Origin of the sequence: Microbulbifer thermotolerans (genome assembly GCF_001617625.1) — a bacterium.
GTDB lineage: Bacteria > Pseudomonadota > Gammaproteobacteria > Pseudomonadales > Cellvibrionaceae > Microbulbifer > Microbulbifer thermotolerans.
This window is the reverse complement of record NZ_CP014864.1, coordinates 790,344-847,525: the sequence shown is the minus strand read 5'-3', so window position 1 is coordinate 847,525 and position 57,182 is coordinate 790,344. Positions and strand designations below refer to the sequence as shown.

Below are 57,182 nucleotides of genomic sequence, written 5' to 3'. Positions count from 1 at the left end.
CCGTCCCGGACAAGGCCGCGGATTCTACCCCTGCCCGGCGCCTCCGGATAGATCGTCGAAAAGACATGAAACACAACGCCCCCACTTGCCACAATTCAAGCAGAGCCCATCCCCACCCTCCAGGACAATGCCACGGCCGCCGCTGAAAACGGACAATACGGGACCTGTACCGCCAGGCGGCAAAGAGGGTTAAAACAGGATACGCGATGCGGGAGGGAGAGAAGGCTTTGCGGCGATGTGGCCTTCCCCGAAAAACCGGGAAAGACCACAGGCGGACTATAGGGGATCAGAGTTTCATATCGCCGAAGAAGTTCTTCACGCCTTCAAACCAGCCAGTCTGACGCGGAGAGTTTTTCTTCTCGCTCAGGGTGTCGGCGAACTGCTGCAGCAGATCTTTCTGCTTCGAGGAAAGGTTCACCGGTGTTTCCACCACCACGCGACACAACAGATCGCCGGGCGCGCCGCCACGCACCGGGGTGACGCCCTTGCCGCGCAGTCGGAACAGCTTGCCGGTCTGACTTTCAGGGGGAATCTTCAATTTGACCTTGCCATCCAAAGTCGGCACTTCCAGCTCGCCGCCGAGCGCCGCGGTGACAAAACTGATCGGCACTTCGCAGTAGAGATTCTTGCCATCGCGCTGAAACAGTTCGTGCTCGCGCACCATCACCTGCACATAGAGATCGCCTGCGGGGCCGCCGTCGGGACCCGCCTCGCCCTCGCCGGACAGGCGGATACGGTCGCCGGTATCCACTCCCGGCGGCACCTTGACCGAGAGGGTTTTGGTCTGCTCTACACGGCCGCGACCGTGGCAGCTGGAGCAGGGGTCAGAGATGATGGTGCCGCGCCCGCGGCAGTTGGGGCAGGTCTGCTGCACGGAGAAGAAACCCTGCTGCATACGCACCTGGCCTGCGCCACCACAGGTGCCGCAGGTCTGCGGCGAGGAGCCCGGCCGGCTGCCGGAACCGTGACAGGTTTCGCAGGTAGTCAAAGTGGGCACACGGATCTTGACTGTGGTGCCGCGCACCGCGTCCTCCAGATCCAGTTCCAGGTCATAGCGCAGATCGGAACCCCGCGCCGGCCCGCTGCGGCGGGCGCCACCGCCAAAAATATCGCCGAATACGTCGCCAAAAATATCGGAGAAACCACCGAAGCCGCCGGCACCGCCGCCGCCCATTTGCCCCTCGACACCGGCGTGACCAAATTGATCGTAAGCCGCTTTTTTCTGCGGGTCGGACAAGACCTCGTAGGCCTCATTGGCCTCCTTGAATTTGTTCTCCGCCTCTTTGTCGCCCGGGTTGCGGTCGGGATGGTATTTCATCGCCACCCGACGGTAGGCTTTTTTCAGCTCTTTTTCCGAGGCGTTCCGGTCGACACCGAGGATCTCGTAGTAATCGCGCTTCGACATAAAAGGTGTTCTTTTTTAACTGCTGAAGGCGCGGTGGCCATTTCCGGGAAATCGCCGCCGCGCCTTTCTTTCCATTTCGCTGCAGAAGCGGCCCGTGGCCGCCCTGCACAGAGAAGACAGAGGGTAAGCTGGCGCCTACGTTACTTGCCTTCTTTTTTGTCGTCCTTTACTTCCTCAAACTCAGCGTCCACCGCCTCTTCACCGCCGGAGGACTGCTCGGAGGCTTGCTCGGCGCCACCTTGTTGTCCCTGGGCCGCCTGGGCCTGCTCGGCGTACATCTTCTGCGCCAGCGGGCCGGAGGCTTCGGTGAGCTTGTTGGTAGCAGCTTCCATCGCAGCCTTGTCGTTACCCTTGACCGCCTCCTCGGCTTCCTTGATGGCCGCTTCTATCGCGGATTTCTCTTCCGCGGTCGCCTTGTCGCCGGCTTCCTCCAAGGTCTTCTTGGTGGCGGAAATCAAACCGTCGAGCGTGTTGCGGGCCTGCACCAGCTCTTCGAACTGTTTGTCTTGCTCGGCGTGGGCCTCGGCGTCCTTGACCATTTTTTCAATTTCCTCCTCGCTCAGGCCGGAGGAAGCTTTGATAACAATGGATTGCTCTTTGCCGGTGGCCTTGTCTTTGGCGGACACGTGCAGGATACCATTGGCATCGATATCGAAGGTCACTTCGATCTGCGGCATGCCGCGCGGCGCCGGCGGAATATCGGTAAGGTCAAAGCGGCCCAGGGACTTGTTCTGAGCAGCCTGCTTGCGCTCGCCCTGCACCACGTGAATGGTCACCGCGGTCTGGTTGTCCTCGGCGGTAGAAAACACCTGGGATTTCTTGGTCGGAATCGTGGTGTTTTTGTCGATCAACGCGGTGGCCACGCCGCCCATGGTCTCGATGCCCAAGGTCAGCGGAGTCACGTCCAGCAGCAGTACGTCTTTCACGTCGCCGGCCAGTACCGCGCCCTGAATGGCCGCCCCCATGGCTACAGCTTCATCGGGGTTGACGTCTTTGCGCGGTTCCTTGCCGAAGAACTCGCTGACTTTCTTCTGCACCAGCGGCATACGGGTCTGACCGCCCACCAGAATCACTTCGTCGATACCGGAGACGGACAAATCGGCGTCCTTCAGCGCGGTCTTGACCGGCTCCAGAGAGCGATCTACCAGTTCTTCCACCAGGCTCTCAAGCTTGGCGCGGGTCAGCTTCACCACCAAGTGTTTCGGGCCGGTGGCATCGGCAGTGATGTAAGGCAGGTTCACTTCCGTCTGCTGACTGGAGGACAGCTCGATCTTGGCCTTTTCCGCCGCTTCTTTCAGGCGCTGCATAGCCAGCGGGTCTCCGGACAGATCGATACCCTGCTCTTTCTTGAACTCTTCCGCCAAGTAGTTGATCAGGCACAGGTCGAAATCCTCACCGCCGAGGAAAGTATCGCCGTTGGTGGACAGCACCTCGAACTGCTTCTCGCCGTCGACGTCGGCAATCTCGATAATAGAAATATCGAAGGTACCGCCACCCAGGTCGTATACCGCCACGGTGCGATCGCCGCCTTTCTTGTCCAGTCCGTAAGCCAGAGCCGCCGCGGTGGGCTCGTTGATAATGCGCTTAACCTCCAGACCCGCGATGCGGCCGGCATCCTTGGTGGCCTGGCGCTGGGAATCGTTGAAGTAGGCCGGCACGGTGATCACTGCGGCATCGACCTTCTCACCGAGGAAATCCTCAGCGGTTTTCTTCATTTTTTTCAGTACTTCCGCGGAAATTTGCGGCGGGGCCTTCTTATCGCCTTTCACTTCCACCCAGGCGTCCCCGTTCTCCGCCTCGACGATGCTATAAGGCACCATCTTGATATCTTTCTGCACCACGTCGTCTTTAAAGCGACGACCGATCAGGCGCTTGACCGCGAACAGTGTGTTTTTCGGGTTGGTCACTGCCTGGCGCTTGGCGGACTGGCCCACCAGAATTTCGTTGTCGTCAGTAAATGCGACGATGGAAGGCGTAGTGCGATCGCCCTCAGCGTTCTCGATTACCCGCGCGCTGTCGCCGTCGAGTACCGAAACACAGCTATTGGTGGTACCCAGGTCGATGCCGATAATTTTTCCCATTTGATAAATCCTCGTTTGCTGTTCGCGCCGGCTCTCGGCCGCGCCTTTTGTATTCTGTGATGCCAGCTATATTGGTGCCGGCGCCGAAATTTCAAGTGTTTCGCCAAATACCGGAAGCCAGGTAGCCCGACTAAGGCGCCTTGCTCACAACCACCATCGCCGGACGCACCAAACGGCCGTTCAAGCGGTAACCTTTCTGGAAGACCTCGAGTACGGTATTGGGCTCCACATCGCCGTTGGGCACTTGGGTCATGGCCTGGTGCAGCTCGGGATCGAAGGGTTCTCCAGCGGGATCCACCACTTCTACAGAGTGCTTGGCCAAGGTATCGACGAAAGACTTGTGAGTAAGCTCAATTCCTTCAACGATCGCCTTGTTGACCTCATCATCGGCATCGATGGAAGCCAGTGCCCGCTCCAGGTTGTCCACCACCGGCAACAGGTCCTGCAGCAGCCTTTCCACCGCATACTTGTGCGCCTTTTCCACATCCTGCTGAGCGCGGCGGCGGGTGTTTTGCGCTTCCGCCTGGGCGCGCAAAACCTGGTCTTTTTGCAGCGCCAGCTGCTCCTGCAACTTGACGATTTCCTCGCGCAGAACTTCGGGGCTCTCGGCTTCTGCGTGCAGGGACTCATCCGCCTGGTGCCGCGTCTCTTCGGTGGGGGTCTCAATTTCAACCTCTGCGGCGCCCCCGTCCGCTTGGGCCTCCCGTTCGCCGTCCCGTCCCTGTTGTGAGGGCTGCTCTCCTTGCGCTGAAAGCTCTTCACCTTGCGCTGAGGGCTCTACAATTTGGTCTTCTTCACTGCGCTGTTTCGCCACTGCTTTCTCCGTCGCGTCGACTGTCAGTTACCTAAAGGTTCCGCCCGCGATTCGGGCAATGCAGCCCTATATGGGGCCTTACCCACACACTTCAAGTGGAATTGCCGGTCTTGGGGAACTTCCGATTCATTCACACGGGTGTCGCAGTGGGCTTCGAGGCACTCAGCCAATGAGATGGGCTTCTCATTTAGCCCCAAAGCACCTGCACCATCACCAAACAGCTGAATCAGAGTGCCCTCAAGGAAGAGGTGACACTGGCCGTACAACTGTAGCTAAGCGGCAGCAATTACTGTATAAATAACCATGAGTTGGCACAGGGATGCCACTAAGGAACCTCTGATTAATTCGCGTGAACGCTTTGGTTAGTTCCGTGGCGCTCAGGCAATAGGATGGCCATTTCGAAAACGCACGAGTACTTCCCTGTAGCTCCGACGGATACATCCCTGTATCCGACGGTTTCGAAATGGCCATCCTATCACCTGAGCTTCTCATCTAGCTCCAAAGAATTTTTACCGTCAGGAAGCGAATTAATCAGAGGTTCCCTAATAAAAACAACGGCCAACCGCGGCCATTAAACATTGTGTAAGCAGGCCTCTGACTATGTTGCTGCACCTGTCTATCAGTCAATTCACCCTGGTGGACCAGCTGGAGCTGGAATTCGGCCCCGGCACCAGTGCACTGACCGGCGAAACCGGCGCCGGCAAATCCATTACCCTCGACGCCCTTGGCCTGGCCCTGGGGGACAGGGGCAGCGCTGAACTGGTGCGCACTGGCAGCCCCCGCGCCGACATCAGCGCCACCTTTGATATCAGCGATCACCCCTCCGCCGCTAGTTGGCTGGAAGGGCAGGAACTGGATGCGGGGCAAGAAGTGATACTGCGCCGCACCATCGGCGCCGACGGCCGCTCCCGCGCCTATATCAATGGCCAGCCGGTGACCCTGTTGCAGCTGCGCACTCTCGGCGAACAGCTGATCGATATCCACAGCCAGCACGAACACCAATCCCTGCTAAAAAAAGACACGCATCGCCGCCTGCTCGACGACTACGCCCGCGCCCAGGAGCTGGCCGCCGAAACCCGTATCCGCTTCAAAAGCTGGCAGGATCAATACCGCCGCTACCGCACTCTCGCCGACAGTGCCGAAGAAACCCAGGCCCGGCGCGAGTTGTTGAAATATCAACTACAGGAGCTGGAACAACTGGGGCTGCAGCCCGGCGAAATCGAAGAGCTGGAACGGGAGCAGCGGCAACTGGCCAACGCGGGTCAGATTTTAAACGGCAGCTACCAGCTGGCAGCGCTGCTTTCCGGTGGCGAGGGGGATATTGCCGAACAGTTGCACCGGGCACTGCAGCTGCTGTCTGCCATGCCAGAACAAAGCCCGGCCCTTACGGAAGTGGCGCAACTGCTCGACAGCGCCCGTATCCAGGTGGACGAGGCAGCCGGCACCCTGTCGCGCCATATCGACCGCTTCGAAATGGACCCGGAGCGCCTGTCGGAAGTGGAAGAGCGACTCAGCGCCATCTACCAAACCGCACGCAAACACCGTGTACAGCCGGATGAGCTGCCGGAACTTGAGCAGCAACTGCAGGCGGAACTGGAGGAGATAGGCACACCGGACGCCCTGGACAAGCTGGCCGCCGAGTGCGAACAGCTAGAGGCCGAATACCGCCGCACAGCGGAAAAACTGAGCAAGCTACGCCAGAGAGCCGCCGCCGACCTGGCCAATGAAGTCAACCGCCAACTGGCGGCTCTGGCCATGCCTCACGCGCGGGTGGAACTGACACTGCAACCACTGGAAAAAGCAGCTGCGAGCGGTCTGGAAGATGTGGAAATACTGATTGCCACCAACCCGGGCCAGCCGCCACGCCCACTCGGGAAAATTGCCTCCGGCGGTGAACTGTCGCGGGTCAGCCTGGCAATTCAAGTGGTCACCGCACAGACATCGCGCACGCCGACACTGGTGTTCGACGAAGTGGACGTAGGTATCGGCGGCGCCACTGGCGACGTGGTTGGCCGCCTTCTGCGGCAACTGGGGGAAACCAGGGACGGCCGCGCAGGTCAGGTGATCTGTGTCACCCACTTGGCCCAGGTGGCCGCTCGGGCGCACCGCCACTATCAAGTGGAAAAACACAGCGACGGACAAGCCGCTTTCGTCTCCCTACGCGAACTGAAGGGCGAAGAACGCCGCGAGGAGATAGCGCGCATGCTGGGCGGCGAAACCACGGCCCAGTCCTTGGCCCACGCGGAAGAAATGCTCTCCCGCAATTAAATCGCCGGACGCCGCACCGGACCACCAATCTTTTGCATGCTGTTCCGCCCCGAGGGCGGCGACCGACATCACATAGCCGACCTCCGGACCGGAAATCACCGAGACTCGCGCCAGGACTCACTCTATACTGCCGCGCCCCAATTGGCAGCAACTTCGACTCTTTCGATGCAAACAACCATTTTCAATACCCCCGTCATCACCCCTGTTCTACGCCTGATCGCCAGGCTGCTGCTGAAGCTGCACGGCTGGCGCGTGGTGTGCGATCGCCAGGCCCTCAAATTAAAAAAATACGTGCTAATCGGCGCGCCGCACACCAGCAACTGGGACGGCTACTACTTTATTCTCGCCGCCCTGAAACTGGGACTGACGCCACAGTGGATGGGTAAGGACAAACTGTTCAGGTTCCCCCTGGGTAGCACCATGCGCTGGTTCGGCGGCATCGCCGTGGATCGCAGCAAAGCCAACAATTTGGTACAGGCCACGGTAGACAAGTTCAATGAGTGCAGATCCCTGATCATCGCGGTTCCGCCGGAGGGCACCCGCGGGCGCGGGGAGCGCTGGAAGACAGGTTTTTATCACATTGCCCGCGGCGCGCGGCTGCCGGTGGTGTGCGGCTTTATCAATTTCCGCAAAAAAGAACTCGGCCTGGGGCCGGTGATGGGAATGGGGGAAAACCTGAAGATGGAACTGGCGCGCATCCGCGACTTTTACCGGGACAAGATCGGCAAGTATCCCGAACATTTTACGCCGCCCGCCTGAGGGCAGCGCACCTTCGCCCCGCCAAGCACCCGGAAGGCGCCAAGCCAGTTTCCGCAAGCGGCCCGCGGGCAAACCGGGCCGCAGCGGGGCAGAGTCAAGCGCCCTTCTTTTTCACGTAGAGCACCAAGCTGTGTCCGGTCAGCTCGTAGCCGTGTTCTTCGGCGATCTGCTTCTGCAGCCGCTCAATCTCTTCGTTGTGGAATTCAATGACCTTGCCGGTATCAGTGCATACCATGTGATCGTGGTGGTCGCCGCGGTCCAGCTCGAATACCGAGTGACCGCCATCAAAATTGTGGCGCATCACCAGACCGGCACTTTCGAACTGAGTCAACACCCGGTAGACGGTGGCCAGACCGACATCCTCGCCCGCATCCAGCAGCATCTTGTAGACATCTTCCGCACTCAGGTGCTGTTCGCTCGCGCTTTCCAGTAGCTGTAGAATCTTCACCCGCGGCAAGGTGACCTTGAGGCCGGCCTTGCGCAGTTCCTGATTTTCATTAGACATGCAGTAATTTTTCCCGGCAGGGTTTCTCGGTTCCTGAATACATCCGCTCACCCGCCGCCCAAATCGCGTCTGTCGGCGCGCGAACACTTCGGGTATTATCCACGCCCAGCGGGATCAGCGGAACCCCGGGGCCGGGCGCGCCGCACAGGCGGCGGGGCAGGCCACAAGTACCGGGGAACTTTCCGGGCTGCCGGGCGCCTATCTATATCACTGCTGATATTCGCAGCACAGCCCGCTCCGGGCAGTTGCTGACCGACAAGACATAATGGAGCAATGAATGCCGTCTAGCCTGAGAATCCTCGCCGTTGCCGGCCTTTGCGCCCTACTCGGCGCCTGCAGCCTATTCAAGTTTCCCGGTGTACACCGCATCGAGGTGCAGCAGGGCAACATCATCACCCAGGAGATGGTCGACCAGCTGAAACCGGGCATGACCCGGCGCCAGGTGCGCTTTGTACTGGGCACGCCTCTGCTGGAGGACACTTTCAACCCCAACCGCTGGGATTACATCAACCGCATGCGTAATCCCGATGGCGAGGAAACCCAGAAGCGCTTCACTGTCTATTTCAACGGCGACATCCTGATCGCCACCAGCGGCGACTGGCAGCCAGAGGGCTGGCCGCGCTAAATTCCGCCGCGGCGCAACCGCTCAGGTCCCGCCCGCGCGACGTTTGGCCTTCTCCGCGCGCTGCTTGCGCGCCTCCTTGGGATCGGCGATCAGCGGTCGGTATATCTCCACCCGGTCACCCGGCTGCAGCACGTACTGATCCGCCGGGGCCAACCCCTTGGTCCCCAGTGTCTGACCGAAGATACCCATCTTCGCCGTGGCCGGGTCCACTTCGGGGAACTCTTCCGGAATTCCCGAGCGCACCAGCGCATCCAACGCTGTAGTGCCCGGCGGCACCAGCAATCGGGTCAGCCGCTGCTCATGCGGCAGCGCGTAGACCACTTCCACCGCGATTGTCTTGATATCCGTCATAGCTGTTTTCCGTAAACCTGATCCGCGCGCGCGCACATAACACCCACCATCTGGTTGGCCAGATCGCTGAACAATTTACCCACAGCCGCTGCCACCAGGCGGTTCTTGAGGCTGAAAGACAGGCTAAAACTCACCTTGCAGGCGTCCTCCGCCAAGGGCGTGAAGCGCCACTCCCCGTTGAAAGCCTGAAAGGGGCCTTCCACCAGCGTCAGCGCCATGCGGTGCGGTCTCTCCAGCTGGTTGCGGGTTACGAAGCTCTGGCGAAGGCCGGCGCGCTGCAGATCCAGGCGCGCCTCCAGGGTTCGTTCACTGCTGAACAACACCTCCGCTCCGCGACAGCCGGGCAAAAACTGCGGGTAACTGGCCACATCGTTGACCAGATCAAACATCTTTTCGGCACTGTGCATCACCAGCGCGCTGCGCTCAATTTCAGTCATTCTTACCGCCGATTCCAGTTCTGAAGGGAAAATCGCCTACCCTCTACCATAAACCGGCAATTTTGCCAGCCAGCGCTACTCAAGCAAGCTAATTCCTGTAACAATCGCAGTTATAACCGGCCAGTCAAGGCCGCGCGAGAAAACAAAGCGAAGGGACCGCTGAAGAACTGCCGGACACACGACGGGCGCCGAAAACCAAAACGCTGGCGGCGTCTCGCACGGACTCGGCAAGCGCACCGCAAAGCGTTTTTCAGAGGCCCCAAGATCAGACAACAATAATATAGCGAGAATACTATGTCCGCAGTCAGAGAGCATTTTGGGTCGCGGCTTGGCTTTATCCTGGCCGCCGCGGGTTCCGCCGTGGGAATCGGCAATCTTGTGGCTTTTCCAGTAGCGGCTACCAAGAGCGGGGGCGGCGCCTTTTTGCTGGTATACGCACTCTTCGTTTTCTTTATCTGCTTGCCGGTAATGATGGCGGAGTTGGCACTGGGGCGCCGCGCCGACAAAGACCCGGTGGGCGCCTACCGGCAGCTCTCCGGCGGTTCCCGCCCCTGGACCATCCCCGGCTGGCTAGCCCTGTTCACTCCCTTTATGATCGCAGTCTTCTACTTGGTGGTAACCGTCTGGATACTGGGCTACCTTGTGGAAACCCTGCGCGGCAACCTGGACCAACTGGCCACAGAGACCCACTTCGGCCAGTTCATCAACTCCCCCGTCGTCTTCGTTTACCTGGTCGTTCTTATGCTGGGAATCAACGCTATTCTGGCCATGGGGGTCAAAGACGGCATTGAGCGGGCCTCCAAAACACTGATGCCGATGCTCTTCATTATGTTGCTGGGATTGGTGATTTTTGTGCTCACCCGCGAGAACGCGATGCTCGGCGTTAAGTATTATCTGATTCCGGACTTTGCCAAGATCGACAGTGCGGTTGTGAGTAAGGCTATGGCCCAGGCCTTTTTCTCTCTGTCTCTGGGCATGGGAATCATGATCACCTACGGCTCCTACATGAAGAGGGGAGACTCGATTCCCGGCTCCTCCCGCGCCGTCGCCATCACCGACACACTGGTAGCCTTCACCGCCGGCCTGCTGATACTGCCGAGCATTTTCCACTTTGATCCACAAATAGATCCAACCAAACTGAGCGACTCCTCCGCCGGCATGATCTTTCTGTTCCTGCCGAAAATCTTCTTCGCCCTGCAGGACAGTATCGGCTACTTCGGCGCCAGCGCCTTCGCCGCTGTCTTTTTCTTCCTGGTATTGGTAGCCGCAGTCACCTCTCTGATGTCAATCATCGAAGTCCCCATCGCCACCCTGTGCGATGAGCGCGGCATGGAGCGCAAGAAAGCCATCTACACCATCGCCGCAGTACAGGTTTTTCTCGCCGTCGGTTGTGCGGTATCCTTTGGCATGGTCAAATTCTTCACCCAGTTTGTGACCTTGGCCGGTGAAAGCAAGTCCTTCTTCGACCTGATTGAATTACTCTTTTACGACACCATACTGCCCCTCAACGGTCTGCTGGTATGCCTGTTCGTAATCTACAAATGGAAGAAAACCAACTTCGACAAGGAACTACAGGAAGGCGATAGCAGCTTCGCCGGCTCCATTTCACAGAAATACATCAACTTCTCCCTGGGCACCTTTATCCCCCTGATGCTGCTGTTGATCTTTATCAACACCGTGGCCCTGAAGTTTTTTGGACACAGTTTTATCTAGACACCTATGGCGAAAAAGAAAAAGGCCCAAACCTCCAGCACCATTGCACTGAACAAAAAAGCCCGGCACGACTACTTCATCGAAGAAAAGATTGAGGCCGGCCTGGAGCTACAGGGCTGGGAGGTAAAAAGCTGCCGCGAGGGCAAGGCCCAACTTACCGACAGCTACGTCATTTTTAAAAATGGCGAGGCCTGGCTGCTGGGCGCGCGCATACAGCCGCTGCCCAGTGCTTCCACCCATTACGTCACCGAACCGGATCGCACCCGGAGGCTGCTGCTCAACAAACGCGAACTGGCCAAGCTGATCGCCGCCACGGAACAAAAGGGCTACACCGTGGTGGCCACGGCCCTCTACTGGAAAAAGCATCTGATCAAATGCGAGATCGCTCTGGCCAAGGGCAAAGCCAAGCACGACAAGCGCGAAACAGAAAAGGCTCGCGACTGGAACCGGGAAAAACAACGCCTGATGCGCAGAGACAACCGCTGAGGTTGTCGAGCTTAACCCGTCAGGGACGGCGGAAATCCACAACGCACAGGGAGTACTTTTGGCGGCACATTGCCCTTAACCCCCTTTCCTCCGGGAGAAGGGAAAACATAGAAGAATAACGAAGAGAACAACCATGAGTGCACCGCGAGGACAATTCAGCTCCAACATCGGCTTCCTGATGGCCGCCGCGGGCTCCGCCGTGGGCCTGGGCAATATCTGGGGCTTCCCCACCAAGGCCGCCGGCAACGGCGGCGCCGCTTTTGTGATTGTCTACCTGCTGCTGGCGTTTATACTCGCCTACCCGGCCCTGATGGCCGAGCTGACCATCGGTCGCCACGCGCGCCGCAATATGGTCCAGGCCCTGCGAGGCATATCCACCGGCCCCATCAGCCGCATCTTTGCCAACCTCGCTGGTTTCGGTGGCATTGTTGTCGCCTCACTAATTCTGAGCTTCTATGCCATTGTCGCCGGCTGGATGGTCGCCTACCTGGCCGACCCCTTCGCCAACTTTTTCGGCATGAGTGGAGCCACAGACTGGCTCACTGGCAATAGCACTGGGCGCAACCTGACCTTCACCGCCATATTCAGCGGCATGACCATGCTGATCATCGCCGCTGGCGTGGAAAAAGGTATTGAGCGCTGGTCCACCCTGCTGATGCCCTCCCTGATCATCCTACTGTTGCTGCTGATCATCTACGTGCTCACCCAGCCCGGCGCCATGACCGGCCTGGAAGTTTATCTGATGCCCGACTTCAGCCACCTCTCCCCCAAACTGCTGATCGCCGCCATGGGGCAGGCTTTCTTCTCCCTCTCCCTCGGCGTGGGAACTATGCTAATTTACGGCTCCTACCTCAGCCAGCAGGAAAGCCTGCCGCGCCTGGGAGCCCTGGTGACTCTGATCGATGTGGGTATCGCCTTTACCGCCGGCCTATTGATACTGCCCGCCATGTACGTGGCCCAGGAAGCGGGCACCCAGATCTTCTCCGCCAGCGGCGAACTGATCGCCGGCCCCGACCTGATACTGCAGGTACTGCCGGCCCTGTTCGAAACCATGGGCACTGCGGGCCTGTTCGTGGCCATCGCCTTTTTCGCCCTGATGGTGATCGCCTCCCTCACCTCCTCCATCTCCATGCTGGAAGTCCCGGTGTCCTTCTCCATCGAAAACCTCGGCGTACGGCGCGAACTGGCAACCCCTCTGGTTGGGCTGGTCATATTCACCCTCAGCAGCCTGATCATCTTCAATTTCGACTCCCTGTTCGGACTCATCGTCAGCATCAGCACCGAGTACGGCCAACCGCTGCTGGGTGTGGCTCTGTGCGTCTTCGCCGGGTGGATCTGGCATCGCGACCAGCTGCTGGCGGAGCTCAAAAAAGGACACGAAAACATCGAGCACACCCTTTTCTGGAAAATCTGGCCCTGGTACGTACGCATCGTCTGCCCCCTGCTCATACTGGCGGCCTTCGTGCAATCGCTCTCCTAACTGCGGGAAAGGGGCGCCCCGACCACGAGTCCACAAACGCCCCCACCTGTCGCCCCGGAGCAAATTTTGATATACTCCGGCGACACAACTGTGTTTCCTATCGGGGATGACTTGGATTCGACGCCGGTAACGAAACCATGGGTGCATGCCGTGATGGCAGCCAATCACGTAAATCCAAAGCTGCAATTTAATAGTTGCCAACGACGACAACTACGCTCTGGCGGCTTAAGCCCGCCAGCAGTCTTCAGCAAGGTTCCAGTACCGCGCTGCTGACTGTCAGATAGAACTGGATCGCCGTGAAGTTTGTCTGGGATGGATCGGCTAAATCTTTACAGACTCGCTCATAACGTCCTGCCCGCCGGGCTGTTGTGAGTTAAATCAATAGACGGAACTAAGCATGTAGAGCCTCTGGCGGAGTGCTGACGGACGCGGGTTCGACTCCCGCCATCTCCACCAAAAACTTAAGCCCCAGCCGGTTTCGGTTGGGGTTTTTCATTTTTCGGGCGGCGTATATTTACAGGCTCGCACAGGATCTAGAGCGCTTTGCGACGAGCGTCTCTGACATTCTCTTTTCGGGAACTTGTCATACCCATCCCGCCCTAAAAGCTCCACACACGTAGCCCCGCCGCCTTAACCTCGCCAGATTACCCCCTATCGCCTCTTCGAGCGCTATTCATCACCGGACTATCTCTGACCTTTCCCCTGGCCAGCAAAACAGATCGTTTACAAACCGTTATGACCTTTTGCTTATTTTTCTGATACCTTCCTCTATCCGTCTTGCTTTTTGTTTTGTTTCGCTTTTATTGCGTTGCATACCCCGCTTCAGATCTGCTTTTTTACGTTTTTTCATTCATTTTTTGATTGCCTGCCTCTAACTCGGCCAAGATCATTTGGATTATTCAAATTAATTTACCCTTTATCGCCCCCTCCTCCAGCTACGGTATTTATACAAAAATACGGCCGATAAATACGAAGTGGAACATACCCATCACCAACAAAACCGATCTGCAATGGAACGAAACCCAGCGCGGCAACCGCTTCGCATGCCGGCGCAAAGCGTTGGGGCGGGCTGCCGGCGTGGTAGCCAGTCTCTACGCGGTGCCGTCCAGGAAAGTGGCATTTCCCATCCACGGGCACTTTATTTTCATCCTCGTGGGTAACGGCGACGCGGCGGCACAGCGCACTCTGGCACGCTATTTTCCGGAACCGACGGCGGTTGGCTACTGGACGGATGAGAAGGCGCCATAACAATTCCGGTTAATTGGCGCCGAGGTGAACAAGCAACGCGGGAAAAATTCCAAGGTAGCCGGAAGAAGGCGAGCAGTCACAATAGACACAAAATCTGAGCACGCGTTTTCAGATTTCTCCTCCACCTCCGCAACCGCCTGCTACTTTTAAGTGTTACTCAACACGCACCGAGTAACCGCACAGACACGGCGGTACGCTAACTAGTAAACGGATAATTTGCTGCCCAACACAAGGATTTTGGAGGGAGATGTTCATGAAGTGGTTTCGATTTCTGGCCGCTGCTGGCGTTTTTTTACCGTCGCTTGCTATCGCACAGCCCGACTGGCGGGAAATGGATTGGGGAGATTTTATCGTCCGTCTGGGCGGCAGTTATATCCACCCGGATGACGGCTCCACATCACTGAAGTTTCGGGTATTACAGCACTGGGATCTCTATAACACTACCTGGGAAATCGATTCTTCCAGAACTTGGCAGCTTTCCGCCGTTTGGCGGCCAATGCCTTATTGGGGAATCGAGTTGATGCATATCGGCGGCGCCGATTACGATGCGGACCTGGATTATTTCACCGGAATTCCGGGCCGCGAGGTAATCGCGCTGGGAGACTTCAAAGCGTCTTCCAGCCTCGCCTTCGTCAACTGGTATATTCTCGACGGCACCTGCCTGGGCCGCCCCTATATCGGGGTGGGCATCAATTACACGGATTTCCACGACGTGAGCCTCAGTGGCGCGTTTAATCAATTTCTGATCGATTCCGGACTGGCCACCGGCAGGGGAGATTTCAATCTCGGCCACTCCTGGGACTGGGCGGCGCAGGCGGGAGTGGATTTCAGTTTCGACTGGGGTTTCCCCCTACTCGTCAACGCATCGGTGCAGCATTTTCACTCGGATACGGATGCCAGAGTTACCTTCCCCACGGAACTGGGCTACGACCGCCTCTACGCCCGCTTCGACTATGATCCATGGGTCTTCAACCTGAGTGTCGGCTACCGATTCTGACTGGGTGCCAGTGACAGGCAGCCATGGAATCACCGAATAAATAATGGTCCCCCGCGCCGCTGCCGCCACGGGGATAATGCCACGGAAAGCGCAGGAATCATTGTGGGCGTAATTGTCAAAAGCCACAGTCTTGCAGGACGAGGGTTTTCCTGGGGCTGCTTTGTTATTGCCGCAGCTGTCATTTTTTCCGGACGGGTATGGGCAGACTGTACCCCTGGCAATACCGGTACTCCCGCCGCCGATCATATTCTCTGCGACAAGGACAACGATGCGGAAGGCGCCGATGTGGAATCTTATGGCGGCGATGACACACTGGACCTAAATGGCGGCACCATAGGCTGGGTACGTGCGGGAGACGGCGACGATGTCATTACCATCGGCGGCGATACGGGCCTCAGCACGTCACCAGATCCCGAGGCGCTCTCCGAATCCGATGACTTGGGCGATGAAGGCGAGTCGAATGTGGATCAGGGAGGCTTCGAATTCAATCAAGTCCTTATCGAAAAAGGCATCGATGGCGGCGCGGGCAATGACACCATTGTGATGAATAACCGCCATGCCGACGTGGGGAGTTTTCTCGACGGCGGCGGTATCAATGGCGGCAGCGGCGATGACACCATCGAGCTGCTGGATGGTTTGGCATTTTACGTCTGGGGCGGCGAAGGGGACGACCACATCATTCTCGACGGCGGCTTTGTTTTCCATTACATCGACGCTGGCGAGGGCGACGATTTTATTTACTGGGATGAAGGTCTCGCTAATGAAGTGCGCGGCGGTCCGGGTTCCGACCGCTTGGTGATCGATTCATTTGCCTATGAAAGCGGCCCGATCCTGGACGGTGGTGACGATGTTTACCCGGACGACGGCGATATCGATACCCTGACTTTTATTCTCGATTATGAGCAGGATGCCAGTCTTTTGCGCAATTGGGAGCGCATCGTTATCTGGGGCAGCTCCAAGATGAAGTTCAGCGGCAGTCTCAACGTGGGCGGCGGCAAAGATACCGAAGGCAATGACCTGGGGCTGGATATTTTGTTTGGCGGATTGGTGCAATTTATTCCTCAGCATTTTGTGGCCACCGGAAATATCGCTAACGCGGGGACCCTGGACTTGGCCTACAACAGTCGTTTCGACACCCTGACACTGGCCATGGATGCCGATGGCAACTACGGCGATTACATCGGCAAAGACGGACGCCTGTGGCTGGATGTGCGCCTCAATGGTGATGGTGCACCCGCCGACCTTTTAAAAATCGAGGGAGATACCTCCGGGCGGACCTTTATCCGCGTCACCAACCGCGACGGCACCGGCGCCGCCACAAGCGGCGACGGTATCCAGCTGGTGCAGGTGGACGGCACTTCCGCCGCCGACGCCTTTGTACTGGATGGCGACTTTGTTACCAGGGACGGACGACAAGCGGCCATAGGCGGTGCCTATGCGTACACACTGCATCACAATGGTGTAGAAAACCCGGAAGACGGCCACTGGTATCTGCGCTCAGTGCTGAATCAGAACGGAGGTACAACCCCCCGCTGGCAGCCGGGCGCAGTTATGTACGAAAGCTACCCTCAGATACTCCGCTCGCTGAACCGGCCCGATTCGCTACGCAGCCGTCTGGGCAACCGCTTTTGGGTGGGCAGCAGCTACAAGGACGTATATAGCTGTGACTACGCCACCTCGGTGGAAAGGGCCATCGATGGTGGCGGCCCCTGGATTCGCACCCTAGCCCGGCGCGGAAATTTCGATCCAATGAAATCCACCACCCAGGCCCACTGGGAGCAGGACTACGTTTATGTACAGCTGGGCGTGGATGTGCCGTTCGGTTTCACCGTAATGGGCACTCAGCCCATCGGCAGCGCAGCCCTGCACTACGGGGATGCGGAAAACGATATCAAATCCTTTTTCGGCGATGGTGAGATCGATGTTAAACACTACGGCGCCAGCGGTTTTCTGACCTGGTATGGTATCCAAGGCGCCTACCTGGATGCGCAACTACTACTGAACTGGTTTGATTCCGATATCACCGCCTTCGATCTGCGCAGCCTGCAAAGGGGGACGGAGGCATTCGGTTACGCGCTTTCCATCGAAGGCGGGCGCAGCTTCAAGCTGCGCGACCTCTACGCCCTTACCCCGCAGGTGCAATTGAGTTATGCCAAAGAGGAAGCGGATGACTTGAACGATACTTACGGCGTAGTGGTCACCGATATCAACAACAACGGCCTGCGCGCGCGTATCGGTGCCACCTTTGAAAAAAGAGTCAGCCGCCGCGTTTCCGGCCGCAATATGTACGGTGACCTACCGCTGGAACGCATCAGTATTCAGGTCACCCCCAGTGTTATCTACAATTTCGGCAAAAAAACGCATGTCACGGTTTCCCGCACACGCCTGGGCCAACAGGAGGATGACTGGCTGGGCAAATTGAGCATAGGCGCCACCTACGACGAATGCGGGGACGGCTGCTCCGTGTATGGGGAAATCAATTTCTTCACCAGCCTGGACAACTTCGGCGACAGCGACGGTGCGGAGATGATGTTCGGGTTTCGCTACAAGTGGTAGCAGTTCCCTAGCGATAGTACGCCAGCGTCTGTTCCGCGATTTTATCCCAGGAAAATTCGCGCCTCGCTCTGTCTAGGGCCGCCTGCCCCATGGTATGTACCACTTCTTGGTTATCACAGCAGTACCGCATGGCCTGTGCCAGAGCATCAGGCGATGCCGGTTCCACCAGTAAACCGGTTTTTTCATGGTGCAGAATCACGGGAATTCCGCCCACACGGGTGCCAATCAAGGGCAGGCCGCAGGCCATTGCCTCCAGGCCCGCGATACTGGTCGCCTCCATCAATGATGGCAGTACCGACACATTTCCGGCGGCAAACACTTCCGGCATTTTTTGATTGTCTACGCCCCCTAGCATATGCACGCGAGCACTGCAACCAGCATCCGCCACGATTTGCTCGAACTGTTCTCGATCTTCACCGTCTCCCGCCACTATCACGTGGAAATTGTCCCGCTGTACCCGACCAATCGCTTTAGCGAAATGCAAAACTCCATTTTTTTCCACTAGGCGCCGAGCAAGTACAAAAACCATCGCTGAGGTTGGAATACCCAGCGTTTTACGCAGTGCACTATCGGTCGGGTAAAAGCGCCCGGTATCCACGCCATTGGAGATAAATACTGTTTTCCCTCCATAACCGGTGGTACGTGTCGCTTCAACCAGCTCCTCACTCGGGGCCAACACGACTGATGCAAGCTCCAGTTCACGCCGCATCTTATCCAGGACTTTCTGCCCTTTCTTGACGCGCTTCAAGAAAGATGACGTATGGTTGGTAAAAACGACCGGTACGCCTGCCCGCGCGGCCGCTTTCAGTGGTCGCATGCCGTGCACATGGGCCACTTCAAAACCGTTTTCCCGCACTTGCTTTTTCAAAAACCGGGACAACTTCCAGTCGTACACCAGATGGCTGTTGGGCAGCTTGAGCCTGTGTACCTCTATTCCATCCATGATCTCAAATTTGCTCAAACTTTTTTCGGCACGACGTGCCACTACTGCCACCCGATGCCCGGCACGTACCAATGCCTTGGCAAGTTCATACACATGGGTTTGAACCCCGCCAATACTGGGGGGAAACTCATTGGAAAGCATCAGGATTTTCATAGAAGACATTTAGACTGGTCAGTAACGGCGGCGGATTGTAGCACACGCCTACAACAGGCCAGTGTCTCCGCCCATTGGCTACATTACCATGACACTGGAAGCCGGTCTCGCCCGGTCAACCTTAAAATGTCCTTTGCCGCCGCCCTCAAAGTGATTGATATCTATCCGCGCAACCGGATAATTCGCGGCTTCGATCATCAAGCGGTATCTGAGCACTCAACCAATCTGCCATCTAAAAAGACAGAGCTAAACGGATTATGAAGGTATTAACAGTATTCGGGACACGCCCGGAGGCTATAAAAATGGCACCCCTAGCACTAAAGCTGGGGCGTGATGAGCGTTTTGATGCAAAGATCTGCGTAACAGCACAGCACCGGGAAATGCTGGATCAAGTCTTGCAGTTGTTTGAGCTCGTCCCCGACTACGACCTGGATCTGATGAAGCCGGGACAAGATTTAACCGACATTACCTCGGGAATACTTCAGGGCATGCGAGGAGTACTTGCAGAAACAAAGCCCGATATCGTCTTGGTTCACGGCGATACCGCGACAACATTCGCCACAACCCTCGCCGCTTACTACCAGCAGATACCCGTGGGACATGTGGAGGCAGGGCTTCGCACAGGCAATCTCTACTCCCCCTGGCCGGAGGAAGCCAACCGGAAATTAACCGCCACGCTTTCCGCGAAACATTTTGCGCCAACGGAAACTTCCAGAAAGAATCTGATCGCCGAAGGCATAGATCCGTCGAGCATATTTGTAACCGGAAACACTGTCATTGATGCACTGCTCGAAGTAGTTAAAAAGCTGGATACGGATAAAACCCTCACCACCGAACAGGAAAAACGGTTCTCATTCCTAGACAAAGAAAAGAAACTTATCCTGGTTACCGGCCACCGGAGGGAAAGTTTTGGTGCAGGGTTCGAGCGTATATGTCAGGCCCTGGCACAGGCAGCCCGAAGGCACCCGGATACTCAAATCGTCTACCCAGTACACTTGAATCCAAATGTCCGCGAACCCGTCAATCGACTGCTATCGAATATCGACAATATTCATTTGATAGAACCGCTTGATTACCTTCCCTTTGTCTATCTTATGAATCGGGCCAGTATTATCCTTACCGATTCCGGCGGCATTCAGGAAGAAGCGCCCTCTATTGGTAAACCGGTCTTGGTTATGCGCGACACCACGGAGAGGCCGGAAGCCGTCGCGGCGGGCACCGTCAAACTGGTGGGTACCGACACCGAGGTGATTACCCGGGAGCTCAATATCCTGCTGACAGATTCCGACGCTTACCGAACAATGAGCTTTGCCCACAATCCCTATGGGGATGGAACCGCGTGTGACCGTATCTTGCGTGCTCTGATCGGGGGCGGCTGACACTTGCCAGCAGACTATTGAGAAAACAGGATTTACACACCAACTGCGCGACTGACAGCCGCAGCCAATGAGCACACCCTCTATCACCCCCAACCACTGGACCAACCTCCACTGGGCGCTGGAGACGGATTCCATCGCCCGCTGCGCAGACCTTCCGTGGCTGCCGCGCCAGCGCCGGGAGGCGCTTTCGGCTTATTTCTCCCTCACCGAGACACGCACGCGCCTAGCACCACTGTTGGACGCAGCGCTGGCGCAGAGCGATGCACAGGGTAGAGGGATGCGGCTGGGCGATTATTTTGAAGACCTGTGGGCGTTCGCCTTTACCCATCACCCCGATTACCGACTGCGATGCCGCAACCTACCCTTGCGCACCGCGGACCGCACCCTGGGCGAGCTGGACTTCGTAGTACAACACTTGCCCAGCGGCGCCACCGAGCACTGGGAAATCGCAGTCAAATTCTATCTGCAAGTGGCGGACGAATACTGGGTCGGCCCCGGATTGCGGGATCGTCTGGACATCAAGCTGGCGCGCATGCGCGACCACCAGTTGCCATTGATACACCAGCCTCAAGCGCGGCAACTGTTGCGGCAACAGAAGATTCATATCGACCGCCAGTGGGCACTGATGCCGGGGCGACTGTTCCGTCCACTCGACGCGCGAAGAGCGCCTCAGCACGGAGAGCTGACTTTGGGCGGCAGTCCCTGTTGGTGGGCGGAGCTCGACGAGTTTCAACACCACTTTTGCCGACACTCCCTGCGCTGGGTTCAGCTTCCCAAGCGCGCCTGGTTGGCACCACTGCCCCCGGGTCTCACACCGGGCGACACCAGTGAGGCACTGGCGCAGAGACTTTGCGATACCAGCCCGCCTGCACCGCTTTGCGTCGCCGGGATAAGTGCTGCGGGGGAAACCGAACGCGGCTTTATTGTTCCGCATGGTTGGTTTGGAGCGGCATTACAGCAAGTGGACCAAGGAACCACTGATTAATAAGACGGGCTCCTGTATCTCTACCCCTTCTGGATCGTTTCCTACCCAAACAGGATTAATGATTGACAGAAATCGAATAAGGTTTAGAATTTTCAAAAATTTCTGAAAATACAGAACACTATGAAGTTATCCAGTCAGGCCCAGGCATTCATATTGCATTTTGGCGAAATGGGCAGCCGTTGGGGCTTTAATCGCACTGTCGGGCAGATGTTTGCCTTACTGACCATTCAGTCAGAACCCATGAATGCGGACCAGCTGGCACAGGCGCTAAAGATCAGCCGCGGCAATGTCAGCATGGGCCTAAAGGAGTTGCAGTCCTGGCGATTGGTGGAACTGCGACACCTGCCGGGAGACCGCAAGGATTACTTTACTGCCGCCGGCTCCATCTGGGATCTGGCGCGCACCGTGTTTGAGGAACGGCGCAAGCGGGAACTGGACCCGACACTGAGCCTGTTGCGCGAGTTGCTGTTGAACGCGCCGGAGGACAAACAGGAGGCCGAAGAGCAGAAAAAAATCCAGGAGGTTTACAACTTGCTGGAACTGCTGGACCGCTTCGCCAATACCCTGAGCAGACTGGAGCAGAAGGACCTGATCAAGCTGATGAAACTGGGTTCCGGTATCAGCAAGCTGCTCGAATTAAAAAATAAAGCCACCGGGGTACAAGGAGGCAAATCTACAGCGAAATGAGCCGGTGCGGTGCTCAGCACCGCAAATCCAGGTTGGATAGTAACTACTGTTATATGCAGAGGTTCTCATGTTAGACACCCTGATGCTGTCGAGGATACAGTTCGCAGCCAACGTCAGTTTTCACATTCTCTTTCCCACCCTCACCATCGCGCTCGGATGGTTCCTTTTGTTCTTCAAAGTGCGCTACGACAAAACCGGCAATCCGGTCTGGATGCGCGCCTACCGTTTCTGGGTCAAGGTATTCGCACTGACCTTCGCCATGGGCGTGGTCAGCGGTATTACCATGTCTTTCCAGTTCGGCACCAACTGGCCTGGATTTATGGAAAAAGTAGGCAATATCGCCGGCCCACTGCTGGGCTACGAGGTATTGACCGCGTTTTTCCTGGAAGCGACCTTCCTAGGCATCATGTTGTTCGGCAGCAAGCGTGTACCCAGTAAAGTGCACACCTTCTCCGCCCTGATGGTAGCCTTGGGCACCACCTTCTCCGCTTTTTGGATTCTCTCTCTGAACTCCTGGATGCAGACACCGGCGGGCTATGAAATTCGGGATGGCGTCGTTCACGCCACCGACTGGATGAAAGTGATCTTCAATCCCTCCTTCCCCTACCGCATGATCCATATGCTGTTGGCCTCCGGATTAACCGCGGCCTTTTTTGTCGCCGGCCTGTCCGCCTACCGCATTCTTAAAGGCGACCCAAAGCAGGCACCGCGGCTGGCACTCAAAACCGGCTTGGTATTGGCGGCAATACTGGCCCCACTGCAAGTTTTTGTCGGCGACCTGCACGGCCTCAATACCTTCGAACACCAGCCACAGAAAGTCGCCGCCATGGAGGGGATTTGGGAAACGGAACAAGGCGCGGCACTGAGGCTTTTCGCAATCCCCGATGAAGAGGCCCGCACCAATCATCTGGAAATCACCATACCCAAATTGGCGAGCCTGATACTCACCCACCACGCGGACGGTGAAGTCCCCGGCCTGAATGAATTCGGAGACGATCACCCACCGGTGAAGCCGCTCTTCTACGGCTTCCGCATTATGGTTGGCCTCGGCGTACTGATGCTGCTGGTGGCCTGGATTGGGTGTTACAACCTGTACCGGCGCGATCAACTGCCCGGCTGGCTACTGAAAACCACAGTGGCCATGACAGCCTCCGGCTGGCTGGCGACACTGGCTGGCTGGTATGTGACCGAAGTGGGCCGCCAACCGTGGCTGGTAACCGGGATACTCACAACCGCTGAAGCGGCGACACCGGTGGCACCGGCTAATGTCGGACTCTCCCTGACGCTCTACCTGGTGGTCTACGTCATTCTCCTCTGGGCTTATTTCCACACTCTGCGAGTCATGGCACTGAAATCTGTGAAAGTGGAGGAATTCGAGACCAAGGAACCCAACCCCGAAGGCAGTCTGACCAACCTATCCGACTCTAAACAGCAACCGACCCTAGAGTCCGCGCACGGAGGTAAAGCATGAGCACAAGTGCAATGACAGCAGCAGATTGGCTGCCAGTGGTTTTTATCGGCCTTATGGGCCTTGCGGTACTGGTCTATGCAATCCTCGATGGCTACGACCTGGGCGTCGGCATATTGCTGCCGATGCGCGCCCAGGACGAGCCGCAGCGGGACACCATGATTGCCTCTATTGGCCCCTTCTGGGACGCCAACGAAACTTGGCTGGTCCTGGGAGTCGGCCTGCTGTTGATCGCCTTCCCCACAGCCCACAGTTTGGTGCTCACCAACCTCTATATCCCCACGGCGATTATGTTGATCGGCCTGATTCTGCGCGGTGTATCCTTCGATTTTCGCGCCAAGGCCGCGGTGGACCACAAACTGGCCTGGGACAGGACATTTAAAGGTGGCTCCCTGCTTGTCAGCCTGACCCAGGGCTATATGCTGGGCCAGTATGTGATGGGATTTGACAGTAGCTGGCCGGCACAACTCTTCTCCATCCTGAGCGCCTTCGGCGTTACTGCGGCCTATGCCTATATCGGTGGCGCCTGGTTGATTATGAAAACCGAGGGTGAGTTGCAGGAGCGCGCCATCCGCTGGACGCGCCGCGCTGGCCGGGCAGCCTTCGTCGGTGTCGTGGCGGTATCCGCAGTCAACCCGATGGTGAACCCGGGTGTTTTTGACCGCTGGTTTGACTTCCCGCTGGTGATGTTCGTACTGCTGGTACCAATCATCTGCTTCTTTGCCTTCATCGCCAACGAAATCCTATTGCGACGCCTGCCAAAAGTGGACGACCGCCACTGCTGGTTACCCTTTATCAACGTGCTACTGGTCTTCCTGATGTGCTTCACCGGATTGGCTTTCAGCTTCTACCCGGAAATCGTGCCGGGCGAGCTGAATATCTGGCAGGCAGCAGCCGCCCCCGAGTCTCTGATGTTCGTTCTGGTCGGCGCGCTGATTGTGGTACCGGTGATCTTGATCTATACGATCTTTTCTTACCGGGTATTCCATGGCAAGGCCACGGATTTGCAATACCACTAAAGAGAAGCGCTGAGAGTGGTTTACGGCGCCGGACAAAGTCCGGCGCCTTTTTTTTCGATACTTTATTCGCAGGAAAAATATAACCAAATAATTTTTATGATTTAGTTCAAAAAACTTTGATTAGGGCGGAACTAAGCCACAAATCGGAAAAGTTGTACTTGCCCGTTATTGGTACGCAGTAAATAATTGGCGTCATCAAATGACAACTAATTTACACGGATGTGAAACGCTCAGCAGGCCACTCGCCTGCGGGCGTCCGTCAAGGGCGAAATAACATTGAACGAAATCGATCGGCGCTCAATGAAACGCGACACCACGAGGCCCCGCAAACCGCAGCGTAAAAACGGTCGCGAAAAGTACGAAAAACTGCTCGATGCATTGGAAACTCTGATCGTCGAACAGGACTCCTGCGAAATCACCCTCGCGAATCTCAGCCAGATGGCCGGCGTTCCCGCCGCATCGGTCTACCACTTTTTCCCCAGTGTGGACGCCAGTCTAACCGCCTTGGCTGAACGTCACTATAAGACCTTCAGTGAGGCCCTGGACAAGCACCCCCAACTGGGTCCGGCGGAAAGCTGGCAGGATCTGTTATTCGAGCTGTGCGATCTGGTCCGCTCTTACTACGAAATAAATCTACCAGCGTTGAAGGTGCATTTCGGTCCGCAATCCAACTGGGCCCTGCGCAATCTTCAGGCGGAAAATAATCTGCGCCTGGCGGATTCACTGCTCAAACGCATCTCGCAGGAATTCGAGCTGCCGGCCTCCCAGGATTGGCGAGAGAGATTCCTGCTGGCGATCACCATCAACGACTCCTTTTGGGCGCTTTCCTATTCCCGCTTCGGGTGTATTACCGAGGAGATCGCCGCGGAGGGCAAACGCGCCGCCGCTGCATATCTGAAGATGTATTTGGGCGAGCTGCTGGCGCGACGCCAGACCCGTACGCGACTGGCGATGACGCCGGCATAGAGAAGCGGGGCAGCGCTGATTGATTGGCTCGCCTAGCGCAAGCCCCCGCCAGTCTGGCGAGAAGCCCAGATAACGAGAAAGGCATTTCGAAACCGCCGGATACAGGGACGCATCCGGCGGTTTCGAAATGCCTTTCTTTTGCCCGTCATGTCAGCGGGAGACTCCCCCCTATTGCGAACAGTTTCTAGGCCACCAACTCTTGCAAGCGCTTGTTGCGCCTCTTCATACGCGCATTGTGACGCTTTTCCCTCCGGCGGTACCAGATATAGCCTCCCGTTACCGCAAGCAATAGCGGAGTCAGCCCGATCACGCACCAAAGTACGCGACTCGCCAAGCCGGCAAAATCACCAAAATGCAAACGGCGGTAACTGTCGATGATTTTAGCCCCCACCCCCGCTTCGCGGATATCAAAAGTGCCAATCAACTCACCGGAATTGGCATCGTAAGTGACACTGCTCGCATACTGGCTGAGCAGGGGGTTGTCTGTGTGTACATCCCCCCAGAAGGTGATATTGACTCCCGGTTCCCAGGGCAGCGAGATATAGGTGGCTTCGAACCCCTGTACCTGCTGCTGCGCCGCATCCTGCAGCGCCTGCAGGGAAAGGTCGTCACTATACAAGCGAGACTGCATCACATGGTGCTCCGCACCGTCGGCATGCTCTGCTATCTCGTGGGCAAAGTGGCTGATATTCCACCAGGCTCCGGTAAATCCCACAATCAACAATACTGGCGAGGCGATAACACCGACCATTTTGTGCAGGTCGCTGAAGTAAACAATCAGGCGGGATTTCCAGCGCAGGGTGAAAAAGTTTTTCCAAAACCTGCGGTGCAATATCAAGCCAGTGATCCCCAATAGACACAGCAGCACAGAAAAAATACTGGTCAACAACAGGCCCGGGTCATCCAGCAGCAGGGTGTAGTGAAGATCGAGCAGCCAGTCGGTGAAATAATGCGTCAGCCCGCGCGGCTCAGCCAGTATTGCACCTGAATACTGGTTCAAAAGCGCGTAGGACCATTCGCTGCTACCGCGCTGTATCAGATATACCTGGTCCGCACGTCCGGGGTCCTGAAACAGGTGCCAACCGACCACTTCATAGTCAGGAAAGCTCTGGTTGACATTGGCAAGTAGCCTGTCCAGTGACAAGCGTTCGCCAGCATCGGTGTCTACCCGCACCTTTTCCGCCATCAGCAGCGTGTCTATTTCGTGCTTAAAAACCAGAATACTGCCACTCACACAGATCACCAGCAGCGGCAAAAAAGCGGCCAAAGCCATCCAGCTGTGCAATTTGAATAAAATTTTATTCATGGGAAGTCAGAATCCGGAAAAACAAAAAAGGATGGCGGGGCCTATCAACCCACCATCCCAAAGCGCGCATACCATTTGCTATCAGTAACGCCAGCTGACCGATGCGCTGAAATTGCGCGGAGCGGCGTAAAAGGCCTGGTCCCAATAGAGACTGCTGATATATTTTTCGTCGGTCAGATTATTGGCATTCAGGGAGATTTCCAGGTTTTTATTGACCCGGTAGCTGGCAAAGGCACGGACTGTCGCGTAAGCATCCTGCTGCACGGTATATCCATCGCTGGTCGTGCGTTCTATATCGTCCTGCCAATTAAGCCCCGCCCCTAACTTCAAATTTTCCATCACTTGTGGCCTATAGCTGGCGAAGAGACGCACCATTTGTTGCGGGATATAAGCCCGGTCTAACTCACCATTTTGATCATCGATTTCCACATAGGCGTAGCTGAAATCCACTTGAAGTCCAGGGGCCAGCTGACCGCTCAGGGCCAGGTCGAACCCCTCGCTATCGTAATCCACGCCTTCGTACACCTGCACCGGCCCACCAGTCAACGGATCGGTAACCTCGCCGGCAGACTCGGCCACGTTTTTCTGCTCCGTTTGATAGTAGGCAATACTGGCCTGCAATTTTCCGTCGAAGAATTCCCCCTTGGCGCCCACCTCATTGTTAACACCTTCGGTCGGGTCCATATAAGTCAGATCTGCGGTCAGATCGTCCTGAGGCATAAATGTCTCAGTGCGGCTGATATAGAGCGAGTAATTATCACCGATGCGGTAGATCAAACCCGCGTAGGGCAGTACCTTGCCGGACTCCTCTGTGACCTTGCTGGTACCATATCCTTCGCCAACGCTTTTCCAATCCACAACACGGGCACCACCGATCAAAGACAGGTTGTCCATCAGATGGACACGGGTAGCGGCGAAATAGGCGCTCTGTTTATCCTCAAAATCACTTCCGCTGGGGTTGTCATCGAAGACCGGGCGCGCAATACCGGAACCGTCCCACTGACTGAAGTCGCCAATGGCGGGAAAACCGAGTTCGCCGTCGTACAGGGAAAGCTCCTCAACACTGCCTTTGGCCCAGTTGTAGCCGAACAGCAGATCGTGTTCGCGCCCGGCAAAGCTGTAGCTGCCGGATACGCGCAGATCGAATTGATCCCGGGTTTCATCCAGTGTGTAGGCACTCGGATAGCCGTAGAGTCCCTCCTCTGTTTCCGGGTCCGGAGTCCCGAACATATACAACAGCTCGCTGTCACCCTCGATTTCCGCATGGGTGTAGTAAGCCTTTGCCTCCCAGCCGTTGGCAAAGGTGTGCTTCAGCTCCGCGAAGACATCGGCTTCGGTGTTGTCCCAGTAGGCCCAGTCCGCCGAGGTGGTGGTGGATACGTTGTAGTCTGTGGGCGTGCCATCGGTGTAGTGCATAGGCAAGGCACCCCACAGCGGGCTGTCCGCATTACTGGTCTGATAGCTGGATCCCAGTGTCAGCACGGTGGACTGACCGAGATCCTTTTCCACTACCCCGTAGATGAGGGTTTTATCCATCGCGTAATCGTCGAGATAGGATTCCCTCTCCTCCTTGGCGACAACCAAACGGCCGCGCAGGCCCTCGGTCAGAGTGCCAGAAGCGTCCGCCTCCAGGCGCGCCTTGTCCCATGAGCCGGCCACGGCGTCGATAGACAACTGAAAGTCTTCTGTGGGGCGCTTACGTACCATATTAACGGTGGCGGAGGGGTTGCCGGCACCGGACATCAGACCGCTGGCGCCACGTACGATTTCAACGCGGTCATACAACGCCATATCGGTTTCGCCATCCAGATTACCGTAAGTGGCCGGAACGCCGACACCATCCACCTGGAAGTTGGTGACATCGAAACCGCGCGAACTGTAGTAAGTGCGGTCTGTTTCAACGCTCTCCACCTGGATACCGGGCACCGCGAGCAGGGCGTCATTGAGGCTGTTGAGCTCGAAGTCGTCCAGCTGTGTCCGGTTGATAACGGAAACGGACTGAGGTGTCTCCAGACTGGAAAGCCCCAAACCAGTGGCAGTGTCCATTTCCCCTGTCAGATAAGATTCGGAGACCTCACCTGTCACTTCCACGGTTTCGATCGCCTGATCCTCCTGGGCCAGGGTTCCGGTGTGAGTCAGGCTGAGCGCTATCGCCAGCAATGTGGGTTGTGCAGATAAACCAATTTTGCAAGCCACTATTCGTTTCCCCAGTCAATTTTGGGCGCATCATAGTGACCATCAAAACTAAATGCAAGTCATTATCATTTAGCTTTTATTAATTGTCCGCTAAGCCACCGCCCTCGCGGCACACTAAAATAGAAGCGCGGAAAGCCCACTTGCACAAACGGGAGATAGCGATATGCCAATAACCGCCCACACCTTAGAAAACGACTTTCCCGAATATGAAGAGAGCATTAGAAGACTGAAATCTGAGGACTTAACGTTTCTGAGCGAGAGCCGGGAATACGAGCGTTTGGACAAGGAAATCCGCGGCCTTCAAGACAGCGGCATCGGAACCGACGACGAACATTACAACAGTCTCAAAAAGCAGCGCGCCTACCTCAAACAGCACCTTTATCACCGCATCGCAAATTGCGACTGACCCTTGCGGCACCTCCGGGAAGGCGCTGCAAAGCCCGGGCGCCAGTTTGCAAGCTGGCGCCCGAGCAGAGGGGTACAGCGTTTTTTACCCTAGCGACTCTCAGCAATACACATAGCACGCGATCCCGCCAGGCATAAGCGCCACCGCTCTTACGATGGCACTTTTCTACAGACGAGGCTGGAACTTATCCGCGCGACTTCAGATGGCGGTCAAAGAATCGCGCAATCATCGTGTACATATGGATGCGCGTCGGCTTACCGCGCAGGCTGTGTTTTTTGCCCGGATAAGTCATCAGCTCAAACTGCTTGCCTTTATCCTGCATTGTCTTGATCAGTCTGGTGGTGTTGGTAAAGAGGACATTGTCATCCGCCATACCATGGTAGATCAGCAGCGGGCCTTTAAGACCATCCACATAGGGAAATACTGAAGAGGCCTGGTATTCTTCTCCATCGGTATTCGGATTACCCATATAGCGCTCGGTGTAATGGGTGTCGTAAAGGGTCCAATCGGTTACCGGCGCTCCGGACACGCCCGCCTTGAAGTAATCGCCGGCCTTGAACATGGTCATCAACGCCATATAGCCACCATAGCTGTGACCGTAAACGCCGATATTGTCACCATCCACATAGGGCAATGAACGCAGGAATTTCACCCCGGCAACCTGGTCATCCACTTCCACGGTTCCCATGCGTTTGTAAATGGGATTTTCAAAAGCGGTACCGCGGTGGGCTGAGCCCCTGTTATCCAGGGTAAAGACCACATAACCCTGCTGCGCCATATACTGATTAAATTCCCTATCCCAGCTATTGGTCACCAGCTGCGCATGGGGACCACCGTAAAGAAATACCAGAACAGGGTATTTTTTCTTGGCGTCGAAGCCCGCTGGTTTGTACAGGCGGTAATAGAGCTGGTGCCCCTCCGGCGCTTTGAAACTGCCGAACTCCGGAACTATCCAGTCCTTTTTGTAGGGATACAGTGGGTGGCCTTTTACCACCGCGTTCTCCTCCAGCCAGGTTATCCGTTCACCATCGGCACGGTGTAGGCTGACCTGGGGTGGTGTCGTAATGCTGGAGAATTTGTCGATATAGCCGGAAGCGTCCTTGGCAAATGCAATGCCGTGCATGCCGGCGCGCCGGGAAACTCTGCGCACGCCCTCTTTGCCGTTCAAGTCCACCGCGTAGAGATGACGCTCCAGCGGCGTATCCTTGCGGCCAGTGAAATACAGCAGCGCTCTCTCTTCATCCACCGCCGAGAGCTCATCCACGGCCCAGTCGCCTTCAGTGAGCTGCCGCAACAGTTTGCCCTTCAGATCGTAGAGATAGAGGTGCTTGTAGCCGTCGCGCTCAGAGGACCAGATAAAGCTGTCACTGTCTTTGAGAAAGTGCAGATCGTCGTGCAGATTGACCCAGGTATCGCTGGTTTCCGTAAGCAGTTTGCGGGTTTTACCGCTGGTGAGGTCATACAAGCGCAGTTCCAGTTTCTGCTGACTTCTGTTCTGCCATTGATAACTGAGCAAATCATCCCGCGCCCAGTCCACTCTGGGGATGTAGATATCCTCTTCTTTTCCCAGGTCTAACCAACGTGTTTTACCGGTATCGATATCGAGAAGGCCCAACTGGATTTTCACATTGGGGCGGCCTGCGGCCGGGTAGCGCTGCCGGATCATCTCGATGCGGTCCGCGTAGATCTCGCTGCGCACCACTTCATCCACCGGTGATTCGTCCACCCGCAAGTAGGCAATATGGCGTTCGTCCGGAGACCACCAATAGCCGGTCATGCGGTCCATTTCCTCCTGGGCGACAAATTCGGCCATGCCGTTTTTGATCGCTCCCCCGCCATCGCGGGTCAGTTGCCGCTCGCGACCGGTTTGCAGATCGACGATAAAAATATTCTGATCCCGGATAAAGGAAACATAGCGACCTTTTGGCGATACCCGCACATCGGTTTCAAATGCCTCTGTCTCTGTCAGGCGCTTCGCTGTGCCCCTTTCAAGATCGTAGTAGTACACATCGCCGGCGAGTGGGAACAGCAGGGACTTTCCGTTCTCTGACCAGGTGTACTCCATAATGCCGCTGCCGTAGATGCGCTGGCGCTCACGGCGCGCCTTCTCTTCATCGGACAGCTGCTCCTCTCCCTTGTGCAGGGAATCCGAATTCACCAGTATGCGGCTTTTGCCATCGGCGATGTTGTATTCCCACAGGTCGTAACGGTTGTAGTCCTCCTCGCGCCCTTTCAGAAAAGTCACGCGACTGCCATCCGGAGAATATTCGAGTGCCCGGGGCGAAGTACCGCTCAAGGCCGGATCAGAAAATATTCTTTCGATTGTAAGGGTTTCTCCAAAACATAGTCCGGAGAAAACACAACCGAACAATACAAATAGCCCTTTCTTCATATTGCGACTCTTATCGATGGTGTTTTATAGAGAGGGGCCAAAAAGCCTCTGATGCATTTACCCCAAAGCGTAAAAAACATGGCCAGGGTATATGCAAAAAATCCGAAGCTCCTCAGGCGACTGTTTGGGATTCTACGGCGCAGCCTCGACACAGCAAGTGGCATGGCGAAGATGCTGGATCGACGTTGCATTCTGTTGTGAAAGAGGATGGCATCGCGAAATGAATCCGGTTAACAGTTATTTACCTATCTTAACCCAACCAATTCGTTTCCCGTGGTCTTATCCTCACTGCAACAGAAAAGGTGAGAACCCAACGATGAAACGCTATATTCTGCTGGCGGCGGCCACTCTGGCGGCCGGTTGTAGCTCCACACCGGAAAAGCCACCGGTCTTCTCTGAGTCCCTGATTACCCATATCTCCGATCAGGGCAACCGCTTCTTTACCTACAAGGCTCAGCTGAGTGCGGATCAGGAGGGCGGCATGGGCGGTGGCCGCCGCGGAGGCAGAGGCGGAGGCCCGGGCGGTGGCATGGGCGGCGGACCGGGCGGTGGTGCCGGAGGCAAAGGCGGCGGCACTATGGCAAAGATGCGCGATAATACCCAGGAGGCTGCAATGGAACGCATGGAGGAACTTCTCGCGGAAACCGACTACTGCCCCAACGGCTGGTTTATCATCGAGAAGACCTTCGACCGCGGCTCCGCTGAAATCCGCGGTGAGTGCCGGGCTGCGTCCGGCTGATCAATACACACAGCGTGCGTTTATCAGCGATTCCTCAGCAGGTAATCTGCGTGAAAACGCAGGTGCTGTTCAATGAAGCTGGAGACGAAGAAGTAGCTGTGATCATAGCCAGCGTGGTATTCCATTGTTAGCGGATAACCACTTGCCTCGGCTGCGGCCTCCAGTGCGTGGGGCTTCAACTGTTCTTCCAGGTAGGGGTCCGATTCCCCCTGGGAGACCAGCACCGGCAACTTCCCGGGCGCCCGACGCAGCAGGTCGGCCGCATCGTAATCCTTCCAGCTGGACCTGTCGGCTCCCAGATAAGCATTGAACGCTTTCTCGCCCCAGGGGCAAGCCATCGGATTGCTAATGGGACTGAAAACAGAAATGGAAGTGTAACTCTGCGGATTGCGCAGCCCGATTACCAGGGCACCGTGGCCACCCATGGAGTGCCCGGCAATGCCCCTGCGCCCGCTGACGGGAAAGTTCCGTTCAATCAACGCCGGCAGCTCGTGCACAATATAGTCGTACATCCGGTAGTGCGCGCTCCAAGGTGCCTGTGTGGCATTCAGATAAAAACCGGCCCCCTGCCCCAAAGCGAAATCCGGATCGTCAGGCACCTGCCCACCCCGCGGACTGGTGTCCGGAATCACCAGTGCAATCCCGAGTTCCGCCGCAGCTCTTTGCGCCCCCGCTTTCACACTGAAGTTTTCGTCGGTGCAGGTGAGACCCGACAGCCAGTAGACCGCGGGGAAACGATGCCCTTTCTCCACTTCCGCCGCCTGCGGCAGAAAAATGGAAAAACGCATTTTGCAGTCGAGCACTTCCGACTGATGCGCAAACTGCTGTTGCAGGCCGTCGAAACATTTGGTGCTATTTAACCGTTCCAGATTCATAGTGTTACCCGTAGAGGTTCAGGCTGCGGTGGCGCTCGCCCCAGGACCTGGGGTCGAAGACGCTGTTAATGGATTGCGAAGGCATCGGGCGGGAATGAACGGACCCGGTCGGGAGTCACCGGCATTCCAAACCGCGGCGGCCCAGCAGCTGCTATTGGGTCGCTTTTACAAGAAGCTCTTGTTTCGCGTGAATCGCCAGCATAAACCGGTGCTATTGCCCGGAACAGCGAGTATTAGTCCTTTTCACGCTGCTTTTTACGCCACTGCAAGGGCGAAAGGCCATGTGCGGTGCGGAATGCCTTGGAAAATGCGCTGATTTCCGTGTATCCGAGCACGGCGGAGAGCAAATTGATGTCAATGTTGGAGGCGCGCAAGTGCCAGCGTGCTGTCTCCATACGGGCATCCTGCAGCAACTGCTTGAAACCGGTGCCCTCTTGTTGCAGGTGCCGCTGCAGCGTCCGCGACGGTATACCGATCAGGCGGGAGATCTGCGTCAAGCTGTGACGCTGCGCACCCAGCGTCTGCAATATCAACGCACGTACCTGCGCGGCCAGGCTTCCCCGGTGCTTTTCCAATAGCTGCTGCGTGAACTCATCGAAGTACCGCTCGAGACTGTCCCCCGGTGTGCGCAGTGGCCGCTGCATGATGTCCGCGCTGAACACTAGGCAATCGTGGGGCTGGCCAAACTGAGGCTCTATGTGGAAGAAGTCCCGGTATTGCTGCATCGTGGACACCGGCCCCTGCCGGAAGTGTACCTGCAGCGGACGAATGTCCTCTCCCGCCAGATCCCGGATCAGCCGATACCCAGCCCCCAGGGACAGATCCCTGTATTGCGCCGCGGCTGGCGTATCACGGAAGTGGTCAAAGCGCCGTGCCAACACGCGGCCCCTCTCCACGCGGATACGCCAGTGCTCCGCCTGGTTATGCAGAGCCATATAGCGCTGCGTCACCGCCAATGCCCTGCGCAGATCCACACAATCGAGCACCAGCTTGCCCAGTGCACCGAGAATACGCACGCCCTGCATACTCGCCAAGCGCAGACCAAAATCGCTGCACTCCAGCTCTTCGGCGCAGAGATTCAACAGATTTGTCAGGGTTGCAATGGGGATCAAGAGATCCGGGCGGCGCATGCAGTCTGCCGGCAGCCCCACCCGTGCCAAGAGTGCGGCCGGGTCGCCGCCGAGACGCGGCACCAGCAGCGTAAACCCCGCCAGGGCACCGCTGCGGATCTCGTAGGTGGGCTCCATTCAAAACTCTTTGAAACAATTAACCTGCGGGCGATAGGACGCAGATCATACCGATATCGACAGCGGTATGACAGCATCCGCATCCCCAACCTGCACAGAAAATTGGCCCGGAACTTGCTGGACTCAATGCACAAACGTCATAAAAGGGGGAGGGAATCGTGGCCAACAACCACTGGTTGATGAACTCGGAAGTACTGACCTTATTGCGCAAGCTGCGCAAACGCCTGAAAGCCGAATTTGGTATTACTCTGCAATTTGCGGACTACGGATTCGAAGCTCAGCTGGCCCGGGCACGGGACAAAACCATCGACAGCGAAACCCGGCAGATGATCAGTGCGCTGGAGGCCCGCAGGGGCGCCCCCTTCACCACTGGAGAGGAAGCGCCACCGCGCCTGTACCGCGGCCACCCAATATTGCAGGAAGAGCCCCGCAAACGGGATATCTACGAACTCATCTATGGCGAGACAATGGCCGAACACTGTGCGGCCGGACAGATGGGTACGACGAAGAAAATCTACCGCGGTCAGCGGCTGGGGAACCACTGATTAGCACCTGTTGACACCGAGACCATGCAGGCGCTCCAACATGATCATAGAGCCTTCGGAAAAGTGTGAGCACTTGCCTGCAACTCTGCCGGATACTTCCATGTATCCGGCGGTTTCAAAATACCCACCCCGTCACCTGACTTGCTCATGCGGGAATGAAACACCCCCATAAGCTGGGCGATCAGAAGGTCTAATCGATCAGGCCATAGTGGTCGCGCAGTATCGCGATCAGTTCCGCTTTGGGATTTTCAGAGATCTCCAACTTTTTGCCGGTAATTTTTTCCGCGATGTCCACATAAGTTGCAGACACATCCATCAACATGGCCGCGGGCAATTCGTTGTCGCGAGCCAGGGCCTGGCGCTCGGGCATACGGTCTTTGTTGAGCAGGATATCCGGGTCCGGGAAGTGGTTGAGCAACGCCTGGCGGAAACCCTCTTTGGATTTTTCCACCACTTTGCCGTTGCGGTACTGTTCACCGTCCCAAATACGGGAGGAGTCCGGCGTTCCCACCTCATCCATATAGATCAGCTTTTCCCTGCCCTCAGCGTCGGTTACATAGCCGAATTCGAATTTGGTGTCGACGAAGATCTGATCCAGCTTCTCCAGCTCTGCGGAAATCACATCAAACCCTTCTTTCAAGAGCTGCTCGTAAAGATCGATATCGCTCTTGGAACGGAAGTTGAAGGCCGCAAAGTTCTCCTCGATATTGGTGCGGGTAATGTTCACATCATCCGCCTCCGGCACGCCGGGAATACCCTTGAGTATGCCTTTGGTGGATGGCGTGATCAGCAGTTCCGGCAGTTTCTGATCCTTCTGTAGGCCATCGGGAATTTCTATGCCGCAGAAAGTGCGCTCGCCTTTTTGGTAGGCGCGCCACATGGAACCGGTGATGTACTGGCGGGCGATGGCCTCGATCATAACCGGGCGCGCCTTTTGCACAATCCACACCAGTGGATGGGGAATATCCAGAATATGGCTGTCCGCCAGACCGCGCTCCTTGAACAACTGGAACCAGTGGTTGGAGATGGCATTCAACGCCGCGCCCTTGCCGGGCACACCGCGCATGCCGCCTTCACCCGTCCAGATGCAGTCGAAAGCAGAGATGCGGTCGGAAATCACCATGACCGCGAGGGGGGCATCCGGCGCAACCGCGTAGCCCTTCTCTTCGATCAGGCGGCGGCTGTCTTTTTCAGTCAGCCAGTAGACCGAGCGGACTTTGCCGCTGTGAACAGGTTTGTCGGTGCGGATCGGCAGATCGTCGTTGACCGCCAGTACTTTGTCGGCAAGGCTCATGGGGCATTCCTATTCGGGATGGGCCAAAAAGAAGCGCGGGATTTTAGCAAAAGCCCCGAGGTGCGGGACAGAGGAGCGCGTCAAATGGCGTTTTTCAGGACTGCTGCTGTTCATCACTGTCCAGTTCCGCGCTCTCCCTTGCCTGCCACTCAGCCTGGTGATCCGCTGTCGGCCAGGCATTTATAATCGCCTTGAGCAGGGTCGCCAGCGGTATGGCAAAAAAGACGCCCCAGAAGCCCCAAATGCCACCAAAAAAGAGAACTGCAAGGATAATAGCCACCGGGTGCAGATTGACCGCCTCGGAAAACAGAAGTGGCACCAACACATTGCCATCAAGAAGCTGAATAACACCGTAGGCGAGCATCAAATAAAAGAACTCACTGCTCCAACCCCACTGGAAAAGGCCGATAGCCGCCACCGGAATAGTCACCACCGCGGCGCCGATATAGGGAATAAGAACGCTGAGCCCTACGGCCACCGCCAGCAACAGCGCATAGTTGACGCCGAGAAGCAGGAATGCGGCGTAGCTGACCACCGCCACAATGCCAATCTCGATCACCTTGCCGCGCACATAGTTGGCCACCTGGTCGTTCATCTCGTGCCATATCTGGCGTAGCATCGGCCGCTCACTGGGTAAAAAAGACACACACCAGCGGATCAGCTTGTCCGAATCCTTCAAAAAGAAAAACACGAGAATGGGCACGACTACCGCGTAGATCAGCAAGCCGGCCAGTATCGGTAGATTGGTCAGGGAAAAGGTCAACAGCGTCTGGCCGACGGTACCCAGCTCACTACCCAGAGTGTTGAAAAGCTCATCGATCTGCTCTGCGGTAACAAGGCGGGGGTAGCGTTCCGGCAACAACAACAGCAGCTCCTGCCCCTGGTCAATCATATTAGGCAGCTCAGCGAACAGCCGCACCGACTGGCGCCATATGATCGGCAAAACCACCAGAAACAGCCCGACAATAGTGCCCACCAGCACCAGACAGGCGATACTCACCGCGAGCCAATGGGGCACCTTCCAGGATTTCAGCCGCTGTACCATTCCCTGCATCAGAAATGCAATCACCAGTGCCGCCAGTACCGGAGCCAGCACCTGCCCCAGCGTGGCCATAGCCACCAGTGCCACCAGTAACAGCAACACCAGCAGAACCACCTCTTCCTGACCGAGATAGCGGTTTATCCAGTTTTTGACGATCGTCAGCATAGACACTCTCGTTATTTGCCGACACGCAGCCAGTAACAGTAGCCATCACTACGCCGCTCGGCCTTCACTAGCGGCACACCACTCAGCTGAGCGAAGCTGTGAAAGTCGCGCCAGGAGCCTTCATCGGTAGCCAGCACCCGCACCAGCGTTCCCACCGGGTGCTCGCGCAGAGCGCGGCGCATGGCCAGTAACGGCTGGGGACAGCGCAGGCCGCGGGCATCCACGGTCACTTCCCGCTCCCGCCCGGGGCGCGGCTTGTTTTCGGCGGGGGATACTGTCATTGGGTCTGCGGTCATAGAGATTGCAAAGTGCGGCGGATTATAGCGCGGATCCCGGATGGGAATCCCCACTCTCAGAGCAGTGTATTTATGGACGGGCTTCACGGTTCTTTGCAATGCGCTGCAGAACCTTTATCTGGGGGCCTGGTCAAAACCTCGACAGTTCGACAGGGTTGCGTATAGTGTTCCGCTATTATTCTTCAAAGCAAACTGAGCAGTAAGCAGCAATGATCGACATCCATACCGTTAATCGCCGCCCACTTCGGCAGCGCTTCAGCAATGGCTTGGCGGCGCTGGGAATGGGGTTACTGCTCGGGGGAACTCCGCTCGCCGCGGCGACGGACGACGAGATCCGCCTTCCCGAACTAGGGGACAGCAGCAGTGCCCTGGTGTCCCGGGCGCGGGAGAAAGAACTCGGGCAGATGTGGCTGCGCATGTTCCGCAGCCAGGTGCGCACCTCTAACGATGCTCTGCTGCAGCAGTATGTAGAAAGAACCCTCAAAAATCTGGCCGAATACGCCCCCCTGGAAGATAAATCCCTGGATGTGGTGGTGGTCTTGAATGACACCATGAACGCCTTTGCCGTGCCTGGTGGTGTCGTTGGCGTACACACGGGGCTGTTCCTGTTTGCCGAAAACGAAGACCAGTTCGCGTCTGTACTCGCCCACGAATTGGCGCACTTGAGTCAACGCCACTACGCCCGTTCTCTCGAAGCACAGCGCAACAGCACGATTCCCACCCTGGCCGGAATGCTCGGGGCTCTGGTGCTGGCTGCCACCGCCGGTGGCGACGCCGGCATCGCGGCCATGACCGCCACCCAGGCGGCGGCGCTGGACAACCAGCTGCGTTTCTCGCGCAAAAATGAGCAGGAGGCAGACAGAATTGGAATTGAAACGCTGGCCAAGGCGGGCATGGACCCAGAGGCCGCCGGCGAAATGTTCGAGCAAATGCTGAAGGCCACCCGCTACTATCAGCGCCCGCCGGAGTTTTTGCTCACGCACCCGGTGACCGAAAAGCGTATCGCCGACGCAAAATTGCGCGCCAGCCGCATGCCGGATGTCACCCCCCGCAACGGCCGCGACTACCACCTGATGCGAGCCCGCATCCGTGTAGCCGCTGAAGCTACACCGCAACAGGCCGTAAAGCGCTTTCAGGCAGAACTCAACGGTATCAACGACAACGAGGACGCAGCCCGCTACGGCCTGGCTCTTGCGCAGATCGCCGCCGGCAAGCCCGATTCAGCGCTGGACACACTGCAACCCCTGCTGGACAAAGAGCCGGACAAGGATGCTTTCGTTCTCGCGCGCGCCGATATCGACCTGGCCCGTCAGGACTACGCCAGCGCCACCAGCCGTCTGCAGCGGGCACTGAATAAAAACCCCGGCGATCACGCCCTGATCATGGGACTCGCCAACGCCCAGTTCAAAGCCGGCAACTACTTGGCCGCGGAGCGTATCCTAGCCAAGCACAGTCGGGTGCGAAGAAAAGATCCGGCGGTCTGGTACCTACTCGCCGAGACCCACGGTCTGGCGGGAGACATTGTCGGGGTGCACGAAGCGAGAGCGGAGTACTATATTCTGAACGGCGTCTTCGACAAGGCACTGCAGCACCTGCGCCACGGTATCCGCCTGGCCAAGAATGACTACCAGACCCACGCAATTCTGGAACAGCGGATAAAGGATGTAATCAAAATGCAGGAGAAGGCAAAGGAGCTCTGAGTCCCACCGGATAAACCAAAAGAGCGGCCAGTGGCCGCTCTTTTACGATCCTCTGCGTGTCCGCCTTACGGCTTGCGAAAATCCAACATGCGCTGTAGCGGAATCATCGCGCGCCGGCCCAGTTCCGGGTCCACGAATATCTCGTTATCGCCGCGCTCCAACACCCCGCACAGGTTCTCCAGTGAATTCATCGCCATCCACGGACAGTTAGCACAGCTGCGACAGGTAGCGCCGGCACCGGCGGTGGGTGCGATGATGAGCTCCTTGTCCGGGCACTGCTGCTGCATTTTGTAGAAAATGCCTTGATCCGTGGCAACCACAAAGCGCTTCTCCGGCCGGGTTTTGGCGGCATTGATAATCTGAGAGGTCGAGCCCACCACATCCGCCAGCTCCACCACAGACGCGGGCGATTCCGGGTGTACCAACACTGCAGCATCCGGGTAGAGCGCTTTCAGGTCGAGTACCCCTTTGGCCTTAAACTCCTCGTGCACAATGCAGGAACCATCCCACAGCAGCACATCCGCCCCCGTCTCCCGCTGCACATAGCTGCCCAGGTGTTTGTCGGGTGCCCAGATAATCTTCTCGCCGCGGGAATCCAGGTAGTCCACCACATCCAGCGCAATACTGGATGTCACCACCCAATCGGCGCGCGCCTTGACCGCGGCGGAGGTATTTGCGTAGACCACGACAGTGCGATCCGGGTGCGCGTCGCAGAAAGCCGCGAACGCTTCGGGGGGACAGCCCAGATCCAGGGAGCAGGTGGCCTCCAAAGTCGGCATCAGCACCCGTTTGTTGGGAGTCAGAATCTTGGCGGTTTCCCCCATAAACTTCACCCCGGCGACAATCAGGGTGTCCGCCGGGTGCTGGGCGCCGAAACGCGCCATTTCCAGGGAATCGGAAACACAACCACCGGTCTCCTCCGCCAAGGCCTGAATCAGCGGGTCTGTGTAGTAGTGAGCCACCAGTACTGCATTCTGCTCCTTGAGCAGACGCTTAATGCGCTCGCGCCACAGTACTAATTCGTCCTCACTGTGATTGCGCACAGCCGGCTCCGCCAAGTGCGCCTGCACAAGGGCCCGGGGATCGGCATGGACGGACTCTGCGGGGGTGGATTTCTGGCTCATTACTCACTAACCACTGACGAAAAGCGCCATTATAGCGGTTTGAGGCCTGACTTTTGCACCACTTGGGAGAGAGGATCTCAGCGAACCCATCGAAAACGATATCGTCTATGCGAGAACTAGTAACGGGGAAGAAAGATGGTGGGTCGTGCTGGACTCGAACCAGCGACCAATTGGTTAAAAGCCAACTGCTCTACCAACTGAGCTAACGACCCGTTGAGACTACAGGCTCGATTTCCAATCGGAGATCGAAGCTGAAAAAAGGCTGTCAGTGACAGGCCTTGGGAAAATGGTGGGTCGTGCTGGACTCGAACCAGCGACCAATTGGTTAAAAGCCAACTGCTCTACCAACTGAGCTAACGACCCTTGGCTACCTCGCTAAAGGAGCTGCGTATCTTACGGATCTATTTCCAAAACACAATACCTGGCAGCAAAAAATCCAGAGAATTTAAGGGGTTAGGGTCCGAATCGCGCGAGCCCCGGAAATATTTTCCCAATTGGCCACTCAGCGGAGGATAAACCGCAGTGTGCACAGCTCCGGCACAACGGGGCTCAGCCGGCGTAAACCGTGGGATCGGCCAGCCCCGCCTCTGCGAATCCAGCCGCGCGCAAGCGGCAGCTGTCACAGCGGCCGCAGGCCCCGCCGTCGGGCCGCGCCTGATAGCAGGACACCGTCAGACTGTAGTCCACACCGAGTTCAGTACCGCGGCGCACAATATCTGCCTTACTCATATGCATCAGCGGCGCGCGGATACGGAGCTTGTGCCCCTCTACCCCAGCGCGGGTGGCCAGATTGGCCATTTTCTCAAAGGAATCGATATATTCTGGACGGCAATCCGGATAGCCGGAGTAGTCCACCGCATTGACGCCAACGAATATATCCCGCGCTTCCAACACCTCCGCCCACCCCAGGGCAATGGACAGAAAAACGGTATTGCGCGCGGGGACGTAGGTCACCGGAATACCGCTGGTTTCCTCTTCCGGCACGGCAATATTGTCATCCGTCAGCGCCGAGCCGCCGATAGCGCGCAAGTCGAGCTTGACCACCTTGTGTTCGCGGGCTCCCAGATCCGCCGCCACCCGCTGTGCCGCCACCAATTCAGCGCTGTGGCGCTGGCCGTAATCGAACCCCAGGGCATAGCATTCGTAACCTTCGGCACGGGCCATAGCCAACACCGTGGCGGAATCCAGGCCGCCAGAAAGCAGGACTACGGCTTTTTTTGCGGTCATAACCTTCCTCGCTGAATCTGATCGCTGTATATCGGAACTATACGCCGGGGATATCCCCCCAAAGCAATTTGTGCAGCTGCAGCTGCATACGCACCGGCAGGCCATCTTCGAGAATCCACTCGGCCAATTGGCGGGGCTGCAGCTGTTCATAGCTGGGGGAAAAAAGCACTTCCCCCACCCGCTCGTGCAGACGGTACTGGTCCAGTGTGAACCTGGCCCACTCGTAATCTTTCCGGTCGCAGATTACGAACTTAATCTGATCGCCCCTGCCCAGAGCTTGAATGTTTTCCATACGGTTGCGCTGCTGCTCTCCGGAAGCCGGCGTCTTGAGGTCCACGACGCGGGATACCCGCTTATCCACCTGCTCCACCGGCATGGCGCCGCTCGTTTCCAGGGATACCCGGTAGCCGGCATCACAGAGAGCGCTCAGCAAAGGTAGGCAGTTAGGTTGCGCCAGCGGTTCGCCACCGGTGACACAGACGTAACGCGCCGGGTAACTGTCCACCTTTTGCAAGATTTGCTCCAAAGTCATACGTTCACCGCCGTAAAACGCGTACTCGGAGTCACAGTAGGTACAGCGCAGGGGGCAGCCGGTCAGGCGAACGAATACCGAGGGCAGGCCGGACTCCCGTGCCTCCCCTTGAAGGGAGTAGAAAATTTCACTGATGCGCAGTGATTCTGTAGAGAGATCGGGCATATTCACCACAGATAAAAAAAACGCCCGGGCGGCTTATGCCGCCCGGGCGCGGGATCATAGAGCTTTCGTGCTCAAAAAACCAGCGGAGGACCAGCTACTCGTCAGAAGTTCTCTTCCAGGTAGCGCTTTGCCAGGCCCGAGGCCCGGGCATCGCTCGCAGCCACCTGCTCTAAGAGTTCGCGGGCCTTTTCCTGTTCCCCCATCTGATGGTAGACGGTACCCAATTTGTAGCGCCCATCCCACACCTTGGTGGAATTCGGGTAGCCATCAAGTAGTGCGACAAACCACTGGCGCGCCTCTTCCAGGTTGCCCTGCACCAGCGCTATCTCGCCCAGCCAATAGTTGGCATTGGGCGCATACTTGCCGTTCGGGTAGTCCTTCAGCAGACGCTTGAACTCGGCACTGGCCCCGTCGTAGTCGCCGCTGCGGGCCAGACCAAAGCTCGCTTGGTAGCGGTCGTGCTCGTCCCCACTGGCCGCCACCGCCGGTGCGGGAGCGGCCGTGCCGGTACCTCCGGGGCTGTTTTCGGCGCCCTGATCCTCCGGCGGCTGCTCGGCAGGCTGAGTGCCCGCAAGACGGGCAATACGCCGGTCCAAATCCATATAGTCATTGGTGCGCTGTTGTTTCAGGCGCTTGACTTCATGGCGCAGTTCTTCCACCGCTCCGCGCAGCGTCTGGACTTCCTGCTGCAATACCTGCATCTGGTAGTAGGCATCAGCCTGGCTCCCAGCCTGCGCCTGACGCTGGGGGGACACCGGCGCACGCACCAACTGCGTATTACCGGAGATCGGCGCGGGGTAAGTGGCCACATCAGACGAGGATGAGTCCGGATACGCAGGCGCCGATTGCCGGTCACTGTCACTGGACAGGTCGACAATCGGCGCCTGGGAAAATACGGGCGATGCCGCAGCCAGCATGGCTGCGGCAATCGCAATACTTCTAATCGTTAAGGCCATTGGCATCCATTGGCGATTAGTTGATCTCTACACGACGGTTCATCGCACGGGCACTTTCACTGGAGCCGGGTACAGCCGGGCGCTCTTCACCGTAGCTGATCACTTCCAGGTTAGCGGCATCTACACCCTGCAGAACCAGGAAATCGCGCACGGCGTTGGCGCGGCGCTCACCCAGAGCCAGGTTGTATTCGCGAGTACCCAACTCATCAGCGTGACCCTCGAGGCGCACCTGAGTGCTGGTTCCGCGCAGACGCTCGGCGTGCTGAATCAGCAAATCACGGGTCTCGGGTTTCAACAGGGACTGATCGAAGTCAAAGTAGACTACATTGTCCAGCGGTGCCACTGTTTCGGTAACAGGAGCTTCAACCACCGGCTCCGGAGTCTGGTCAACCACCTCCTGCTGCTGTCCGCTGGTTTCGGTATCGGTGCTGGAACAACCGCTCATTACCGCCAGAACAAAGGCCAGACCCAGGCCGGTTTTTACTGATTTCAACATAAGCTACTCCGCTTTTAGTGTTATCAAAAGATCCAGTAAGACGCTTGCTTATCGCACTACACGCCCGCCAAAACTGGTTTGGTGGGCAGTTTCTTCAACAAAGCAAAGATCAATCAAAGTAAGGCGACCACGCCGGCTCCCGCACGTCACCCCGCTGGGACGGCAGGCTGTACTTCACGCCGGCATCCAATGATACCGCCGCCAGAATACCTTTACTCCCCCGCTTGGTGGCGTACATCAGCATCGCACCGTTGGGCGCTACGCTGGGGGATTCATCCAGGGTCGTCTCTGTGAGGACACGCATTCTGCCGGTATTGATATCCATCGTCGCAATCGTGAACACCCCCCTGCTGCGATGTACCATTACCAGCGTTTTCCCGTCGGGAGACACACGCGGCCGAGCGTTATAGTCACCGTCGAAGGTTAAGCGGTCTACTTGACCAGTGGCAAGAGTCAATTGGTAAATTTGTGGCTTACCTCCCCTATCCGAAGTGAACACCAGCGATTTGCCGTCTGGCATCCAATTCGGCTCGGTATCAATGGCGAAGTGCCGGGTCATACGGGTGAACTTGCCGCTAATCAAATCCAGGACATAAATCTCCGGATTGCCGTCCTTGGAGAGGACCATGGCCATTTTGGTTCCATCCGGAGACCAACTGGGAGAACTGTTGAGTCCTTTGAAGTTGGTCAATTGCTGACGCGCGCCAGTGCGCAGGTTTTCCCGGAAGATAGCCGGGCGCCCGGTTTCAAAAGAGACATAGGCTACCTCTTGGCCATTCGGCGACCACATGGGCGACATCACCGGTGCGTTGAAGCGTCGGATCTCACGCGCCCGCGCGCCGTCGATATCCGCCCGCATCAGTGCGTAGCTGGGCCGTCCGCCGCGGGTCTGCTCCAGCACATAGATCATTTCCGTGGAGAAGGCGCCGCGGATACCGGTAATCGCCTCGAAGATTTCATCCGCCGCGCGGTGGGCGATATCCCTCAGCTGCTGGCTGCCGCCACTGACCTGCTTGGTGAACATCTTGTTCTGGCCGAAGATATTCACCAAATCAAAGGTGAGCAGGTAGCCCTGCGCCTGGGGCTCTATGCGGCCGGTTACCACATATTCCGTACCCAATATGCGCCAATCGCGGAAAATCACCTCTTCCGGTGTCTTGGGAAAGGACAGCATGTCCTCCTGGGGCACCGGTGCGAAGAGGCCGCTGCGGCGCAGGTCCGCGGAAATAATGCCGGATACATCCTCAGGCAAGACACCGCTGCCGGACCAGTTAAAAGGTGACACCGCGATCGGGGTCGGGTCCTGGCTTCCGCGGGTAATTTCCACCACCAGCTGCGCCTGAGCAACGGCAGCGAACAGCCAGCTGGTAACGGCACAGGTCAACATCAAGGTCAGTCTTCTCATCATTGGCGCAAGCCTTCGACTCTGAATATCAATTGTGTTGTGCGTATCTGGCGCTCGAATAGCGCCGGTTCCTCCCGGGCCACCTCAGCGACCTCGGGGAATACTTCCACTTTGCGCACCGCGGTGAGCACCGCGCGGTCCAGAGCGGCGTTGCCACTGCTCTTGACGATATTAGCGGCGACCACACGACCAGTGGGCACAAAGTTAATTTTCACTTCCGTCACCATCCCATTGCGCGCGCTGGGGGGCCAGCTGAGCACCGATTCGATGCGCTGCTGGATCGCCTGGGCCACGGACATCACTGCCTGGGTGTCCTCGCGCGCTTCGAGCAGCTCTTCCTCTTCCTCGAGCGCCTCTTCAAAAGCGCTCTGGCGCTCGCGCTCCAACTGTTCACGGCGCTCTTTTTCCTTGCGCTCCCGTTCCTTGCGCTCTTTTTCGCGCTGGGCCTCCTCGGCCTTCTTCTTGCGCTCGGCCTCTTCCTTTTTCTTGCGCTCCAGAGCTGCGCGGCGCTTCTTCTCCGCTTCTGCTTTGCGCTGGCGTTCCAGTTCCCGCTGGCGGCGCTGCTCGCGCAGATCCACCTTGGGCGGCGCGGCCTTTTTCGGTGTCAACGCCTCCGCGCTGATCAGCTTGGCCTGCACAAATTGCGGCATCGGCTTGCGCTCGGGTTCCCTGGCTTCCCAGCCGAAGCTGAGCACCGCAATCAGCAGCCCGTGGAAGAGCAAGCTGATAACAACCGGTAGAAAATAGGAGCTGGCGTTATTCATGCAGTCCTATTCCTGCGGCGGCTCGGTCACCAGGCCCACGCTGGGGGCGCCGGCCTGCTGCAAGTGGGTCATGGCGCTGACGATCAAACCGTATTTCGCGTCCGTATCCCCCCACACAAGTACTGGCGTGTCGGGTTTTTGACGCAAAACCTTAGCCACAGTTTCCTTGATCTCCGCCAGCGGCTTGGGGGCCTTTTCATCTTCCCCCAGATTTAAATAGTAGGTGCCGTCGGCGCGCACAGATACGATCAAAGGTTCCTCGTCGGTGTCCTCAATGGGCGCCGAGGGGGCGTCCGGCAAATCCACTTTGACGCCCTGCATCAGCAGGGGTGCGGTGACCATGAAGACGATCAGCAGTACCAGCATCACGTCTATGTAGGGCACGACATTGATCTCGGAGACCAGTTTGCGCTTGCCGCCCTTGCGAAAAACACTCATGGGTTCGCCTATCCGCTCAGCTTGCGTGCACTTTGCGGTGCAGGATCGAGGAGAACTCCTCGGCAAAGGTCTCGTAACTGGACAGCAACCATTCTGCCTTGGCCGAGTAGCGGTTATACGCCATTACCGCGGGGATGGCCGCGAACAGGCCCATGGCTGTGGCCACCAGGGCCTCGGAAATCCCGGGCGCGACCGTGGCAATAGTGGCCTGGTGCATGGTGGCCAGGCCGCGGAAGGAATTCATAATGCCCCAAACGGTACCGAAGAGGCCGATATAGGGACTCACCGAGCCGACAGTCGCCAAAAACGGCAGGTTCATCTCCACTTTCTCCTGTTCCCGCGACATGGCAACCCGCATGGCCCGCTCGGTGCCCTCCATCACCGCTTCGGGGCTGCTTCGCCCCTGCTGCCGCAACCGGGTGAACTCGGTGAAGCCGGCACGGAACAGGGATTCTACGCCGTCGGTCCTGCCGCGTTCAGCGCGGGCATTGCCCTCGCGGAAGAGCTGATTTAGGTCCGCGCCGGACCAGAATCGGCGCTCGAAAGTAGTCAGTGCTTTTTTCGCGCGGGAGAGGTAGAGCCCGCGCTGGATAATCATTACCCAGGAAACCACCGAGGCCAGCAACAGAAGCAACATCACCAGTTGCACCAGCAGGCTGGCATTCTGTATCAGCCCCCAGAGGGAAAGTTGTTCACCGGCGTTCATCTTTTAAATAGCTGCCTTTAATGCTGAATAAATGGGTTCGGGAAGCGCACAGGGCTTGCGGGTGTCATCCGATACGCAAGCGACTTTGACCACACCCTCGCAAATAATTTCATCGTCGCGCCAGATCTTCTGTTCGAAGGTCACCGCGGCGCGCCCCAGTTTGCCAATCGCTGCCGTGGCCCGCAACGTGTCGTCCAGGCGCGCCGAGCGCCGGTACTGTATTTCCGCAGAGTGCACCACCAGTAACAGCCCCCGCTCAGGCATGGCCGGCTTATCATAGCCGAGGGAGCGGACCAGTTCTGTGCGCGCGCGCTCCATATACTTCAGATAATTGACGTAGTAAACGATTCCACCCGCATCCGTGTCTTCGATATAAACGCGGATGGGGATACTAAAAGCTTCTTTCACCCCTATTCCTTACAAAATACTGATTGCACCGAAGAGCCACTCTTTATTTGCTGGCCGGCTTGGGAATTCCAAAATGCTCATAGGCAAGCCCGGTTACCACCCGTCCGCGTGGTGTGCGGGCAATATAGCCCTGCTGAATCAAATAGGGCTCGAGCACGTCCTCAATGGTATCCCGCTCTTCACTGACTGCCGCGGCCAGGCTGTCGATCCCCACTGGCCCCCCGTCGAACTTCTCGATCATGGCCAGCAGCATGCGCCGGTCGAGCTGATCGAACCCCCGCGCGTCCACGTTGAGCATATTCAGAGCGGCGTCGGCAATGGCGGCATCGACACTGCCGTCACCCTTCACCTCGGCGTAGTCCCGCACCCGGCGCAGCAAGCGGTTGGCAATACGCGGCGTGCCGCGGGCGCGGCGCGCGACTTCGAGTGCGCCGCCCTTATTAATTTCCACGCCCATTAGTCCAGCGGAGCGCTGCACAATGCTGGTCAGGTCTTCGACGCTGTAGAACTCCAGCCGCTGTACGATACCGAAACGATCCCGCAGCGGCGAGGTGAGCAGCCCCGCGCGGGTGGTTGCTCCCACCAGAGTGAAGGGCGGCAGGTCCAACTTAATTGAACGCGCGGCCGGCCCCTCGCCGATCATAATATCCAGCTGATAGTCCTCCATCGCCGGATAGAGCACCTCTTCCACATGGGGACTGAGGCGGTGTATCTCGTCGATAAAAAGTACGTCGCCGGGTTCCAGGTTGGTCATCAGCGCAGCCAGATCCCCCGCCTTCTCCAGCACCGGGCCGGAAGTGGTCTTGATGGCCACCCCCATCTCGGCGGCAATGATGTTGGCGAGCGTCGTCTTTCCAAGGCCCGGCGGGCCGAACACCAGGGTGTGGTCCAGGGCTTCACCGCGTAATTTGGCGGCCTGAATGAAGATTTCCATCTGCTCCCGTACCACCGGCTGGCCGACATAGTCCGCCAGCGTCTTGGGGCGCACAGCGCGGTCGTACTGCTCTTCCTGGCCGGCAGGCCCTAGAGGTTCGGGAGTAATGAGGCGGTCGGCGTGAATCACGGCAACCTCCCCGGCCACGGGCGGCAATGCAAACGCGACCGCCTGCAATTCTTCCCCCGGCACACTGCTTCACTTGGCATTTCGCTGTCACCTTTGCGCATGATTGCCACGGATTTCCATTACGCCGGCGCGATACTTTTCAGCGCCAGGCGAATGAGGGTGGCGCTGTCTGCATCCGGCTGCGCCTTGCTTGCGCGGGCCACCATCTTGGAGGCTTCGGTTGGTTTGTAGCCGAGCGCGGCGAGGGCGCTCTCCGCCTCGGCAAGGTGATCGACTTTCGGCGCGGCCGCGGCCATCAGCGGTATATCGTTGACCTCCCCTGGGTGCGGCGCCAGCTTGTCTCGCAGTTCGACAATCAAGCGCTCGGCAGTCTTTTTACCCACGCCGGGCACTTTGACCAAGGCGGCCACATTGTCCTCCGCCACACAGCGGGAAAGAGCGGCGGCATCGAGGCCAGACAAGATCGCCAGGGCCATCTTCGGCCCCACACCGTTGACTTTGATCAGCGTCCGAAACAACTGGCGGTCCGCTTCGCGGAGAAAGCCATACAGAGTTTGAGCAGTTTCCGAGACCGCCAGATGGGTGTGCAACTGGACCTGTTGTCCCTGTGGGGGCAGTTCGAAAACAGTGGTCATAGGCGCGAGCACTTCATAGCCCACCCCCTGTACATCCACCAGTAGCAGTGGCGGTTGCACTGCGGCCAGAGTGCCGCTCAGTCTTCCTATCATTCGCTTCTCACTCCGAGGCAAGGGCACTGCCATCCGCCCCGCGTCTGTCTATCGAATCGTTAATCTACCGCGGCGGAAGCTGGTGCGGGCGCCGCCAGCGGTCTGAACCAAGGTCTGCATGGTATGCATATGGCAAAGCGCCACGGCCAGCGCATCGGCGGCGTCTTCTTGCGGCGCGGCCGGCAGTGACAACAGGGTTTTCACCATATGTTGCACCTGAAGCTTGTCCGCCGCCCCGGTGCCCACCACCGCCTGCTTCACTTTGCGCGCCTCGTACTCGGCCACCGGCAGACCCGCATTGGCGGCGGCAACAATAGCCGCGCCCCGCGCCTGCCCCAGCTTCAGGGCCGAACCGGCACTCTTGGACATAAACACGTTTTCAATCGCCATCTGTTCGGGCCGGTATTGCCCGGCGATCTGACTGACGGCATCGAAGATCAGTTTGAGGCGTTCCGGCAGCGCGCCGTCCGGTATCCGGATCACGCCGCTGGCGACGTAGACAGCCTTACCTCGCTGTATGTCGATCAAGCCGTAACCGGTTTTGCGCGAGCCGGGATCTATGCCCAGGATTCGGGTCAAGGGCAACTCCCTTGGTTTTGTCTATCTATTTCTATGGTGGCGGGAGTGTCCCAAGGTGGGGGGAAGGCGTCAAGGAAAGGGCGGGCACAAGGCCCGCCTGCAGCGCAGTAATCTGATACGCGGATCAGGCCAACGCTTCCATCACCTCGGAGGGAATGTCGGCATTGGTATAGACGTTCTGCACGTCGTCCAGGTCTTCCAACATATCCACCAGTGCCATAACCTTCTCGGCACCATCCTTGTCCAGCGGCACCGTTGTGGAGGGGATCATCGCAACCTCGGCATTGTCAGGCTTGAAGCCGGCTTCGGTCAGCGCATCCTTCACCGACATATAGTCCTGGAATTCGGTGGTGACCTCAATGCTGCCGTCGTCGTTGGTCTCGATATCTTCGGCACCCGCCTCCAGAGCGGCCTCCATCAGTGCCTCCTCATCCACCCCAGCCTCATAGTAAAGCTGCCCCTTGCGGGAGAAGAGGTAGGCCACCGAGCCATCGGTGCCCAGGTTGCCACCGCGCTTGGAGAAGGCGTGACGCACTTCGGCAACAGTGCGGTTGCGATTGTCGGTCAGGCACTCCACCAGGATGGCGACACCTCCGGCACCGTAGCCCTCGTAAGTCACCGCCTCGTAGTTGTCTCCTTCGGCGTTGCCGGCACCGCGGGCGATGGCCTTTTCGATGGTATCTTTTTTCATATTCGCGCCCAGCGCCTTGTCGACAGCGGCGCGCAGAGCCGGGTTGTCATCCGGGTTTGGGCCAGCCTTGGCGGCCACGGTCAGTTCGCGAATAATCTTGGTGAAAACTTTACCGCGCTTTGCGTCCTGGGCCGCTTTGCGGTGTTTGATATTGGCCCATTTACTATGTCCGGCCATTGCTCGTCTCTCTTTAATCAGTTTGCAGGATGGGCTGAGGAGCGCAGCGACATGCCCATCGGTTAAACTTGATGGGCACGATCCCGCATCGGGTAACGGGAAAGCAGAAAACCGCTGTACCGCTTTCTGCCTGCGCTTTGCCCATCCTACAAAAGATCAGCCGACCTGCTCTTCCTTCCGGCGCAGACGGATATTCAGTTCGCGCAGCTGCTTGGCCTCCACGGCACCCGGTGCATCTGTCATCACACAAGCTGCTGTCTGGGTTTTGGGGAAGGCGATGACGTCGCGGATAGAATCGCTGCCGGTCATCAGCATCACCAGGCGATCGAGCCCGAAAGCCAATCCACCGTGGGGCGGCGCACCGAACTTGAGGGCGTCGAGCAGGAAGCCAAACTTCTCGCGCTGCTCGCGCTCGTCGATACCGAGAATGCGGAACACCGCCTGCTGCATCGCCTGGTCGTGGATGCGCACGGAACCGCCTCCCAGCTCGGTGCCGTTGAGGACCATGTCGTAGGCCCTGGACAGGGCGCCCAGCGGGTTTGCCTCCAGCTCCTCTGGAGTGCAGGAGGGCGCGGTAAAGGGGTGGTGCAAGGCCGTCAGACCACCATCGTCCTCTTCCTCGAACATGGGGAATGCCACCACCCACAGAGGGGCCCAGTCGCAGGTGTAGAGATTCAGATCGGCGCCCAGTTTGCAGCGCAGCGCGCCCAGGGATTCAGAAACAACCTTGGCAGTATCCGCACCGAAGAAAATTAAATCGCCGCTCTCCGCTTCGACCCGGTCGAGAATCGCCGCACGCACATCAAGGGGCAGGAACTTAACGATCGGCGACTGCAAACCGTTCTCCAGGTCCGACTTGTCGTTGACCTTGATATAAGCCAGCCCTTTGGCACCGTAAATGCCGACGAACTTGCCGTAATCATCAATCTGCTTGCGGGTGAGCTTGTCGTTGCCACCGGGCACTTTGAGGGCGGCGACGCGGCCTTTGGGATCGTTGGCGGGACCGGAGAAGACCTTGAACTCGACTTCTGTCATCAGGTCCTTAATCTCGACCATCTCCAGCGGAATGCGCAGGTCGGGCTTGTCGGAGCCGTAGCGCAGCATGGCCTGGTAGTGGCTCATGCGCGGGAATTCCCCCAGCTCCACGCCCAACAGTTCTTGGAACAGCTTGCGCACCATGCCCTCGGTAATGGACATGATGGTCTCTTCATCGATGAAAGAGGCCTCTATATCAATCTGGGTGAATTCCGGCTGGCGGTCAGCGCGCAGGTCTTCGTCGCGGAAACACTTGGCAATCTGGTAGTAGCGGTCGAAACCGGAAACCATCAGCAACTGCTTAAACAGTTGCGGTGATTGCGGCAGGGCGAAAAACTTGCCCTCGTGGGTGCGGCTGGGCACCAGATAATCGCGGGCGCCCTCGGGAGTGGCGCGAGTGAGAATCGGGGTTTCGATATCCAGGAAGCCCTGCGCATCCAGATAGTTGCGGATGGCGGTAGTCAGCTTGGAGCGAAAGCGCAGATTGCGCTGCATCTCGCTGCGGCGCAGATCCAGATAGCGGTACTTGAGGCGCACATCCTCGCCCACCGCGGTGTGTTCATCCAGCTGGAAAGGAACGGTTTCCGCGCTGTTCAATATTTCCAGCTCAGTGCCGTAAACCTCCACCTCGCCGGTGTCCATATTCGGGTTTACCGTTGCTTCCGAGCGGGCGCGCACACGGCCGGTCACTTTCAGCACATACTCGCCGCGCACCCGGTCCGCCTGTTCAAAGTGTTCGCCGGCATCCGGATCGAACACCACCTGCACTATGCCATCGCGATCACGCAGGTCGATAAAAATTACTCCGCCGTGATCACGGCGGCGGTCGACCCAGCCGCAGAGGGTTACTACGCGGTCTATATCCGCGGAACGCAGGGCGCCACAGTAGTCAGTGCGCATGGATGTCTATTCCCGTAGTCGTTAAATGAATTTGAGGGCCGCCACACGGCGACCCGGAGGACTCAACCGGTCTTGGACTTGTCTCCACCGGCCTTTTCGCCACTGGATTTGGCCCCATTGGCCGCGTCGCCAGCCAGATTCTTCTTGCTGCCGGTTTTGAAGTCCGTCTCGTACCAACCGCCCCCCTTGAGGCGGAAACCGGCAGCGGAGATCTTCTTGCGCAGCTCCGCCTTGCCACAGGCGGCGCAATCGGTCAGCGGGGCATCACTCATGCGCTGCAGCGCTTCCATCTCGTGGCCGCAGGCATTGCACTGGTATTCGTAAATAGGCATTGCTCAGTACCGGATGGTTTAAGGGGCGCAGATTATACATGAGGCCCATAGCGGGAAGAAGCTGCGGCCTCAATCGGCAAGGCGCACCCCCAAAGTCGGCGCAGACATGGGATCTCAACCGCAGATCGGTAAAAAAAACACTATTTTTTTCCTGCTTTTCCACTGCGCGGGAACAAAAACTATATATACTTCCCCTCAGCACCCGTCGCGCCCCCCTTTCAGATGGGCGCGCCGGGCGTAAGAACACATTTTCATCGGAAAAAACGAATAGAAGGAAGCTACTAATGGCAGCACGCAAGAAAGCCACAGCAGCTAAGAAAGCCCCCGCCAAGAAAGCCACAGCCAGCAAGGCACCCGCCAAGAAGGCCGCGGTCAAGAAAATCACCGCCGTAAAGGAGAAGTACACCAAAACCCAGATCCTGAACCAGATTGCAGAGAACACCGAACTCACCCGCAAACAGGTTCAGTCCGTTCTGGACGAGCTGGCCGACGTGATTCACGCCCACATCAAAAAGCGTGCGGTCGGCGAGTTCGCCCTGCCCGGCCTGCTGAAAATCACCACTGTGAAGAAGCCCGCCCGCAAGGCGCGCAAGGGCATCAACCCTTTCACCGGCGAGGAAACCGTATTCAAGGCCAAACCCGCCAGCATTCAAGTGAAAGTCCGCCCGCTGAAAAAGCTCAAGGAAATGGCCGAGTCCTGATTCGCGCCACCTTGAGAAACCCCGCTGCGGCGGGGTTTTTTGTTGCTTGGCGCAAAGCGTCCTCCGCAAACACCACGGACCTATCTTTGGTCCCCAGCGCCGGGCATTTAGCGTAAAATGTCGCCCTCCAAAGCAACACAACCAGAACTGTATCCCTATGCGCGCATCCCGCTATCTGATTGCCACCCAGAAAGAAACCCCCAATGACGCCGTAGTAATCAGCCACCAGCTCATGCTGCGGGCCGGCATGATCCGCCGCCTGGCTTCGGGCCTCTACACCTGGCTGCCGACCGGGCTTAGGGTTCTGCGTAAAGTAGAGCGCATCGTACGTGAAGAAATGAACCGTGCCGGGGCCCTGGAGGTGCTGATGCCGATGGTGCAGCCGGCGGAACTGTGGGAAGAATCGGGCCGCTGGCAAGAGTACGGCCCCGAACTGCTGCGCATACGCGACCGCCACGACAACGGTTTCTGCCTGGGGCCGACCCACGAAGAAGTCATCACCGACCTGATCCGCAACGAAATCAGCAGCTACAAGCAACTGCCGGCCAACTTCTATCAGATTCAGACCAAGTTCCGCGATGAGATCCGCCCGCGTTTCGGCGTGATGCGCGCGCGGGAGTTCACCATGAAGGATGCTTACTCCTTCCATATTGATATGGACTCCCTGCAAGAGACCTACGACGCAATGCACGCCGCCTACTGCCGTATCTTTGACCGCATCGGTCTCGACTACCGCGCGGTGCTGGCGGATACCGGCTCCATCGGCGGTTCTTATTCCCACGAATTCCACGTGCTGGCGGATAGCGGCGAGGACGATATCGCCTTCTCCACCGAATCCCGATACGCCGCCAACGTAGAGCTGGCAGAGGCGCTGGCGCCAGCGGGCGAGCGGCCGGCACCGAGCCGGGAATTGGAGGAAGTGCACACCCCGAATCAGAAAACCATCGCCGCGGTAAGTGAATTCCTGCAAGCGGACCCCGCGCAGTCGGTGAAGACGCTGATTGTCCTTGGCGAGTGCGAAGAGGGTGAGACACCGCCGCTGGTGGCGCTGGTGCTGCGCGGCGACCACACACTGAACGAAATCAAGGCCGAGAAGCTGCCCGGCATCGCCAGCCCATTGCAGTTCGCGCCGGAAGAGCGCATCGCACAGGAACTCGGCTGCGGCGTCGGCTCTCTCGGCCCCGTCGGCCTGCAAATTGAAACCATCGTCGACCGCGCCGCCGCCCACCTGGCGGACTTTATCTGCGGCGCTAATAAAGACGACTATCACTACACCGGGGTCAACTGGGGCCGCGATGTGGCACTGGAGCGCGTGGAAGATCTGCGCAACGTGGAGGCCGGCGACCCCAGCCCGGACGGCCGCGGCACCCTGGAAATCAGGCGTGGCATCGAGGTGGGGCATATCTTCCAGCTCGGCGACAAATACAGCCGCGCAATGAACGCCACAGTGCTGGACGAAAACGGCAAAGAGCAAGTGATGGCCATGGGCAGCTACGGCATCGGCGTGTCCCGCATCGTCGCTGCCGCCATAGAACAGAACCACGACGATGCCGGTATTATCTGGCCGGATGCCATCGCCCCCTTCCAGCTGGCAATCGTGCCGATCAATCTGCACAAAAGCGACACAGTGCGGGAAAAGTGCGAACACCTGTACCAGTCCCTCAGCGCCAAAGGTATCGACGTCCTTTATATGGACGAACCCAAAGCACGTCTCGGCGCTATGCTCGCCGATGTGGAACTGATGGGAATTCCGCACCGCATTGTGGTGGGTGACCGGGGGCTGGAAAAAGGCGTGGTGGAATACAAAGGCCGCCGGGACGCCGAGAGCCAGGAGTTCGCCGTATCACAACTGGAGGAAGTCCTGCTAAAAATGATCGCTGGTTAACGGTTTTTATGTGACTTGGATGCCGGCGCAGCCCGGCATCCGCGGCTCGCCCCGGAGATATCCGGGCGAACCGCAATTTCCTCTGCCCTTCCCCCGCGCCTTTCCGTAAAATTCCCAGTCATGATAAGAAAAAGCCTCGCCACACTATTGCTCTGCCTGCTTTTCACTGGGGTCCAGGCCCAGGGGGAAGTTGCGCAAATTGATCCCGAGTTAAAGCGCGCCTTAAAGGAAGCGGTCACCCAGGCGGATAGCTTTGTCGACCGCTTCGATGCCGAAGTCTGGCTGATGAGCAAATCCCAGCCCCTGGCCCGCTATATCAAAGATCCTCAAGAACGTATGCGCGTATTAAAAGCCGTGCACCGCGAAGCCACCCGCGCCGGTCTGCGGCCGGAAATCGTTCTCGCCGTTATCCAGATTGAAAGTGCTTTCGACCCCTATGCCGTATCCCGTGTCGGCGCTCAGGGCATGATGCAGGTGATGCCTTTCTGGAAGAAAGAAATCGGCCGTCCGGACGACAACCTGATCGACATGGACACCAACCTCCGCTACGGCTGCACCATCCTCAAACATTACATCGAAAAAGCCAAAGGCAATCTCGCCGACGCACTGGCCTATTACAACGGTAGCTACGGTCGCTATACCTACTCCCGCAAAGTACTGGACGCCTGGGCGGCGCGCTGGAGATAAGCATGAGCACCGGTTACGTGTTCTTTACCGGCGCCGCCTGCGGCCTGCTGTTATTGGCAGCCGCCAAGCTAGCGATCAGCTACCGCCGACAGCTGGCGGGACGCTGGTTGTTTCTACTCCTGACCGGAGTGTTCAGCTACCTAGTGCACCCCCTCGCGGCACCGGAGAACGCCTGGCTGAAGCTGCTGCTAGACCTCCCCACCGACCTGGTACCGGCGGCTTTCTGGCTGTTCGCCTTTTCCCTGTGCAGTGACTCGGGAAAATTTCCACGCTCCGGCTGGATTCTGATCGCGCTTTCAGTGATTGTCTGCGGAGCGGCCAACCTCGGTCCCAGCGGGCAGCCTCAAGTGCACGAAGCCCTTTACATCCTGGCCCAACCACTGAAACTCAGCCTGCTTGCCGCAGGCCTGATCACTCTGGTGCGGCAGTTCCAGTCCGACTTGGTGGAAGCCCGCCGCCGCCTGCGCGCGGCGCTGTTGATCGCTGTGGGCGGATATATGTTGATTGTCGTCTGCGCCGAATTTCTGTTCTCCTACCAGCCGGTCCCCGCCGGCGTTCCCACACTACACGCGCTGCTCGCCAGCCTGCTCACTCTGACAGCCTGCCTTTGGCTGCTGGCGCTGTCCCCCACCGCACTGGACGAATCACTGCCGCC

General features: G+C 57.8%; 54 protein-coding genes, 2 tRNA genes and 1 other RNA gene (1 of these 57 only partly in view). 24 read left to right on the top strand and 33 right to left on the bottom strand.

What is annotated here, in order from left to right:
* Positions 1–286: 286 nt before the first annotated feature.
* From dnaJ to grpE, 3 genes are all read right to left on the bottom strand, one after another.
* Positions 287–1,405 carry a molecular chaperone DnaJ gene (gene dnaJ / locus A3224_RS03610; RefSeq protein ID WP_067151610.1) on the bottom strand — a complete coding sequence of 373 codons (1,119 nt, stop codon included), beginning with the start codon at positions 1,403–1,405 and terminating at the stop codon, positions 287–289.
* 140 nt (positions 1,406–1,545) lie between these two features.
* Complete coding sequence (gene dnaK, locus A3224_RS03605; protein WP_067151607.1) at positions 1,546–3,486, bottom strand: molecular chaperone DnaK; 1,941 nt, start codon at positions 3,484–3,486, stop codon at positions 1,546–1,548.
* A 130-nt stretch (positions 3,487–3,616) separates the two neighbouring features.
* A complete protein-coding gene (gene grpE / locus A3224_RS03600) occupies positions 3,617–4,300 on the bottom strand; it encodes a nucleotide exchange factor GrpE (protein ID WP_067151604.1) in 684 nt (227 codons plus the stop codon).
* A gap of 600 nt (positions 4,301–4,900) precedes the next feature.
* On the opposite strand from grpE, the gene recN reads away from it, so the two are divergent.
* Positions 4,901–6,568 (top strand): DNA repair protein RecN, encoded by a 1,668-nt coding sequence (gene recN, locus A3224_RS03595; protein WP_067151601.1) that lies wholly within the window; start codon positions 4,901–4,903, stop codon positions 6,566–6,568.
* Between the two features lie 165 nt (positions 6,569–6,733).
* Positions 6,734–7,327, top strand: coding sequence for a 1-acyl-sn-glycerol-3-phosphate acyltransferase (locus A3224_RS03590; protein WP_067151598.1), 594 nt, complete (start codon positions 6,734–6,736; stop codon positions 7,325–7,327).
* Between the two features lie 94 nt (positions 7,328–7,421).
* Here the strand turns inward: A3224_RS03590 and fur are convergent, their stop codons facing one another.
* Positions 7,422–7,832, bottom strand: a complete 411-nt coding sequence (gene fur, locus A3224_RS03585) for a ferric iron uptake transcriptional regulator (protein ID WP_067151595.1) — start codon at positions 7,830–7,832, stop codon at positions 7,422–7,424.
* A 277-nt stretch (positions 7,833–8,109) separates the two neighbouring features.
* Between fur and A3224_RS03580 the strand changes: the two genes are divergently transcribed.
* Entirely contained in the window at positions 8,110–8,457 is a 348-nt protein-coding gene (locus A3224_RS03580; RefSeq protein ID WP_067151592.1) for an outer membrane protein assembly factor BamE, read from the top strand.
* A gap of 21 nt (positions 8,458–8,478) precedes the next feature.
* Here the strand turns inward: A3224_RS03580 and A3224_RS03575 are convergent, their stop codons facing one another.
* Positions 8,479–8,808 carry an RnfH family protein gene (locus A3224_RS03575; protein WP_067151589.1) on the bottom strand — a complete coding sequence of 110 codons (330 nt, stop codon included), beginning with the start codon at positions 8,806–8,808 and terminating at the stop codon, positions 8,479–8,481.
* Positions 8,805–9,245, bottom strand: a complete 441-nt coding sequence (locus A3224_RS03570; protein ID WP_067151585.1) for a type II toxin-antitoxin system RatA family toxin — start codon at positions 9,243–9,245, stop codon at positions 8,805–8,807. The genes A3224_RS03575 and A3224_RS03570 overlap by 4 nt, the downstream gene beginning before the upstream one ends.
* Positions 9,246–9,539: 294 nt before the next feature.
* On the opposite strand from A3224_RS03570, the gene A3224_RS03565 reads away from it, so the two are divergent.
* From A3224_RS03565 to A3224_RS03535, 7 genes are all read left to right on the top strand, one after another.
* Positions 9,540–10,958 carry a sodium-dependent transporter gene (locus A3224_RS03565; RefSeq protein ID WP_067151582.1) on the top strand — a complete coding sequence of 473 codons (1,419 nt, stop codon included), beginning with the start codon at positions 9,540–9,542 and terminating at the stop codon, positions 10,956–10,958.
* 6 nt (positions 10,959–10,964) lie between these two features.
* On the top strand, positions 10,965–11,444 hold the full coding sequence (gene smpB / locus A3224_RS03560) for an SsrA-binding protein SmpB (RefSeq protein ID WP_067151579.1): 480 nt from the start codon (positions 10,965–10,967) through the stop codon (positions 11,442–11,444).
* Between the two features lie 133 nt (positions 11,445–11,577).
* The gene (locus A3224_RS03555) at positions 11,578–12,924 is read left to right on the top strand and encodes a sodium-dependent transporter (RefSeq protein WP_067151576.1); all 1,347 of its coding nucleotides are present in this window, start codon (positions 11,578–11,580) and stop codon (positions 12,922–12,924) included.
* 102 nt (positions 12,925–13,026) lie between these two features.
* Positions 13,027–13,380, top strand: a transfer-messenger RNA (tmRNA) gene (gene ssrA / locus A3224_RS03550).
* A gap of 405 nt (positions 13,381–13,785) precedes the next feature.
* A complete protein-coding gene (locus tag A3224_RS03545; protein WP_067151574.1) occupies positions 13,786–14,172 on the top strand; it encodes a hypothetical protein in 387 nt (128 codons plus the stop codon).
* 253 nt (positions 14,173–14,425) lie between these two features.
* Complete coding sequence (locus tag A3224_RS03540) at positions 14,426–15,169, top strand: OmpW/AlkL family protein (RefSeq protein ID WP_067151571.1); 744 nt, start codon at positions 14,426–14,428, stop codon at positions 15,167–15,169.
* A 102-nt stretch (positions 15,170–15,271) separates the two neighbouring features.
* On the top strand, positions 15,272–17,725 hold the full coding sequence (locus A3224_RS03535) for an autotransporter family protein (RefSeq protein ID WP_067151568.1): 2,454 nt from the start codon (positions 15,272–15,274) through the stop codon (positions 17,723–17,725).
* A 7-nt stretch (positions 17,726–17,732) separates the two neighbouring features.
* Here A3224_RS03535 and A3224_RS03530 read toward each other — a convergent pair whose 3' ends face one another.
* Entirely contained in the window at positions 17,733–18,821 is a 1,089-nt protein-coding gene (locus A3224_RS03530) for a glycosyltransferase family 4 protein (RefSeq protein WP_067151565.1), read from the bottom strand.
* Between the two features lie 302 nt (positions 18,822–19,123).
* Here A3224_RS03530 and wecB point away from each other — a divergent pair, with 302 nt between their 5' ends.
* The 6 genes from wecB to A3224_RS03500 all read left to right on the top strand — a co-directional run bounded on the left by wecB (position 19,124) and on the right by A3224_RS03500 (position 25,325).
* On the top strand, positions 19,124–20,200 hold the full coding sequence (gene wecB / locus A3224_RS03525) for a non-hydrolyzing UDP-N-acetylglucosamine 2-epimerase (protein WP_067151563.1): 1,077 nt from the start codon (positions 19,124–19,126) through the stop codon (positions 20,198–20,200).
* A gap of 67 nt (positions 20,201–20,267) precedes the next feature.
* Positions 20,268–21,185 carry a DUF1853 family protein gene (locus A3224_RS03520; RefSeq protein ID WP_067151561.1) on the top strand — a complete coding sequence of 306 codons (918 nt, stop codon included), beginning with the start codon at positions 20,268–20,270 and terminating at the stop codon, positions 21,183–21,185.
* Between the two features lie 120 nt (positions 21,186–21,305).
* Entirely contained in the window at positions 21,306–21,872 is a 567-nt protein-coding gene (locus A3224_RS03515) for a GbsR/MarR family transcriptional regulator (protein WP_067151558.1), read from the top strand.
* 67 nt (positions 21,873–21,939) lie between these two features.
* Positions 21,940–23,343 (top strand): cytochrome ubiquinol oxidase subunit I, encoded by a 1,404-nt coding sequence (locus A3224_RS03510; protein ID WP_067151555.1) that lies wholly within the window; start codon positions 21,940–21,942, stop codon positions 23,341–23,343.
* A gap of 11 nt (positions 23,344–23,354) precedes the next feature.
* Positions 23,355–24,359 (top strand): cytochrome d ubiquinol oxidase subunit II, encoded by a 1,005-nt coding sequence (gene cydB, locus A3224_RS03505; protein WP_067157378.1) that lies wholly within the window; start codon positions 23,355–23,357, stop codon positions 24,357–24,359.
* A gap of 276 nt (positions 24,360–24,635) precedes the next feature.
* Positions 24,636–25,325 carry a TetR/AcrR family transcriptional regulator gene (locus A3224_RS03500; protein WP_139223259.1) on the top strand — a complete coding sequence of 230 codons (690 nt, stop codon included), beginning with the start codon at positions 24,636–24,638 and terminating at the stop codon, positions 25,323–25,325.
* A 184-nt stretch (positions 25,326–25,509) separates the two neighbouring features.
* Here the strand turns inward: A3224_RS03500 and A3224_RS03495 are convergent, their stop codons facing one another.
* Entirely contained in the window at positions 25,510–26,631 is a 1,122-nt protein-coding gene (locus tag A3224_RS03495; protein ID WP_067151549.1) for a PepSY-associated TM helix domain-containing protein, read from the bottom strand.
* Positions 26,632–26,712: 81 nt separating this feature from the next.
* Positions 26,713–28,827 (bottom strand): TonB-dependent siderophore receptor, encoded by a 2,115-nt coding sequence (locus A3224_RS03490; RefSeq protein WP_139223258.1) that lies wholly within the window; start codon positions 28,825–28,827, stop codon positions 26,713–26,715.
* A gap of 163 nt (positions 28,828–28,990) precedes the next feature.
* Here A3224_RS03490 and A3224_RS03485 point away from each other — a divergent pair, with 163 nt between their 5' ends.
* Positions 28,991–29,233 carry a YdcH family protein gene (locus A3224_RS03485; RefSeq protein ID WP_067151544.1) on the top strand — a complete coding sequence of 81 codons (243 nt, stop codon included), beginning with the start codon at positions 28,991–28,993 and terminating at the stop codon, positions 29,231–29,233.
* 184 nt (positions 29,234–29,417) lie between these two features.
* Here A3224_RS03485 and A3224_RS03480 read toward each other — a convergent pair whose 3' ends face one another.
* A complete protein-coding gene (locus tag A3224_RS03480) occupies positions 29,418–31,478 on the bottom strand; it encodes a S9 family peptidase (protein ID WP_231902449.1) in 2,061 nt (686 codons plus the stop codon).
* A 463-nt stretch (positions 31,479–31,941) separates the two neighbouring features.
* Here A3224_RS03480 and A3224_RS03475 point away from each other — a divergent pair, with 463 nt between their 5' ends.
* On the top strand, positions 31,942–32,364 hold the full coding sequence (locus tag A3224_RS03475; RefSeq protein ID WP_067151538.1) for a hypothetical protein: 423 nt from the start codon (positions 31,942–31,944) through the stop codon (positions 32,362–32,364).
* Between the two features lie 23 nt (positions 32,365–32,387).
* Here the strand turns inward: A3224_RS03475 and fghA are convergent, their stop codons facing one another.
* A complete protein-coding gene (gene fghA, locus A3224_RS03470) occupies positions 32,388–33,239 on the bottom strand; it encodes an S-formylglutathione hydrolase (RefSeq protein ID WP_067151535.1) in 852 nt (283 codons plus the stop codon).
* Positions 33,240–33,472: 233 nt separating this feature from the next.
* Positions 33,473–34,486: an AraC family transcriptional regulator gene (locus A3224_RS03465; protein WP_067151532.1), complete on the bottom strand. Its 1,014-nt coding sequence runs from the start codon at positions 34,484–34,486 to the stop codon at positions 33,473–33,475.
* A 158-nt stretch (positions 34,487–34,644) separates the two neighbouring features.
* Between A3224_RS03465 and A3224_RS03460 the strand changes: the two genes are divergently transcribed.
* Positions 34,645–35,031: a hypothetical protein gene (locus A3224_RS03460; protein ID WP_156481417.1), complete on the top strand. Its 387-nt coding sequence runs from the start codon at positions 34,645–34,647 to the stop codon at positions 35,029–35,031.
* A 190-nt stretch (positions 35,032–35,221) separates the two neighbouring features.
* Here the strand turns inward: A3224_RS03460 and A3224_RS03455 are convergent, their stop codons facing one another.
* From A3224_RS03455 to A3224_RS03445, 3 genes are all read right to left on the bottom strand, one after another.
* A complete protein-coding gene (locus A3224_RS03455; RefSeq protein WP_067151527.1) occupies positions 35,222–36,325 on the bottom strand; it encodes a phosphoribosylaminoimidazolesuccinocarboxamide synthase in 1,104 nt (367 codons plus the stop codon).
* Between the two features lie 94 nt (positions 36,326–36,419).
* A complete protein-coding gene (locus A3224_RS03450; protein WP_067151524.1) occupies positions 36,420–37,532 on the bottom strand; it encodes an AI-2E family transporter in 1,113 nt (370 codons plus the stop codon).
* 11 nt (positions 37,533–37,543) lie between these two features.
* On the bottom strand, positions 37,544–37,813 hold the full coding sequence (locus A3224_RS03445; protein WP_067151521.1) for a sulfurtransferase TusA family protein: 270 nt from the start codon (positions 37,811–37,813) through the stop codon (positions 37,544–37,546).
* Between the two features lie 224 nt (positions 37,814–38,037).
* Between A3224_RS03445 and A3224_RS03440 the strand changes: the two genes are divergently transcribed.
* Positions 38,038–39,528 carry a M48 family metalloprotease gene (locus tag A3224_RS03440; protein ID WP_067151518.1) on the top strand — a complete coding sequence of 497 codons (1,491 nt, stop codon included), beginning with the start codon at positions 38,038–38,040 and terminating at the stop codon, positions 39,526–39,528.
* A gap of 65 nt (positions 39,529–39,593) precedes the next feature.
* On the opposite strand, the gene nadA is transcribed toward A3224_RS03440, so the two are convergent.
* The 18 genes from nadA to A3224_RS03350 all read right to left on the bottom strand — a co-directional run bounded on the left by nadA (position 39,594) and on the right by A3224_RS03350 (position 53,254).
* Positions 39,594–40,652, bottom strand: a complete 1,059-nt coding sequence (gene nadA, locus A3224_RS03435; RefSeq protein ID WP_067151515.1) for a quinolinate synthase NadA — start codon at positions 40,650–40,652, stop codon at positions 39,594–39,596.
* Positions 40,653–40,788: 136 nt separating this feature from the next.
* Positions 40,789–40,864: transfer RNA gene (locus A3224_RS03430), tRNA-Lys, on the bottom strand.
* 75 nt (positions 40,865–40,939) lie between these two features.
* Positions 40,940–41,015: transfer RNA gene (locus A3224_RS03425), tRNA-Lys, on the bottom strand.
* 186 nt (positions 41,016–41,201) lie between these two features.
* On the bottom strand, positions 41,202–41,879 hold the full coding sequence (queC, locus tag A3224_RS03420) for a 7-cyano-7-deazaguanine synthase QueC (protein ID WP_067151513.1): 678 nt from the start codon (positions 41,877–41,879) through the stop codon (positions 41,202–41,204).
* A 37-nt stretch (positions 41,880–41,916) separates the two neighbouring features.
* On the bottom strand, positions 41,917–42,576 hold the full coding sequence (queE, locus tag A3224_RS03415) for a 7-carboxy-7-deazaguanine synthase QueE (protein ID WP_067157375.1): 660 nt from the start codon (positions 42,574–42,576) through the stop codon (positions 41,917–41,919).
* Positions 42,577–42,677: 101 nt separating this feature from the next.
* Positions 42,678–43,532: a tol-pal system protein YbgF gene (gene ybgF, locus A3224_RS03410; RefSeq protein WP_067151510.1), complete on the bottom strand. Its 855-nt coding sequence runs from the start codon at positions 43,530–43,532 to the stop codon at positions 42,678–42,680.
* Positions 43,533–43,548: 16 nt separating this feature from the next.
* Positions 43,549–44,028, bottom strand: coding sequence for an OmpA family protein (locus tag A3224_RS03405; protein WP_067151507.1), 480 nt, complete (start codon positions 44,026–44,028; stop codon positions 43,549–43,551).
* A 109-nt stretch (positions 44,029–44,137) separates the two neighbouring features.
* A complete protein-coding gene (gene tolB / locus A3224_RS03400; protein ID WP_407939290.1) occupies positions 44,138–45,433 on the bottom strand; it encodes a Tol-Pal system beta propeller repeat protein TolB in 1,296 nt (431 codons plus the stop codon).
* Positions 45,433–46,197, bottom strand: a complete 765-nt coding sequence (tolA, locus tag A3224_RS03395) for a cell envelope integrity protein TolA (protein ID WP_067151498.1) — start codon at positions 46,195–46,197, stop codon at positions 45,433–45,435. The genes tolB and tolA overlap by 1 nt, the downstream gene beginning before the upstream one ends.
* Positions 46,198–46,203: 6 nt before the next feature.
* Positions 46,204–46,635, bottom strand: coding sequence for a protein TolR (gene tolR, locus A3224_RS03390; protein ID WP_067151496.1), 432 nt, complete (start codon positions 46,633–46,635; stop codon positions 46,204–46,206).
* A 16-nt stretch (positions 46,636–46,651) separates the two neighbouring features.
* Positions 46,652–47,341, bottom strand: coding sequence for a protein TolQ (gene tolQ, locus A3224_RS03385; RefSeq protein ID WP_067151494.1), 690 nt, complete (start codon positions 47,339–47,341; stop codon positions 46,652–46,654).
* Positions 47,342–47,344: 3 nt separating this feature from the next.
* The gene (gene ybgC / locus A3224_RS03380) at positions 47,345–47,749 is read right to left on the bottom strand and encodes a tol-pal system-associated acyl-CoA thioesterase (protein WP_067151492.1); all 405 of its coding nucleotides are present in this window, start codon (positions 47,747–47,749) and stop codon (positions 47,345–47,347) included.
* A 43-nt stretch (positions 47,750–47,792) separates the two neighbouring features.
* A complete protein-coding gene (ruvB, locus tag A3224_RS03375) occupies positions 47,793–48,812 on the bottom strand; it encodes a Holliday junction branch migration DNA helicase RuvB (RefSeq protein ID WP_067157372.1) in 1,020 nt (339 codons plus the stop codon).
* Positions 48,813–48,931: 119 nt separating this feature from the next.
* Positions 48,932–49,540, bottom strand: a complete 609-nt coding sequence (gene ruvA / locus A3224_RS03370; RefSeq protein WP_067151489.1) for a Holliday junction branch migration protein RuvA — start codon at positions 49,538–49,540, stop codon at positions 48,932–48,934.
* A 48-nt stretch (positions 49,541–49,588) separates the two neighbouring features.
* A complete protein-coding gene (gene ruvC / locus A3224_RS03365) occupies positions 49,589–50,119 on the bottom strand; it encodes a crossover junction endodeoxyribonuclease RuvC (protein ID WP_175487797.1) in 531 nt (176 codons plus the stop codon).
* Between the two features lie 124 nt (positions 50,120–50,243).
* Positions 50,244–50,987, bottom strand: coding sequence for a YebC/PmpR family DNA-binding transcriptional regulator (locus A3224_RS03360; protein ID WP_067151483.1), 744 nt, complete (start codon positions 50,985–50,987; stop codon positions 50,244–50,246).
* Between the two features lie 156 nt (positions 50,988–51,143).
* Positions 51,144–52,922, bottom strand: coding sequence for an aspartate--tRNA ligase (gene aspS, locus A3224_RS03355; protein ID WP_067151480.1), 1,779 nt, complete (start codon positions 52,920–52,922; stop codon positions 51,144–51,146).
* Between the two features lie 62 nt (positions 52,923–52,984).
* Positions 52,985–53,254, bottom strand: a complete 270-nt coding sequence (locus A3224_RS03350; protein ID WP_067151476.1) for an FmdB family zinc ribbon protein — start codon at positions 53,252–53,254, stop codon at positions 52,985–52,987.
* Positions 53,255–53,538: 284 nt separating this feature from the next.
* Here A3224_RS03350 and A3224_RS03345 point away from each other — a divergent pair, with 284 nt between their 5' ends.
* The 4 genes from A3224_RS03345 to A3224_RS03330 all read left to right on the top strand — a co-directional run.
* On the top strand, positions 53,539–53,955 hold the full coding sequence (locus A3224_RS03345) for an HU family DNA-binding protein (protein WP_067151473.1): 417 nt from the start codon (positions 53,539–53,541) through the stop codon (positions 53,953–53,955).
* A 157-nt stretch (positions 53,956–54,112) separates the two neighbouring features.
* Positions 54,113–55,840, top strand: a complete 1,728-nt coding sequence (locus A3224_RS03340) for a proline--tRNA ligase (RefSeq protein ID WP_067151470.1) — start codon at positions 54,113–54,115, stop codon at positions 55,838–55,840.
* Between the two features lie 120 nt (positions 55,841–55,960).
* A complete protein-coding gene (locus A3224_RS03335; protein WP_067151466.1) occupies positions 55,961–56,527 on the top strand; it encodes a lytic transglycosylase domain-containing protein in 567 nt (188 codons plus the stop codon).
* A gap of 2 nt (positions 56,528–56,529) precedes the next feature.
* Positions 56,530–57,182, top strand: the 5' portion of a protein-coding gene (locus A3224_RS03330; protein ID WP_067151463.1) for a helix-turn-helix transcriptional regulator. It continues 418 nt past the right edge of the window; the window shows 653 of its 1,071 coding nt (coding positions 1–653); the start codon lies at positions 56,530–56,532; the stop codon falls past the right edge of the window.

Excerpts from the sequence above, each read along its gene's own strand:
- dnaJ (WP_067151610.1), bottom strand. The coding sequence starts at position 1,405 with ATGTCGAAGCGCGATTACTACGAGATCCTCGGTGTCGACCGGAACGCC.
- dnaK (WP_067151607.1), bottom strand. The coding sequence starts at position 3,486 with ATGGGAAAAATTATCGGCATCGACCTGGGTACCACCAATAGCTGTGTT.
- recN (WP_067151601.1), top strand. The coding sequence starts at position 4,901 with ATGTTGCTGCACCTGTCTATCAGTCAATTCACCCTGGTGGACCAGCTG.
- A3224_RS03590 (WP_067151598.1), top strand. The coding sequence starts at position 6,734 with ATGCAAACAACCATTTTCAATACCCCCGTCATCACCCCTGTTCTACGC.
- fur (WP_067151595.1), bottom strand. The coding sequence starts at position 7,832 with ATGTCTAATGAAAATCAGGAACTGCGCAAGGCCGGCCTCAAGGTCACC.
- A3224_RS03580 (WP_067151592.1), top strand. The coding sequence starts at position 8,110 with ATGCCGTCTAGCCTGAGAATCCTCGCCGTTGCCGGCCTTTGCGCCCTA.
- A3224_RS03575 (WP_067151589.1), bottom strand. The coding sequence starts at position 8,808 with ATGACGGATATCAAGACAATCGCGGTGGAAGTGGTCTACGCGCTGCCG.
- A3224_RS03570 (WP_067151585.1), bottom strand. The coding sequence starts at position 9,245 with ATGACTGAAATTGAGCGCAGCGCGCTGGTGATGCACAGTGCCGAAAAG.
- A3224_RS03565 (WP_067151582.1), top strand. The coding sequence starts at position 9,540 with ATGTCCGCAGTCAGAGAGCATTTTGGGTCGCGGCTTGGCTTTATCCTG.
- smpB (WP_067151579.1), top strand. The coding sequence starts at position 10,965 with ATGGCGAAAAAGAAAAAGGCCCAAACCTCCAGCACCATTGCACTGAAC.
- A3224_RS03555 (WP_067151576.1), top strand. The coding sequence starts at position 11,578 with ATGAGTGCACCGCGAGGACAATTCAGCTCCAACATCGGCTTCCTGATG.
- A3224_RS03540 (WP_067151571.1), top strand. The coding sequence starts at position 14,426 with ATGAAGTGGTTTCGATTTCTGGCCGCTGCTGGCGTTTTTTTACCGTCG.
- A3224_RS03530 (WP_067151565.1), bottom strand. The coding sequence starts at position 18,821 with ATGAAAATCCTGATGCTTTCCAATGAGTTTCCCCCCAGTATTGGCGGG.
- wecB (WP_067151563.1), top strand. The coding sequence starts at position 19,124 with ATGGCACCCCTAGCACTAAAGCTGGGGCGTGATGAGCGTTTTGATGCA.
- A3224_RS03520 (WP_067151561.1), top strand. The coding sequence starts at position 20,268 with ATGAGCACACCCTCTATCACCCCCAACCACTGGACCAACCTCCACTGG.
- A3224_RS03515 (WP_067151558.1), top strand. The coding sequence starts at position 21,306 with ATGAAGTTATCCAGTCAGGCCCAGGCATTCATATTGCATTTTGGCGAA.
- A3224_RS03510 (WP_067151555.1), top strand. The coding sequence starts at position 21,940 with ATGTTAGACACCCTGATGCTGTCGAGGATACAGTTCGCAGCCAACGTC.
- cydB (WP_067157378.1), top strand. The coding sequence starts at position 23,355 with ATGACAGCAGCAGATTGGCTGCCAGTGGTTTTTATCGGCCTTATGGGC.
- A3224_RS03495 (WP_067151549.1), bottom strand. The coding sequence starts at position 26,631 with ATGAATAAAATTTTATTCAAATTGCACAGCTGGATGGCTTTGGCCGCT.
- A3224_RS03485 (WP_067151544.1), top strand. The coding sequence starts at position 28,991 with ATGCCAATAACCGCCCACACCTTAGAAAACGACTTTCCCGAATATGAA.
- A3224_RS03475 (WP_067151538.1), top strand. The coding sequence starts at position 31,942 with ATGAAACGCTATATTCTGCTGGCGGCGGCCACTCTGGCGGCCGGTTGT.
- fghA (WP_067151535.1), bottom strand. The coding sequence starts at position 33,239 with ATGAATCTGGAACGGTTAAATAGCACCAAATGTTTCGACGGCCTGCAA.
- A3224_RS03465 (WP_067151532.1), bottom strand. The coding sequence starts at position 34,486 with ATGGAGCCCACCTACGAGATCCGCAGCGGTGCCCTGGCGGGGTTTACG.
- A3224_RS03455 (WP_067151527.1), bottom strand. The coding sequence starts at position 36,325 with ATGAGCCTTGCCGACAAAGTACTGGCGGTCAACGACGATCTGCCGATC.
- A3224_RS03450 (WP_067151524.1), bottom strand. The coding sequence starts at position 37,532 with ATGCTGACGATCGTCAAAAACTGGATAAACCGCTATCTCGGTCAGGAA.
- A3224_RS03445 (WP_067151521.1), bottom strand. The coding sequence starts at position 37,813 with ATGACAGTATCCCCCGCCGAAAACAAGCCGCGCCCCGGGCGGGAGCGG.
- A3224_RS03440 (WP_067151518.1), top strand. The coding sequence starts at position 38,038 with ATGATCGACATCCATACCGTTAATCGCCGCCCACTTCGGCAGCGCTTC.
- nadA (WP_067151515.1), bottom strand. The coding sequence starts at position 40,652 with ATGAGCCAGAAATCCACCCCCGCAGAGTCCGTCCATGCCGATCCCCGG.
- queC (WP_067151513.1), bottom strand. The coding sequence starts at position 41,879 with ATGACCGCAAAAAAAGCCGTAGTCCTGCTTTCTGGCGGCCTGGATTCC.
- queE (WP_067157375.1), bottom strand. The coding sequence starts at position 42,576 with ATGCCCGATCTCTCTACAGAATCACTGCGCATCAGTGAAATTTTCTAC.
- ybgF (WP_067151510.1), bottom strand. The coding sequence starts at position 43,532 with ATGGCCTTAACGATTAGAAGTATTGCGATTGCCGCAGCCATGCTGGCT.
- A3224_RS03405 (WP_067151507.1), bottom strand. The coding sequence starts at position 44,028 with ATGTTGAAATCAGTAAAAACCGGCCTGGGTCTGGCCTTTGTTCTGGCG.
- tolB (WP_407939290.1), bottom strand. The coding sequence starts at position 45,433 with ATGAGAAGACTGACCTTGATGTTGACCTGTGCCGTTACCAGCTGGCTG.
- tolA (WP_067151498.1), bottom strand. The coding sequence starts at position 46,197 with ATGAATAACGCCAGCTCCTATTTTCTACCGGTTGTTATCAGCTTGCTC.
- tolR (WP_067151496.1), bottom strand. The coding sequence starts at position 46,635 with ATGAGTGTTTTTCGCAAGGGCGGCAAGCGCAAACTGGTCTCCGAGATC.
- tolQ (WP_067151494.1), bottom strand. The coding sequence starts at position 47,341 with ATGAACGCCGGTGAACAACTTTCCCTCTGGGGGCTGATACAGAATGCC.
- ruvA (WP_067151489.1), bottom strand. The coding sequence starts at position 49,540 with ATGATAGGAAGACTGAGCGGCACTCTGGCCGCAGTGCAACCGCCACTG.
- A3224_RS03360 (WP_067151483.1), bottom strand. The coding sequence starts at position 50,987 with ATGGCCGGACATAGTAAATGGGCCAATATCAAACACCGCAAAGCGGCC.
- aspS (WP_067151480.1), bottom strand. The coding sequence starts at position 52,922 with ATGCGCACTGACTACTGTGGCGCCCTGCGTTCCGCGGATATAGACCGC.
- A3224_RS03350 (WP_067151476.1), bottom strand. The coding sequence starts at position 53,254 with ATGCCTATTTACGAATACCAGTGCAATGCCTGCGGCCACGAGATGGAA.
- A3224_RS03345 (WP_067151473.1), top strand. The coding sequence starts at position 53,539 with ATGGCAGCACGCAAGAAAGCCACAGCAGCTAAGAAAGCCCCCGCCAAG.
- A3224_RS03340 (WP_067151470.1), top strand. The coding sequence starts at position 54,113 with ATGCGCGCATCCCGCTATCTGATTGCCACCCAGAAAGAAACCCCCAAT.
- A3224_RS03335 (WP_067151466.1), top strand. The coding sequence starts at position 55,961 with ATGATAAGAAAAAGCCTCGCCACACTATTGCTCTGCCTGCTTTTCACT.